The organism is Dactylosporangium sp. NPDC050688, assembly GCF_040654515.1.
GTDB lineage: Bacteria > Actinomycetota > Actinomycetes > Mycobacteriales > Micromonosporaceae > Dactylosporangium.
On sequence record NZ_JBFAIC010000026.1, the window covers coordinates 54,716 to 112,386 of the forward strand.

The 57,671-nt window shown below is 74.6% G+C and carries 33 protein-coding genes and 2 pseudogenes (2 of these 35 running past the window's edge); 12 read left to right on the plus strand and 23 right to left on the minus strand.

The window, feature by feature from the left end:
• Window positions 1-819, minus strand: the 5' portion of a protein-coding gene (locus tag AB0H83_RS24505) for a hypothetical protein (RefSeq protein ID WP_360098177.1). Its footprint begins 426 nt before the window's first position; 819 of the gene's 1,245 nt are visible here — the first part of the coding sequence; the start codon lies at window positions 817-819; its stop codon lies off the left edge, out of view.
• 618 nt (window positions 820-1,437) lie between these two features.
• Between AB0H83_RS24505 and AB0H83_RS24510 the strand changes: the two genes are divergently transcribed.
• Entirely contained in the window at window positions 1,438-4,707 is a 3,270-nt protein-coding gene (locus AB0H83_RS24510) for a hypothetical protein (RefSeq protein ID WP_360098179.1), read from the plus strand.
• A gap of 53 nt (window positions 4,708-4,760) precedes the next feature.
• Here the strand turns inward: AB0H83_RS24510 and AB0H83_RS24515 are convergent, their stop codons facing one another.
• The gene (locus AB0H83_RS24515) at window positions 4,761-5,303 is read right to left on the minus strand and encodes a DapH/DapD/GlmU-related protein (protein WP_360098181.1); all 543 of its coding nucleotides are present in this window, start codon (window positions 5,301-5,303) and stop codon (window positions 4,761-4,763) included.
• A gap of 245 nt (window positions 5,304-5,548) precedes the next feature.
• Between AB0H83_RS24515 and AB0H83_RS24520 the strand changes: the two genes are divergently transcribed.
• From AB0H83_RS24520 to AB0H83_RS24545, 6 genes and pseudogenes are all read left to right on the plus strand, one after another.
• Window positions 5,549-5,677, plus strand: a complete 129-nt coding sequence (locus tag AB0H83_RS24520) for a DUF6289 family protein (protein ID WP_360098183.1) — start codon at window positions 5,549-5,551, stop codon at window positions 5,675-5,677.
• Window positions 5,678-6,167: 490 nt separating this feature from the next.
• Entirely contained in the window at window positions 6,168-6,956 is a 789-nt protein-coding gene (locus AB0H83_RS24525) for a hypothetical protein (RefSeq protein ID WP_360098185.1), read from the plus strand.
• A gap of 77 nt (window positions 6,957-7,033) precedes the next feature.
• Window positions 7,034-7,354: a hypothetical protein gene (locus AB0H83_RS24530; protein WP_360098187.1), complete on the plus strand. Its 321-nt coding sequence runs from the start codon at window positions 7,034-7,036 to the stop codon at window positions 7,352-7,354.
• 215 nt (window positions 7,355-7,569) lie between these two features.
• Entirely contained in the window at window positions 7,570-9,546 is a 1,977-nt protein-coding gene (locus AB0H83_RS24535; RefSeq protein WP_360098189.1) for a hypothetical protein, read from the plus strand.
• Window positions 9,547-10,366: 820 nt separating this feature from the next.
• Window positions 10,367-10,447: pseudogene (locus tag AB0H83_RS24540) on the plus strand (DUF6444 domain-containing protein); the annotation flags it as partial.
• Window positions 10,448-10,524: 77 nt separating this feature from the next.
• Window positions 10,525-10,683 (plus strand): annotated as a pseudogene (locus AB0H83_RS24545) (IS66 family transposase); the annotation flags it as partial.
• A gap of 99 nt (window positions 10,684-10,782) precedes the next feature.
• Here AB0H83_RS24545 and AB0H83_RS24550 read toward each other — a convergent pair.
• From AB0H83_RS24550 to AB0H83_RS24560, 3 genes are all read right to left on the minus strand, one after another.
• Window positions 10,783-11,913, minus strand: a complete 1,131-nt coding sequence (locus AB0H83_RS24550) for a hypothetical protein (RefSeq protein WP_360098191.1) — start codon at window positions 11,911-11,913, stop codon at window positions 10,783-10,785.
• Window positions 11,910-13,310 (minus strand): hypothetical protein, encoded by a 1,401-nt coding sequence (locus AB0H83_RS24555; RefSeq protein ID WP_360098193.1) that lies wholly within the window; start codon window positions 13,308-13,310, stop codon window positions 11,910-11,912. The genes AB0H83_RS24550 and AB0H83_RS24555 overlap by 4 nt, the downstream gene beginning before the upstream one ends.
• A 487-nt stretch (window positions 13,311-13,797) precedes the next feature.
• Window positions 13,798-14,121 (minus strand): CU044_2847 family protein, encoded by a 324-nt coding sequence (locus tag AB0H83_RS24560; protein WP_360098195.1) that lies wholly within the window; start codon window positions 14,119-14,121, stop codon window positions 13,798-13,800.
• 104 nt (window positions 14,122-14,225) lie between these two features.
• Between AB0H83_RS24560 and AB0H83_RS24565 the strand changes: the two genes are divergently transcribed.
• Window positions 14,226-18,332 (plus strand): trypsin-like peptidase domain-containing protein, encoded by a 4,107-nt coding sequence (locus AB0H83_RS24565; protein WP_360098197.1) that lies wholly within the window; start codon window positions 14,226-14,228, stop codon window positions 18,330-18,332.
• Between the two features lie 528 nt (window positions 18,333-18,860).
• Window positions 18,861-19,406: a hypothetical protein gene (locus AB0H83_RS24570; protein ID WP_360098199.1), complete on the plus strand. Its 546-nt coding sequence runs from the start codon at window positions 18,861-18,863 to the stop codon at window positions 19,404-19,406.
• A 2-nt stretch (window positions 19,407-19,408) separates the two neighbouring features.
• On the opposite strand, the gene AB0H83_RS24575 is transcribed toward AB0H83_RS24570, so the two are convergent.
• Window positions 19,409-20,119 carry an STAS domain-containing protein gene (locus AB0H83_RS24575; protein WP_360098201.1) on the minus strand — a complete coding sequence of 237 codons (711 nt, stop codon included), beginning with the start codon at window positions 20,117-20,119 and terminating at the stop codon, window positions 19,409-19,411.
• Between the two features lie 209 nt (window positions 20,120-20,328).
• Here AB0H83_RS24575 and AB0H83_RS24580 point away from each other — a divergent pair, with 209 nt between their 5' ends.
• Entirely contained in the window at window positions 20,329-20,586 is a 258-nt protein-coding gene (locus AB0H83_RS24580) for a hypothetical protein (protein WP_360098203.1), read from the plus strand.
• A 76-nt stretch (window positions 20,587-20,662) separates the two neighbouring features.
• Here AB0H83_RS24580 and AB0H83_RS24585 read toward each other — a convergent pair whose 3' ends face one another.
• From AB0H83_RS24585 to AB0H83_RS24645, 13 genes are all read right to left on the minus strand, one after another.
• Window positions 20,663-21,007, minus strand: a complete 345-nt coding sequence (locus AB0H83_RS24585; protein ID WP_360098205.1) for a YrdB family protein — start codon at window positions 21,005-21,007, stop codon at window positions 20,663-20,665.
• Between the two features lie 48 nt (window positions 21,008-21,055).
• The gene (locus AB0H83_RS24590; RefSeq protein WP_360098207.1) at window positions 21,056-21,808 is read right to left on the minus strand and encodes an alpha/beta fold hydrolase; all 753 of its coding nucleotides are present in this window, start codon (window positions 21,806-21,808) and stop codon (window positions 21,056-21,058) included.
• On the minus strand, window positions 21,805-24,225 hold the full coding sequence (locus AB0H83_RS24595) for a beta-ketoacyl synthase N-terminal-like domain-containing protein (RefSeq protein ID WP_360098209.1): 2,421 nt from the start codon (window positions 24,223-24,225) through the stop codon (window positions 21,805-21,807). Before AB0H83_RS24595 ends, AB0H83_RS24590 begins: the two co-directional genes overlap by 4 nt.
• Window positions 24,222-33,194, minus strand: a complete 8,973-nt coding sequence (locus AB0H83_RS24600; RefSeq protein ID WP_360098211.1) for an SDR family NAD(P)-dependent oxidoreductase — start codon at window positions 33,192-33,194, stop codon at window positions 24,222-24,224. The genes AB0H83_RS24595 and AB0H83_RS24600 overlap by 4 nt, the downstream gene beginning before the upstream one ends.
• A gap of 133 nt (window positions 33,195-33,327) precedes the next feature.
• Window positions 33,328-39,606 carry a type I polyketide synthase gene (locus tag AB0H83_RS24605; protein ID WP_360098213.1) on the minus strand — a complete coding sequence of 2,093 codons (6,279 nt, stop codon included), beginning with the start codon at window positions 39,604-39,606 and terminating at the stop codon, window positions 33,328-33,330.
• On the minus strand, window positions 39,603-40,880 hold the full coding sequence (locus AB0H83_RS24610) for an FAD-dependent monooxygenase (RefSeq protein WP_360098215.1): 1,278 nt from the start codon (window positions 40,878-40,880) through the stop codon (window positions 39,603-39,605). Before AB0H83_RS24610 ends, AB0H83_RS24605 begins: the two co-directional genes overlap by 4 nt.
• Complete coding sequence (locus AB0H83_RS24615; RefSeq protein WP_360098217.1) at window positions 40,880-41,629, minus strand: 2-oxo acid dehydrogenase subunit E2; 750 nt, start codon at window positions 41,627-41,629, stop codon at window positions 40,880-40,882. The genes AB0H83_RS24610 and AB0H83_RS24615 overlap by 1 nt, the downstream gene beginning before the upstream one ends.
• Window positions 41,626-41,871 carry an acyl carrier protein gene (locus tag AB0H83_RS24620; RefSeq protein ID WP_360098219.1) on the minus strand — a complete coding sequence of 82 codons (246 nt, stop codon included), beginning with the start codon at window positions 41,869-41,871 and terminating at the stop codon, window positions 41,626-41,628. Before AB0H83_RS24620 ends, AB0H83_RS24615 begins: the two co-directional genes overlap by 4 nt.
• Window positions 41,861-43,810 carry an HAD-IIIC family phosphatase gene (locus AB0H83_RS24625; protein WP_360098221.1) on the minus strand — a complete coding sequence of 650 codons (1,950 nt, stop codon included), beginning with the start codon at window positions 43,808-43,810 and terminating at the stop codon, window positions 41,861-41,863. Before AB0H83_RS24625 ends, AB0H83_RS24620 begins: the two co-directional genes overlap by 11 nt.
• Complete coding sequence (locus AB0H83_RS24630; protein ID WP_360098223.1) at window positions 43,800-44,801, minus strand: 3-oxoacyl-ACP synthase III family protein; 1,002 nt, start codon at window positions 44,799-44,801, stop codon at window positions 43,800-43,802. Before AB0H83_RS24630 ends, AB0H83_RS24625 begins: the two co-directional genes overlap by 11 nt.
• Before the next feature lie 162 nt (window positions 44,802-44,963).
• Complete coding sequence (locus AB0H83_RS24635) at window positions 44,964-46,022, minus strand: ketoacyl-ACP synthase III family protein (RefSeq protein ID WP_360098225.1); 1,059 nt, start codon at window positions 46,020-46,022, stop codon at window positions 44,964-44,966.
• Window positions 46,023-46,105: 83 nt separating this feature from the next.
• Window positions 46,106-46,948 carry an FkbM family methyltransferase gene (locus AB0H83_RS24640; protein WP_360098227.1) on the minus strand — a complete coding sequence of 281 codons (843 nt, stop codon included), beginning with the start codon at window positions 46,946-46,948 and terminating at the stop codon, window positions 46,106-46,108.
• Window positions 46,932-47,969: a ketoacyl-ACP synthase III family protein gene (locus AB0H83_RS24645; protein ID WP_360098229.1), complete on the minus strand. Its 1,038-nt coding sequence runs from the start codon at window positions 47,967-47,969 to the stop codon at window positions 46,932-46,934. Before AB0H83_RS24645 ends, AB0H83_RS24640 begins: the two co-directional genes overlap by 17 nt.
• Before the next feature lie 231 nt (window positions 47,970-48,200).
• Here AB0H83_RS24645 and AB0H83_RS24650 point away from each other — a divergent pair, with 231 nt between their 5' ends.
• Both AB0H83_RS24650 and AB0H83_RS24655 read left to right on the plus strand, forming a co-directional pair.
• A complete protein-coding gene (locus AB0H83_RS24650; RefSeq protein WP_360098231.1) occupies window positions 48,201-49,118 on the plus strand; it encodes an AfsA-related hotdog domain-containing protein in 918 nt (305 codons plus the stop codon).
• A gap of 5 nt (window positions 49,119-49,123) precedes the next feature.
• A complete protein-coding gene (locus AB0H83_RS24655) occupies window positions 49,124-51,754 on the plus strand; it encodes a BTAD domain-containing putative transcriptional regulator (RefSeq protein ID WP_360098233.1) in 2,631 nt (876 codons plus the stop codon).
• Between the two features lie 229 nt (window positions 51,755-51,983).
• On the opposite strand, the gene AB0H83_RS24660 is transcribed toward AB0H83_RS24655, so the two are convergent.
• The 4 genes from AB0H83_RS24660 to AB0H83_RS24675 form a co-directional block, all read right to left on the minus strand.
• Complete coding sequence (locus tag AB0H83_RS24660; RefSeq protein WP_360098235.1) at window positions 51,984-53,486, minus strand: DHA2 family efflux MFS transporter permease subunit; 1,503 nt, start codon at window positions 53,484-53,486, stop codon at window positions 51,984-51,986.
• A gap of 80 nt (window positions 53,487-53,566) precedes the next feature.
• Window positions 53,567-53,794: an acyl carrier protein gene (locus AB0H83_RS24665; protein ID WP_360098237.1), complete on the minus strand. Its 228-nt coding sequence runs from the start codon at window positions 53,792-53,794 to the stop codon at window positions 53,567-53,569.
• The gene (locus AB0H83_RS24670; protein WP_360098239.1) at window positions 53,791-55,710 is read right to left on the minus strand and encodes an HAD-IIIC family phosphatase; all 1,920 of its coding nucleotides are present in this window, start codon (window positions 55,708-55,710) and stop codon (window positions 53,791-53,793) included. The genes AB0H83_RS24665 and AB0H83_RS24670 overlap by 4 nt, the downstream gene beginning before the upstream one ends.
• A 32-nt stretch (window positions 55,711-55,742) precedes the next feature.
• Window positions 55,743-57,671: the 3' portion of an MMPL family transporter gene (locus AB0H83_RS24675; protein ID WP_360098241.1), read on the minus strand. The gene runs 168 nt beyond the window's last position; the window shows 1,929 of its 2,097 coding nt (coding positions 169-2,097); the start codon falls outside the window, past its right edge — the gene reads right to left on this strand; the stop codon is at window positions 55,743-55,745.

Genomic DNA, 57,671 nt, shown 5'->3' on the forward strand with positions numbered 1-57,671 from the left:
GCCGTACGTGCCCGACGACCACAGCGGCTGCTTGCCGGTCCCGTACACGACGAGGTTGCCGTCGTTCTGCATCTGCGTCGACGCCCCGGCGTGGCCGCTGGTCTGCGCGCTCCAGATGACCTTCTTGTCGGCGTTGACCACCACGAGGTTGCCGTCGGCGTACTGGGCGAGCGTGAACCGCCCGTCGGCGCTGCGCCGCTGCTGCCCGGCGATCAGCGCCTGCCCGGGGTACAGCTGCCCGTGCTCCGTCTGGCTCGACCACACCTCCTGCCTGCCGGACTGCACCACCACGGCCGTGCCGTCGTCGTGCACCTCCAGCAGCGTCCCCTTGCCACCGGTGGCGCTGCGCCACAGGACGGCGCCGCTCTTGCCGTACACGACGAAATCACCGTCACGGTTGAAGCTGGCGTACGCACCGGAGTTCCCCGGCGTCTGCGACGACCACCGGACCTGCTTCGCCTCGTCGGCGAGGACCAGGTTGCCGTCCGGCTGCTGGGTAAGCGTGTACCTGCCGTTCGGCGACCGCAACGCCTGCCCGGCGCTGAGCCGGAAGCCGGGCTTCAGCTGGGCGGGTGGCACCGAGGCGCTGGGCAGGGGCGAGGCGGCGTCCCGCTCCCCGTCGGGTGCGGCGGAGCCGCCGGTGGCCTCGTCGCCCGCCCTGGACGGATCGGCGTCCTGCGCCGCGACCGGCGGCGTGCTGCCACCGGACCCGGAAAGCTTGACGGCGGCGACGGTGCCGAGCACGACGAGCAGGGTGAGCCCGGCGGCGGCGAGGATCAACCCCAGCCGCCCGCGTCGCGGCGGGGGAGCGTCAGCCATGAACGGCGGCGCCGGCGTACCTGGCGCGACGTCGCCGAAGACCGCCGGCGGTCCCGACACGGGCGGCGCCGACACCTGCATCGGCACGGGCGCCGGCAACGGCGCGGCCATTGCCACAGACGCCGGTGCCACAGACGCCGGCGAGGCGGGAGCAGACGGCGCGGTCGGCGGGACGGGCGGTGCGGCGGGAGGCATCAGGGCCGGTGGCGTCACCGGCGGTGCGGCGAGGCTCGCGGCTGGACCGTACGACACCGGCGGCATCCCTGACGGCACCACCATCCGATGCTCGGCGGTGCGCTCGTCGGGATCGGTCTCATTCCATATCTCGCCCGGCACCGCACCGGAGCCCCCGGGCGGCGCAGCCCAGCCGGGCTGCCCCTGGTCGCCGGCCGGCCCGAACCGGGCGGGCGGAGGCCACCCGTCGCCGTTCGCCCCCATGTCACCAGCCTCCCGATACGGCATGGCCGGGAGCCGCCCCCCGTGAGCTGCCCCCGCAACACGCCACCGATCGAGAACCGTAACGCTTCTCCAGTGCCCGCTCCACCCCGCCCCCGCTCAGGTGACCGGACCGAAGTGTCGCGGCACCGGGTTCTGGACGGGTGGTGACAGACTGAGGCGATGAGGGTACGCCGCGCGCTCATGGTCCTGTGCACGGTGCTGGTCGCCGGTGGGATCTGGTTGATGACGGCGGGCCCTGAGGTCAGTGCCCGTCTGGTCAACAACGCCGCGGTCGTGGGGACCGTGATCGGCATCGCGGCGCTGTTCGCCGGGATCGCCGCGTTGCCGCGGTCGCACGATCGCGAAGCCGGCGTGCTGACGCTGCCTGCGGTGCTGAGCGCCGAGCAGGAGCGGGAGGCCGTCGACCAGATCGCGCGGGAGATGTCGTGGGTGTGGCGGCAGCAGGCGCAGCTGCGCGGCCTGCGTCAGGTGGCGGCACCGGTCGTGGTGCGGTGGCGGTGGGCAAGCCTGGATGTGGCCGCGCCGCCGGAGGACTTCCGTCGCGACGCGCCCGGACTGCGTACCGAAGGCACCGCCGGGGAACTCGGCGCGGGGCTCTATCAGCCGCTGCCGGCCGACATCCGGATCGTGGTGCTGGGGCAGCCGGGCGCCGGCAAGACCGGGGCGCTGCTCACGCTGCTGCTCGACGCGCTCGCCGCCCGGCAGGCCGACAGGGCGCAGCCGGTGCCTGTGCTGCTGTCCCTCGGCGGCTGGGACCCTGCCACGCCGCTGCTGCAGTGGGCGGCGACGACGATCGCCCGCGACTACGGCACGGCGGTGCGCGGCACCGGTCCGGTGCGGGTGATGGCCGAGCTGCTGCGCCGCGAACGCATCGCCCTGTTCCTCGACGGCCTGGACGAGCTGCCGGAGCGCTCACGCGGCGCGGCGCTGCGGGCGATCGACGACCAGGCCGTCGGCCTGCGGGTCGTGCTGACGAGCCGGCCGGACGAGTACGCGGCGGCGCTGGACGACGGCCAGCTCGGCGCGGCCGCGGTCGTCGAGCTGCTGCCCACCGACCCCGCGTCCGTCGAGGGCTTCCTCGTCACCGGGCGGATCGGGCCGCGCCGCGCCGCGTGGCAGGCGGTCGCCACGTACCTGCGCGACCACCCCGGCAGCGTGGCGGCGACAGCGCTGAACACGCCGCTGGCGCTGGCGCTGGCCAGGCAGACGTACGCGGCCGACGGCGACCCGACGGAGCTGATCGCCGAAGACCGGTTCCCGGACGAGCGGGCCCTGCTGCGGCACCTGATCGGCAGGTTTGTCGACCAGGCGTACCCGGACCGGGACGCCCGCGACGACGCGCTGTTCTGGCTGTCCTGGATCGCCCGGCGGGTGGACCGGCATCCCGACGTCGCGTGGTGGAGGATCCCGCAGTGGCTGCGCAACCGCGGGCACGGCGTGTTCTACGGCCTCGCCGCCGGGCTGGCCGCGGGTCTGCTGGTCACGGTGATCACCGCCGCGTTGGACTGGCCCGGGCGCACGGTGCCCTTGACCGCGGCGGTCAACACCGGGCTGCTGGTCGGCCTCGTCGTCGCCGTGACGGCCGGCTCGGCGGTCACCGCCGTGGTGTCCGACCCGCGGCTGCTGCGGATGCCGGCGGCCGGCCCGCCCCGCGGGGCACCGGATCCGCCGCCCCGGCAGGCGGCGCCGGTGCACGGCCCGCGCGTCTTCGTCGCGCAGCGGCCCGGCCTGCACACATTCACGGCGATCGGGGACGCCCTGGGCGATGCCGCCAGGGTCGCGTGGACGGTGGCGTGGATCCTGGCGCTGACCGCGGCGATCGGGTTCGCCTTCGCCGGGTTCGGGCAGGGCGTGGTGAACGCTGTCATGTACGGCGTCGCGGCCGGCGTCGTCGCGCTCCCGGCGGCCTTCGTGGCGACGGTGCTCGCGGCGACCGTGGTCAACCTGTCCACCCGCTCGCTGACCGACTCGTCCGCCACGACGCCGGACCACAGCTACGCGGGTGACCGGGCGGTCAACGCCGTATACGCCACGCTGGTCGTGGCGGCGGGTGCGACGCTGACCGCGGGGCTGCTCGCCGCCGGCTGGCTGGGCCACCTTCCGGGGCTGGACTGGCTGGGGCTCGACGGGCGCTTCGTGACCTGGCTGCTGCTCACGGTCGGCGTCGGCGGCGGGGTCACGGCGGCGCTCGCCATGGGCCTGGCGACCCGGGCCGTCCCGGCGCTGAAGTTCGCCGAGCTGGTGCTGTGGCTGCGGCACGGCCGCCGCCCGCACTTCCGCTCGCTGCTGGACACCGCGCTGGACCGGCAGGTCGTGCGGCAGGCCGGCGCGGTCTACCAGTTCCGCCACGCCACGATCCGGGACTACCTGGCCGGCCTGCGGGTCGAACCCGTCCGCTGGCTGGAGCTGCGATGGCTGCGCCCGGCGGTGCTGTGGACCGTCGCGGTGGCGCTCGCCGCCGCCGTCGTGGCGTCCGCGATCGCCGTGCGCGGCAAGCCGTTCCTCGCGCTGCCCGGCTTCGTCGACGAGGTCACCGCGCTCGCCGTCGCGCCGGACGGCACCATCGCCGCCGGCGGTGACGACGGCGCCGTCCGCATCGTCGACGCCACCGGCGCGACGGTGCGCACGCTGACCGGCCACACCGGCCGGGTCATCAGCATCGCCTTCGCGGGCGACGGCGCCACCCTCGCCAGCCGCGGCAGGGACGGCACCGCGCGGATCTGGGACGCCGCGACCGGCGGCGCGCTGCGGACCCTGACCGTGGCCGACCCCGACAGCAACGGCCGGCTGGTGTATTCGCCGGACAGCCGGCTGCTGGCGGTGACCGGCGGGCGGTCGGTGCGGCTGTGGAACCCGTCGACCGGCGAGCCCGTGGCGACGCTTGCGAAGCAGAAGGAGACGATCGTCGATGTCTGGTTCATCGACGGCGGCCGGACCCTGATCACCACCGACCCGACATCCACGACCAGATCGTGGCGGGTCGGCGACGGCAGCCAGGCCGGGGAACCATCGCACGCGGGGGTGATCGCCGTGTCCGGCACCGGCGCCAGGATGATCGTCTCTGCCGACGGCGGGCCAGGGGTGCTGGAGACCGCCACCGGCGAGACCCACCTCCTGGAGTATGACTACGGTGCCTTCGACTTCGTGCCGGTGGTCCTGGCGCTGTCGGCCGACGGCGCACTGGCGGCCGGTGTCCAGGGCCGCACCGGGTGGCTGTGGGACGGCGCCACCGGGCGGCGGCGGCACCGGCTCGCCGATCCGGGCCCCGGCCAGCCGACCGGCCTGACGTTCGCCCCTGACGGCCGGACGGTGCTGGCCGCGCTCGACCAGCGGGTAGTGCAGTGGCGCACCGACACCGGTGAGCTCCAGCGCACCGTGTGCCTGGCCCGCACGTACCGGACGGACTCCCGTTACATCGGTTGCCGTTGACCCGGCGCCGCCGCCCACGGCAGGCCGACCCGCTCGGCCCCAACGAATTGCCGTCACCACTGGCGGCGGACGGTGGCCTTCGGGCCGGTCACCAGGGTCCCCGCCGGGACGTCGTCGGCGACCACCGCGCCGGCGGCGATGACGGCGTCGCGGCCGATGGTGACGCCGGGCAGGATCGTCGCGCCGGCGCCGATCCACACGTTGCCGGCCACGTCGATGGGCGCGCCGGTGAGCCACTCGCGGCGCGGTGCGGGGTCGACCGGGTGCCCGACGGTGATGAACGTGGCCTTCGGGCCGACCATCACGCGTTCGCCGAGGCGGATGCCGGCGTAGTCCAGGAACGTGCAGTTCTGGTTGATGAACACCCGCTCGGCGAGCTCCAGCCGTAGCCCGTGGTCGGTGTAGAACGGTGGGTAGATGGTGACGTTCGGCGGCAGCGGCCGGCCGAGGATCCGGGCGAAGAGCTCCGCCTTGCCCGCTTCGTCGTCGAACGGCAGCACGTTCAGGCGGGACGTGAGCTCGGTGACCCGCAGCACCCGCTCGGACATCGCCCGGAACTCAGGGCTGTGGATGCGGATCAGGTGGTCACCGGTCACGTCGGGTTTCTCCTGGTGGTGTGGTCGTCGAGTGGTACGGGCGCGCCGGTACACCGTAGATGCGCACCACCGGCGGTTGGGGCCGGCCGGCGCATTGTGGAGCGCCCCGCGAGCGCTGATGATGGTCGCGACATAGACCATTGTCGAAGGGATGGACATGATCCGTCGCATGCTGCTCGCCCTGCTGGCCACCGGCGCCGTGCTCGCCGGGGCCGCCACCCCCGCCCGGCGGCGACCTGCTCATCGTGTTCGCGTACTACGCCGACGCCGGCAAGACCCAGCTCATCGGGCAGTCGTGGACCGGCTGCGGCCAGCCCGCCGGCAGCTGGGGCGTGACGTCCGGCATCAGGCAGGTGTTCTTCACCCCCTGCTGACGGCCGACGGGCCGGTGCCGATCGCGACGTTCGGCAGCGGTGCGCGGAGGACCGGCCATTCATGGACGGCGGTCGGCCAGGAATCGGGTGGCAGCCTTGTCACCCACCGTGGTGCCGCATAGGAATTGCTGTATGCGCGTTCCATTGCCGGGCGCTGCCGACCGCCATGGCGGGCTGCCGCACGCGGGCGAGCTGTTCACCGACCGGGAGTCCGAGTCGCAGGCGTTCACCTCGACGCTCGCCCGCTTCCGCCGGCTGCTCGACCAGGACAGCGACGTCGAGACCGCCCGCCACAACGTCCTGACGTTCTACGGGCTCGGCGGCATCGGCAAGACCGCCCTGTCCGAGCGCCTCGAGGCATGGGTCAACCACGACCTGCCGCTCGTCGACGGCTGGGGTCCGCCGCCCGCGACGAAGGTCGCCGCGACCGCCCGGCGGCCTGGCCGAACGGCGGCTCCCGTACGCGGCGGGACGTGCCTAGAGTCTGCTCATGTCGCTGGCGCGGGACCGGTTCGTCGGCACCGTTGCCGCCGTGGTCGCACTGGTGGCCACGGTGACGCAGAAGTTCGTGCTGCAGCCGCTGCTGTGGCGGGTCGAGCCGACGGCGCTCGCGTTCTCGGTCGGCATGCTGGCATTCGTGCTGGCCCTGGCCGGCCCGGTCGGCGGCTACCTGTGGCTGACCCGCCCACCGCGCCGCCGGCCGGCGACGTTCGAGCTCGCCCCGGCCGGGCAGGCGTTCGTTGTGCCGCCGAAGCACACGGTGCGGGGCTGCTGGTCGATCGTGATGATGTGGCAGGCGGGGAATCTGATCCCGTACGAGCGGGTGCCGGACACCGACCAGATCCGCCTGTCGACGGTGCCCGGCGTCGTTCCCGTCTTCGTAGCGCTCGCCGCCGTGCTGGCGGTGCTCGCGGTCGTCGGGCTGTGGCTGCCCGGTGAGTCGCTCGTGCTGACCCCGGCGGGCGTCACCGTGCGCCCGGCGCTGGGCCGTGCCCGGGACCTCCGGTGGGAGGCCCTGCTGCCCGGCGGGCCGCACCCGGGCGGTCGTCTGGCCATGCGGCTGTTGTACCGGACGCCGGACGGGCGCACGAAACACCTCGACGTCCCGCTCATCCACCTCGACGTCGACCGCGTCTTCGTCGCGACGGTGGTACGCCACTACGCCGACCATCCGGAGCGCCGCCACGCCATCGGTACGCAGCAGGAGCGGGAGCGACTCCGGTCCGCCTACACCGTCTGGCGTGCCCGGCCGGTCGCGGTGGCCCGGCCGGCGACCTGACCCGCCCGCCGCGCGGCGGCATACGCTTGCCTGGTCGGACCGCGACGCGCTGCCGGCCTTCCCACCGTGCCGCCGTCATGAGCGGTTCGAAGGCTGTACGCGAGGTGGGCCAGCTCCTGCACGCCGAGACGTCCGCGATCATCCGCCACGACCCGGACAGCGCGGCCCCCACGGTGCACACCGCCGACCTCGCCGGGCTGGCCATCACCAACCAGCAGGCCCGCGCCGACCTGACCGCGGCCAGCGCCCGCATCGTCGAGGCGGGCGACCAGACCCGCCGCAGGCTCGAACGCGACCTGCACGACGGCACCCAGCAGCCGCCCGGGTCATGGCACGACCTTGACGTTCAAGATTCCCGTCGGTACCGCTGCCGCCGTCGACCCATCATGAGGAGCTGATCGGGTCAGCGGGGTCGCGCAGGCCGACGGGATTGTCGGCATACATGAAAGTCGCTAATGTACGCCCGTCGCAAAAGCGACACGACGATGACGGGGGTCAGATGCGCACTGTGCGCAGGCTGGGCGTCGTCCTCGGAGCGGTCTCCCTCACCCTCGCTGGTCTGCCTGGGATTGCCAGTGCCGCAGCGCCGACCGCTCCGTACGACGCCTTCACCATGAACGGGACCTGGAGCAACAGCTTCACTCCCGACAACGCCACTCTCACGCTGACCATGCGGGGCGAAGAGGGCTTCTACATCACCGCACGGGCAGCCAGTGGCGACAACTACAGCGTGAACGTGGCGGCGGCGACCGGCCAGCAACTGGCGGTCGGCACCTACCCGACCACGCGGATGGGCGACGCCACCCACTACTCGCTGGATGTCAGCGGGCAGGGGTCCGGCTGCAACACCAGTGAAGGCTCGGTGACGATCCACGAGATCACGCGGGATCCGAGCACACACGCCGTCGCCACCATCGCGGCCACCTACCACCAGCAGACCTGCATGGAGCTCTTCGGCGAGATCCGATGGCACTCCAACCGCGGGTACGCCGAGGTCACCCAGGTGCCGACCTGGGGCGGCTTCGGCACGGTGGGCCTCGGCCACGCCGTCACCAAGACGGTGACCTTCACCTCGACCGGCAGCCGGCCGATCGAGCTGCAGGCGCCGACGATCGACGGCACCGGCGCGGCCGCATTCAAGGTCACCGGTGACACCTGTGCCGGCACGGCGCTGTCGTACGGCCAGACCTGCACGGTGACCCTGCAAGCGGGTCCGACGAAGATCGGCGATGCGTTCGCGAAGCTGACGATGGTCGACAACAGCGACCTCGGCGAGCGCAGCTTCCCCCTCTCCATCACCGGGCGGCTCGGCGCGGAAGGCACCTACCAGCCGATGACGCCGTCGCGGATCCTCGACACCCGGGAAGGCAACGGCGCGCCGAGGGCCCCGCTCGGCCCGAACCAGACGCTGCACCTGCAGGTGAGCGGTCGTGGTGGGGTACCGCAGGGCAGCATCTCCGCGGTCGTCCTCAACGTCACAGTGGTCTCGCCGACCTCGGCCGGCTATCTCACCGTCTTCCCGACCGGCATCGCACGGCCTCTCGCCTCCAACCTGAACTACCAGGCAGGCTGGGTCGGGGCCAACTCGGTGACGGTGCCGATGGGCGCCGGTGGCCAGGTCGACATCTACAACCCCGGTGGCAATGTCAACGTGGTCGCCGACGTCCTCGGCTACTACTACGGCTACGACCAGAGCCAGAATGACTATCCCGCAGGTCAGTACTGGCGCACCGTCCCGGAACGCATCCTGGACAGTCGTGATCCGGGCTTCGGCGGACCGTTCGGTGGCTTCGAGTGGATCCGGTTGCCGGTCAGCTACGGCGCCCAGTTCGACCCGCACATCCGGGCGCTCGCGGTCAACATCACGGCGGTCAATCCGACCCAGGGCGGGTACATCACCACCTGGAGCGGCTACGGCGGCCTGCCGACCGCGTCCACGCTCAACTTCACGCCGAACTCGATCGTGCCCAACTTCGCGATCGTACCGACGTCGATGTGCTTCTACGAGTGCAGCGGCAACGGCAACGTCGGCTACCCGTCCATCGGTGTGGCCAACATGTCCAGCGGGAACACGCACATCATCGTGGACATCTTCGGGTTCTACGACGACGGGCAGGTCCCCGGGGGCCTGCGGTTCCACCCGATGACCCCGACGCGGATCGTCGACACCCGCGACGGGCTCGGTGCCGGCACCTTCACCGGCGGTGGCACGCAGACGGTCAACGCACCGGCGTCCGTCGCCGGCGACTACACCGTCGCCCTGGTCTCGAACGTGACCGGCGTCAACCCGTCGAACTCGACGTACCTGAGCCTGTGGGCCAACGGTGCGGCGCAGCCGACGGTGAGCAACCTCAACCTGGTCCGCAACGACCTCAAGTCGAACGCCGCGGTCATCGGCGTCGGCGGGCACAACGACTTCAACATCTTCAACGCCGCTTGGAGAGTCGATGTCGTGGTCGACGTGTCCGGCACGTTCGAGTTCATCCCCGGCTCGGCAGGCGCCTCGGTCCAGGCCAACGGGGTGCAACAGCCCCCCGCGCCGCTGACCGGGACGTCCGTGGGCACACCGCAGAAGTACAAGGTCAAGTAGTTCGTCGACATGACCAGGCGGCGTCATCGGGCTGACCGGCCCGATGACGCCGCTTCTCGTTGGCCGGAGTATCGGATCCGGCGGCCGGCGGTCCTCGGCACCGGCGTCGAGGACCGCCTGGACCTGGGCCGGGTCGTCACGCAGGACCCTTGCGGCGGACACCCTGCGAGACCCTTCACCTGACCGCCGGCAAGGCGCCCGTACCCGCCGCGGATCCGCGCACCGCCGGGCCAAGGCAGGCACCACCGCGCCGGCCGAACCGGCGCGGGCAGCCCGGACCACGGGCAGCCCGGACCGGCGCGGGCCGGCCGGATCGCGGGCAACACGGCTGGGCAAGGGCGAATCACGGCGCTCGACATGAGCCGATCACCGTCCGGCGGGCGCGGGTCGTGCGCTCACCGCCGTGCCCCCGGTGATCCAAGGACGGAAATGGCCACCCCAATGACCACCCGACGACTTCGATCATCGGGCGGCGGCGAGCGCCGACAACCGAACGGGATCAAGGCAGGCGCCGGCCGGCGAGGCCGGCCGGATCGCGGGCAACGCGGCTGGGCAAGGGCGAATCACGGCGTTCGACATGAGCCGATCACCGTCCAGCGGGCGCGGGTCGTGCGCCAGCCGCCGTGCCCCGTGATCCACGGACAGAAATGGCCCGGACGGCCACCCGAGTAACTATTCAGGTGGTCGGCGTGTCTGATCGATGGTGATGGTTGGTTGTAGGACGATCGTGGGGGTGTCGGAGCCTGTGATGCCTGTCGATCTGGCGGGGTTGGTGGCTGCGCAGGCTGTGGTGATTGCTGAGCAGGCGGCGACGATTGAGGCGTTGCGGGCTGAGGTCGCGCAGTTGCGGCGCCGGTTGGGGTTGGGCTCGTCGAACTCGTCGAAGCCGCCGGCATCTGATGGGGTGTCGCCGCGGCCGGGACGTGGCTGCTGGTCGGGCATCATCTGCCGGTCGCCCGGTACGCGCAGATCCTGACGATGCTGCTCGGGGCACCGGTGTCGGCCGGGTGGCTGGTCGGGCAGCCCGCGCTCACCGCGGGTGGGCTGGGACCGTTCCACGAACGGGTCGCCGCCGCCGTGCGCTGCAGCGGCGTGGTCCACTTCGACGAGACAGGGCTGCGCGTCGCGGGACGCCTGCGCTGGCTGCACGTGGCGTGTACCCCGCTGCTGACGGTCCACGCCGGGCACCGCCGCCGGCCCGCCGGCCGGCCGATGCCGCTCTTTCGCGGCGGGTGGTCAGTCGCGGCGGCGGGCCGCGGCGCGGCAGGCGTCGAGGATGTCGGGGCGCAGCAGGTGGCCGAAGCCTGCCCGGTCCAGCCGCAGCACCAGGTCGCGCCGGTCGGTGCCCAGGGCCGCGGCGGTCGCGTCCAGGTCCCAGCCGGTCGCGGCGAGCCGGGACAGCAGGTGCCCGCGGCGGGTCTGGGCCGCCGACAGCCGGAACGTCTTGAGGTACGCGACGGTGCCGTCCTCGTCCGTGATGACCTCGCCGATGTGGTTGTCCGTCGCCGGATCGAACGGGGGCAGGAAGCGCGACAGCGTGTAGCGGCCCATGCGGTACACCGGCCGGCTCGTCCCGGACGCCACCGTGAGCATGGTGTCGTCGTGGAACGCCGCCCATCCGGCCGCCGCTCGGGTCAGCTGTGCCTGCAGGTCGTCCACGGTGGACACCGCGGCGGCGTCCAGCGGCTGGTGGAGGTCCGGCACGTCCGGGAACAGCGAGGCGTACTGGTACAGCAGCTCGCCGTAGAAGTCGCGCAGCAGGGTCGGGTGCAGGGCCCGGTAGTCGTCGGGGTGCGGCACGACGAACACGGCGGCGAGCGCGTCGGCGAGGTACAGCACCACGCCGCACTGCGTGGGGTGGATCTCGAAGATACGCAGGGCGTCGTCGAGGCCGGTGATCGCCGCGCCCGCGTAGGCCTCCTCGACCCGCGGTGACAGGCCCTGGGTGACGGCCCGGTGGGTCCACTCCTGCCAGGCGATCGGCGGCCCGCCGAACTGCAGGTCCAGGAAGCCCTCCAGGGCCAGGTGCAGCGGCAGGAACCGCAGGCGGCGGCGGTCCTCGCGGCGGGCCATGCGGCGGCGGAACCGCAGCCCGATCGCCCGTGGCAGGCCCGGCTCGCGCGGGTCGACGAGCTGGGTGCCGTACGCGGCCGCGGGCGAGCCGTCCGCGGTCCACGTCGCGACGAATGCGTGCGGCACGTAGGCGACGTACGCCTCCCGCGCCGAAAGCTCCACGATGGACAGTTCGTCCTCGTCGTGCAGGCGGGCGTGCAGCCGCAGCCCGGTGATCGGGGCGGCGCGCAGCAACGGCACGAGCCGGACCGCGCCCCACGTCTGGGCGGGGCCGGTCCGCAGGCCGGTGATCATCGCAGAAACCCTTCCACCAGGTCGTCGAGGTACGCGCGCAGCCGCGCGAAGGTCGTGGTGCCGGTGGAGAACCGGGCCAGCTCGACCAGGGCGGGCGCGTCCTCGGCGTCGCGGATCCCAACCGTCGGCACCGACGGGGCGAGCCGGCGCACGTCGAACGCGTCGGCGTCGTACACCGGGTTGAGGTGCACGATCGAGGTCCGCCCCTCGGGGTCGAGGCGCTCGCGCCACACCCGCAGCACCTCCGCGGCCTGCCCGGGCGGCGCGTTGTCCCAGCCGTCGGAGACCACGACGAGCCGGTCGGGGCGCAGCCGCAGCCCGTCGAGGAGCCGCTGCCCGAGCGGCGTCGCGCCGATCGGGTGCACCAGCAGCGGGTCGCCGGTGTGCGTGAGCCACACCGGATGGTGCCGGGTGGCCAGAGCCTCCAGCAGGTAGTGCATGGCGAGTGCGACGGCGAGGGGGCGGCGGCGCTTCACGCCGGAGCCGGATGCGGAGTAGCTGTCGTCGAGCACGGCGACGACGGTGCCCCAGGTGCCCGCCCGGCTGCCGGCGGCGCGCTGGGCGGCCGCGCGCAGCGCCGCGGTCAGCTCGTCGCGGCGGCGGGCCCGCTCCGGCCGGGGCAGCGACAGCACGTATCCGGCGAGGCGGGTCAGCGGGGTCCGATGCAGGTCCACGCCGACGCCGGTGGCGCGCTGCAGGCGCAGCCGCTCCAGCCCGGTCAGCTGCCCGCCGGCGCGGGCCAGCAGCCGGGCCCGGTCGATGCGGTGCCGGGCGGCGAAGCCCTCCGCGACCGTGTACGGCAGCTCGAAGACGGCACGCTGGTCGTAGTGCGCGCGCCGCCACGTCTCCAGGATCGGTGTGGCGTAGCGCTTGGGCCGCCGCCAGTCGAACAGCATGGTGCCGACCTCCTCGGGCAGCCGCAGGTGGGCGTGGCGGGCGGCGCCGGCAAGGTGGCGGCGGTACTTGACGGCGTCGAAGGCGAGGTCCGGCCGGGCCGCGACCCAGTCCCGCACGATCGCGCGGGTGCGCCGGTTGTTGACGCCCTCCGCCCGCAGGGTGCGCAGCAGGCGGTACACGCGCTGCGGCGGCAACGACCGGAGCCTCGCCGCGATCAGCGCGCCCTCCAGCTTGCGCCGCGGCAGGGGCATGTCACGCGCGGTGCGCAGCAGGTTGAGCACGACGAGCCCGGCGTTGAAGTCGTTGACGTCCAGCGCCAGCGTGGCGGCGTAGAGCTCGCGGTAGTTGACCAGCACGTACTCGTGCAGGAACGCCAGGGACAGGCACTGCTCGGCGGCGCCGGCGTGGAACTCCCGCTGCCCGGTGGACGTGACCGCGGCGTTGACGAACATGACGACGTCCTCGCACGCGACCCGCTCGGCCAGCCCCGCAAGCTCCACGGGCCACCCACCTTCCGTCTGGGGGCCGGTCGGGGAGCTCGACGCGCGAACTGCGAAGCATCGCTTCAGAGGCGGGTTCCGGAAGTCGCACGGACAGTCCCGCGACCGGCCGCCGCCAGCATATCCGCGCCGCCATCGACCCGCATCCGCCTTTATAACGATGTATACAACGTCGTAGAAGTGATGCACGAGACCGCCGGCTCGTGCCCTCACCGCCGCGCTTGCCGCCGGGCCCGGCGCCCCGCATCGGCCTGGTCTCGCACGGCGGCAGCGACCCGCAGGCGACCGCCCTGTCCGACTATTTCCGCGTGTACCAGCTCCGCTGAGCGGCACCCGGCCCCCGGCCCGGCGCGAACCGGTCCTGTTCACGGGCGCCGTCTCGGTCCTGGGCCGGGGGCGGCACCTCGCCGCCGGCGCCGTCCGTCAGGAACGGGCGGCGCGCGGATGCGGGGGGATGGCGGGTGACAGGGGTGCGAACGCCCTGCGGTTACTGGGCGGCCGGCGGGTCGGCGGACTCCGCGCCCGGCTGCCATTTCAGCGTGACCTCGAAGCTGCCCTCGGTCGCGGCCTTGGCCACCAGCCAGTCCATCTTCCCGGTGACCTTGACCCCGAACTTGACCTCGACCTCGCTCGGCCCGTGCGCCTTCACCTGGTCGAGGACCTCGCGAGCGGCTCGGACCGCCGGGGCGACCGCCTCCCGGATCCGCCCCACCACCCGGTCCGTCGACGCCTCCGCGAACCCGTCCAGCGGCTCGACCTCGAACAACACCACCGCACCGTCGTCCAGCGTGTACCGGACCACTTCGGCCATCGACGACTCCTTCTGCCGGACGGGCGCCGACACGCCCCGGACGGGTGATCGTATCGACTCCAGGCGTCGCCATACATAATTCTCGCAGCGACAGTTCTGAATGTATGGGAGGTGTCACCATCGCGGGTGAAACCCCGTCCTTCCGGCCACGCGAAGCGCCGTGGGCGGCGGCGGTGTACGCCGCCACCAATGAGCGGCAGGCGCTGGGCGCCGGCGTCGTCATCGACGCGCAGCGCATCCTGACCTGCAAGCACGTGGTGCAGGACGCGATCGCGGCGAAGTCACCGCTGTGGGTCGCGTTCCCGAAGGCCGGCGTGGCCCGGCACGTGCGGCGCGTCGTCGCCGAGGTCCGCGTCGCCGACGCCGACGATCTGGCGATCCTCGTGCTCACCGAACCTGTCCCGGCGCAGGTGACGCCCGCGCCGCTGCGCAGCCCGCAGGCCGCCGACCTGGTCGACGAGCGGTGGTGGGCGTTCGGTTTCCCGGCCGACTCCGACCACGGCGCCGACGCGCACGGCACCGTCGGCACCGACCTCGCGTACGGCTGGGTGCTGCTGCACACCGAGTCCAGGTACCCGGTCCGGCCCGGGTTCAGCGGCGGCGGGCTGTGGTCCGCCCGGTACGGTGCCGTCGTCGCGCTCGTCGGCCAGGTCCGCCGCGGCGGCGACCGGCAGGGCGACGCGCTGGCCCTGACCCTGCACCAGGCGATCGCCGAACTGCCGGACGAAGGTCTCGCCGCGCTCACCGCGTGGACGCTGAACGCGGCCAGCGAGTCCGCGCTCGCCGCGTGGGGATGGTCGTTGGACACCGACGCCGAGGCGGTGCGGCACTGGCGCCCCCGCGGGCGCGGCGTGTCGGTGGACAGCGAGGGCGGCTACCGGTTCCGCGGGCGCACGGCGGCACTCGAGCGGGTCGTGGCGTGGCTCGACCGGCCGGTGCCGGATCGGCGGGTCCTCGTCGTTACCGGCTCACCCGGCGTCGGCAAGTCCGCGGTGCTGGGCCGGGTCGTCACCACGGCCAACGCCGGGATCGTCGCCGCGCTGCCGGCAGACGACCGCAACGTGCGGGCGACGCTCGGCTCGATCGCCTGCGCCGTGCACGCCAAGGGCAAGAGTGCCCTGGACGTCGCCGCCGAGATCGCCCGGGCCGCGTCGGCGCGGCTGCCGGAAGAGGTCGACCAGCTCGCCCCGGCGTTGCGCGAGGTGCTCGGGCAGCGGCCCGGACGGCGCTTCAACGTCGTCATCGACGCGCTCGACGAGGCGGTCGACCCGGTGCAGGCCCGCCTCATCGTCACCGCGATCGTCCTGCCGGTCGCGCAGACCTGCGCCGACGTCGGCGCGCAGCTGCTGGTCGGCACCCGCCACGCCGACGACGGCGGTGACCTGTTCGGCTCGTTCGGCTCCGCGGCGAACGTGCTCAACCTCGACGACGAGGGGTACTTCGAGGAGGAGGACCTCGCCGCGTACGCCCTCGCCACCCTGCAGCTGGTCGGGGCCGAACGGCCCGCCAACCCGTACGCCGACCCGGCGGTCGCGGCGCCGGTCGCGCGGCGCATCGCCGCCCTGGCCGACCGCAACTTCCTCATCGCCGGCCTGGTCGCCCGGGCCCACGGCCTCTACGACACCACCGCCGCGGAGCCGGCCCGCCTCGCGTTCGACGCGACCGTCGACGCTGCGCTCAACAGCTACCTGAGCCGGCTGGTCCCGGTCGCGTCGGTGCCCGCCCGGCTGGTGCTGACCGCCCTCGCCTACGCGCAGCTGCCGGGCATCTCGGCGGAGATCTGGTCGGTGGCGCTGGCATCGCTGGGCGCGCGGGTCGACCCGGACAGTCTCGTCACCTTCACCAGGTCGGCGGCGGCGAACTTCCTCATCGAGACCACGAGCGAGTCCGGTGTCCGCCAGTACCGCCTGTTCCACCAGGCGCTCAACGACGCGCTGCTCAACGAGCGGGAACGCCGGTTCGGCGGCCGGCAGACCGACGAGCGGGCGCTCACCGACGGCCTGATCGCCCTCGGGCGCCGTTCGTCGTGGCAGCACCTGGACCGCTACCTGCTGCAGTCGCTGCCGACGCACGCCGACCGGGCCGGCATCATCCACGAGCTGCTCACCGACGACGAGTACCTGCTGCACGCCGACCTGACCCGGCTGACGCCGCTGGTCGACCACGTCGCCACCGCCGAGGGACGGGCCCGGGCCCGGCTGCTGCAGCTGACCCCGCGCGCCATCCCGGCGGATCCGAGGGAACGTGCCGCGCTGTTCAGCGTGACGCAGGCCCTGGAACGCCTGGAGCACCGCTTCACCCACACCCGCGACGCGCCGTACCGGGCGGTCTGGGCATGGGTCACCTCCCGCGTCGAACGGGCCGTCCTCGACGGTCACACCGCCCCCGTGTACTGCGTGTGCCAGATCAACGTCGACGGCTCGACCCGCGTCGCCAGCGGCGGCCGCGACGGCACCGTGCGGATCTGGGAACCGGCGACCGGGCGGCAGGAGCGGGTCCTGCTCGGTCACGACGGCGCCGTCCACGCCGTCTGCCGGCTCGACGTCGACGGCTCCGTGCGGCTGGCCACCGCCGGCGAGGACCACACCGTCCGCATCTGGGACCCGGCCACCGGCCGGCAGGACCGCATCCTGACCGGGCACGACGGCGAGGTCAACGCGCTGTGCCAGGTCGTGGTCGGCGAGACCGTCTGTCTCGCCACCGGCGGCCAGGACGGCGTCGTGCGGATCTGGGACCCGGTCACCGGCCGGCTGCAGCGCAGTTTCTCCACCCACGACGGCGAGATCAACGCCCTGTGCCTGGTGCTCGTCGGCAACACCGTCCGGCTGGCCAGCGGCGGGGCCGGTCACACCGTGAAGGTGTGGGACGCCGCGACCGGCTATCTCGAGCGGGAGATGACGACGGCCGGCCGCGCCGTGTTCTCCCTGTGGCAGGTGCGGGCCGGCGACCAGGTGCTGCTCGCCGGCACCTGCGGCGATCGGCGGGTGCGGCTCTGGGACCCGGTCACCGGCGCCTACAAGCACGAGTGCTGGAGCGCGGCCGCGCCCCAGATGGCGCTGTGCCCCATCGTCCTGGACGGCCGGGTCCTGATGGCCGCCGTCAGCGACGACAGCACGGTCCGGCTGCGGCACCCGCTGACCGGCGACGTGCTACGGACCTTGAAAGGCTATGCCGGCGAGGTCAACGCGATGTGTCAGGTCACCGTCCGCGGCCGGGTGCTGCTGGCCAGCGCCAGCTCCGACCGGATGGTGCGGCTGTGGGACCCGGCGATCGGGCAGCGGCGCCCCGACCCGGCCGACCACACCGCCGGCGTCAATGCGGTGTGCCGCATCGAGCTGCCCGGCCGCACCCTGCTCGCCACCGCTGGCACCGACGGGACGGTGCGGTTCTGGAACGCGGCCACCGGCCGGCACGAGGGCGCGATCGGCAACCGCAATCCGGTCGGCGTCCGTTCCGTGTGCGAGCTCCGCACCGAAGGACAGATCCTGCTGGCCAGCGCCACCGACAACGGCACGGTCCAGGTGCGCGACCCGTTCGGCCGCGGCGAGGAGTCCTTGTTCGCCACCCACACCGGCGCGATCAACGACCTGTGCGCGATCACGCTCGACGAACGGACCCTGCTCGCCGGGGCGGGCCAGGACGGCACCATCTGGCTGTGGGACCCGGTGAGCCGCCGCGGCCTCCTCGGGCGGCGTCCCCCGTCCCGGGTCGATCGGCACAGCGTCCACAGCCGCGGGATCAGCGCGGTCGTCCCCGTCGAGGTCGACGGCCGGGAACTGCTCCTCACCGGCAGCGTCGACCGGACCGTGCGGCTCACCGACCCCGCGACCGGTGAGCTCCTGCAGACCTGCGCCGGGCACACCGGGGCGGTGAAGACGGTCATGCCGGTCACCGTCGACGGGCGGGTGCTGCTCGCCAGCGGCAGCGCCGACCGGACCGTGCGGCTGTGGGACCCGTACACCGGTCGCCAGGAAGCGGTGCTCACCGGTCACACCGACGCGGTGAACGTGGTGCTGCCGGTGCCGGTGGACGGCTACCCGTTCCTGGCCAGCGGCAGCTCCGACCGGACCGTGCGGCTGTGGGACCCGCTCATGGAGGCGACCGTGATCTCCATCCCCGTGTACCACAAGGTGCTCGCCTGCACGCAGGTGTCGAACACGCTGGCGATCGGCGTCGCCGCCGGGATCATCACGGTCAGCCTGCACGTCTGACAGAGATCACGGACCTGGCGGGGACGGTTCGAGCCACCTGACGTCTGGCCAACTCGCACCCGGGTCGTTATCTTCGTGGTCCATGACGGCTGCCGACGGAGACGCCGAACCGCTGCGGGTGCCACCGTGGCTGGCCGGCGCCGCGCCGTCCTCCGATCCGGTGGATGCTGCGGGGGTACGGCCACCGCCCGGCCCTCCGGACCCCGCCGCTGCCGCGGCCGCAGCGACGCCGCCGGTGGACCCGGCGCCTGCTCCGGCGGGCGCGGCGCCTGCCTCGCCGGACGCCGGGGCCGACTGGCCCCCGGCCACGGACCGGGACGGGTGGCACGCCGCCGGCGAGCCGTCCCAGCTGCGCGGCGTGCTCGGGCCCTGGCGGGCGCGGCTGATCGTCGCCGGGGTCGCCACGGTGCTGTCGCTGCTGTCCATCGCGCTCGTGGCGGCGCTCTTCGGCGACGACGACCCCGGGCGGCGGGCCGCTGCCCCGGGCGGCGGGCCGCTGCCCCGGCCGGCGCGCCTTCGTGGACCGGCGTGTCCATGCCCGGCCCGGTGCCGGCCGACGAGACACCGGCCTCCGCGTCGCCGGCCTCCGTCTCGCCGGCCGCCTCACCGTCGCCCGCGGCCTCACGAACCACGAGCGGCCCGCCGCGCTCGTCGACGGCGGCGGCGTTCGGGCCGGTCACCTTCGAGGCCGAGGCGCCCGGCAACGCCCTCGGCGGATCGGCGTGGGTCGACCGGTACCCGGGCGCCTCCGGCGGCTCGATCGTGCGCAACATCGGCGACTGGAGCAGCCGCGCCGGCGACGGGTTCCTGCGCTTCCAGCACATCAGCGTGCCGGTCGCGGGCACGTACACGCTGCGGCTGTTCCACGTGAACATCGACAACGAACGGACCAGGACCGCCGTGGTGACCGTCGCCGGCCAGGACCCGCAGCCGGCCACGCCCACCGGCAGCTCCACCTGCTGCACCGGCTCGACGCTCAAGGTCCAGCTCCGCAAGGGCGACAACACCATCACCGTGTCCAACCCCGACGGCCACGCACCGTCCGTCGACCGGATCGTGCTCAGCCTGCCCTGAGCTCAGCCCGGCTCGACCGGCAGCAGCGCCCAGCGGGCGTGCCCGTCGGGGGGCCTCGAGTGGTGGATGACGGCCGTGGACCAGCGCCGTGGCCGGTGCTGCGAGCAGCCGGGCCAGTGCCCGGCGACGAGCTGGCTGCGCACGCTCACCAGCAGCCCGGTGCGGCGCAGCGCGACCACGACGTGCACGTGTGCCGCCGGGCAGCCCTGGCCGAGCCGCATCAGGTCGTACAGGACGGACCGCGCCGGATGGATGAGTGCCGGCACCTGCCACACCGAGCACGCATCGGCGACGAGGCACCCGGCCAGGCTCAGCATCTCCGGCCCCGGCGCGAACCGCCGGTGCAGCCAGCGGCCGTCGGGGGGCGGTGCCCCGATCGCGACGACGGCCTCGGCGAGGTTGCGGAACTGCCGCAGTGCCGGGTCCAGCACCCTGACCCGCTCGGCGAGCAGCCCGTGGCTGCCCTGCAGCAGCAGCTGGACGTTCGCGGCCGCGGCCGCCCGGTGCAGCGCCACGAACACCGTCACCGCCTGCGGCTCGTCCAGCTCCAGGCCGGCCACGTCGACAATGACCGCGACCGGGCACTCGGCCAGGCACTTGAGGACCGCCCTGCGCAGACGGTGCCGGTTGCCTGCGGTGAGGCGGCCGGTGGCTCGTACCAGTTGCGCATCACGGACCAGGAGCGCCTCGATGGAGACGGCAAGATCTTCCAACGGTCCCTCCACTGGGCGAGTGGGCGGAGCGCCGCGGCGGGCGCCGTCCATACCCTCCTACACGCCGCGCCAAACAACATTCCCCCGGAAGAAGGACATCGATCGACGTCGAGCAGCCGAGCCGGCCGCCGCGGACGCCACGGGTTGATGGCGGCATGGACGATGAACACCTTTAGCGGCGCTTAACCCGGCCCGGGCAGCCTCGCGGCATGGCGCTGGTGAAAGTGGTGTGGCGGGGAGCCCGGCAGCTGTTCGGGCTCGTCACCGAGGGTCTCGTCGCGTACGGCGCGTTCGTGTCACCGATGCCGCTGCCCGGCATCTACCCGGCCACGGACCCGGTCCCGGCGCGGCGGCGGGCGGCCAAGCGCGGCGAGCACCGTCGCGGGCCGCACCGGTGCCCGCCCGACGGGCGCAGGCGGCGGCACTACGCGGCGTTCCGCTGCGCCGAAGCGGCCCGCAGGGCCTGACGGACACCACGGACACAGGGGCGCGGCCCGCCACGATGCGAGCCGCGCCCCTGTCCGTGTCCGCGCCGGTGGAAGGTCAGCCCTGTTTCCAGACGAGGATCAGGACCAGGTTGACCACGTACACGATGCCCAGCACCAGCGCCCACGTGAGACGGCCCGCGGCCCACAGCGCCAGGACACCGGAGCCGAACCACGCCACGTCAAGGACGAGGTGCGCCGCACCGTCGAGTTTCATCGCCGCTTTCGGTGCGCCCCACAGCGCCCAGATCACCACGAGCAGCAGCGGGCCGCCGACGCCGGCGGCGACCTTGACCAGCCCGCCGGCGTTGAGCGTGAAGCCCCAGTAGCCGACGGCGGCGAGCACCGCCAGCTCGGCCAGGAACCGCACCGCAAGGTTCACCATCTGCAGTCCAGCGAGCATCAACCTTCTCCAAGGGGTCGACCGGCATCTACCGGAGACGATATCGGCTCAGGCCGCCATCGCCATGATCTGTGTGACGTCCCGGGTCAGGCACGCCACGAAACCGGGCAGGGCACTGCCGGTGAAGTAGAAGTGCCCGCCGGGGAACGTGTGGTGCGCGAACGGGCCGGTCGTGCGCCCCGACCAGGCCGCCATCGCCGCCGGCGCCGCCCACCGGTCGTGGGTGCCGCCGTAGACGGTCAGCGGGCAGTCCAGCGGCGCCTGGAAGCCGGTCGGGTGGTAGGACTCGACCGCGGCCAGATCGGCGCGCACCAGGCGCAGGAAGCGGTCCCGGAACGCCGGGTTGTCCGCCAGCCAGTCCGGCACCCCGCCGAGGTCGGCGAGGGCGGCCAGCAGCGCCGCGTCGCCGAGGTGGTGCAGGCCCCGGCGCCCGTTCGGCCAGCCGGGCGGCAGGCGCCCGGACAGCCCCATCCACAGCGGCGGGGCGCCCGCCGCGGTCCACGCCCGGGCCACCTCCCACGCCACGATCGCGCCCATGCTGTGGCCGAAGAGCGCCACCGGCGCGTCCCGCAGCGGCTGAATGTCCTCCAGGGCGCGGCCGACGACCGCCGCCATGCCGCTGAGCGGCACCTCGGCGGCGCGCTTGCCGCGGCCCGGCAGGTCCAGCAGCGCGACGTCCCAGTCGGCCGGCAGGTGGCGGCTCATCGGGAAGTACGCGGCGGCCGAACCGCCCGCGTGGTGGAACCCGATGAGCCGCACCGCCGGCGCTGTCAGGGGCCGCGGGCGGATGAACGCCGTCACCGGGCGACCAGCCGGGCCGCACCGACGATGTCCGTGGCGAGGCAGCCCAGCAGCGACGCGAGGGGCGCGTCCATGTCCATGAGCTCCAGCGGCACCGTCGTGTTGAACCGCTGCTCGACGCCCTTGACGAAGAGCATGGCGGTGAACGAGTCGCCGCCGATCTCCAGGAAGGACTGCCGCGGGTCGAGCTCGTCCTCGGCGTGCAGGACCTCCCGCAGCTCCGCCATCAGCGACTCGGTGACCTCGTCGTGGGACAGCCCGCCGCTCGTGGCGACCCGGGCGATCGGGCCGGCCGCCGCGGCGACCGGCGTCGGGTCGGGCTCGTCGACCCAGAACCGGCGCCGCTGGAACGGGTAGACCGGCAGGTCGTCGATGATCCGGTCGCCGGGGCGGCGCAGCGCGTCGAAGCGCACCTCGCCGCCGGCCTGGAACAGCGCGCCGAGCGCGGCCAGCAGCAACCGCGGCGCCTGCTCCGGGTCCCCGTTCACCAGCGGGTGCATCTGGTCGTCCCAGGACAGCCGCACCACGCCCGCCGGCAGGCCCGGCGCGTCGCCGGTGCGGACCAGCACGCCGAGCAGGGTCAGCATCCGCGCCAGCCGGTCCGGGGCCGAGTCCGTGCGCTGGTCCCCCGCCCCCAGCAGCGGGAACGCGGCGGCGAGCCGGTCGGCGGCGGCGGCGACGTTCGGCGCGTCCGGGCCGCAGTGCAGCCGCAGCTGGGCGAACGCCGCCGACGTGTCGCTGATCGGGGCGGCGCCGAACCGCTGCGCGAGCTCCGCGCCGGTGTCGCCGACGACCGCCAGCCGGTACGGGAAAGCGACCCGCCCGGTGCGCAGCGTGTGACAGGCCGCGGACAGGTCGGCGGGGCCGAGGCCGGCGAGCCGGGGCGCCACGGTGACGGCGAGCTGCCGCAGCGAGGACGGATCCTTCGCCGACAGGGTCACCAGGTACGGCGCCGGCACCGCGGCCTTCGCCGGGGTCGCCGGTGCGGCCCGGTGCGGCAGCAGCGCCGGTACCCGCTGCGGGTCGAACGCCTCCAGCACGGCGTGCGCGTTGGTGCCGCTGAGCCCGAACGCGCTGACCCCGGCGACCCGGTGCGGCAGCGCCGCCGGCCACGGCGCACCGCGGTCGGGGACCGTGAGATGGTTCTCGGTCCACGGGATCAGCGGGTTGAGCGGCCCGTCGGCGGCGCTGCGCGCGGCGGGGATCCGCCCGGCGCGCACCATCAGCACCAGCTTGATCAGCGACGCGATGCCGGACGCCGCCTCGAGGTGGCCGATGCGGGACTTGACGCTGCCGATCGCCAGCGGCACGCCGCGGGCGCCGGCGGCCGGGCCGAACACCGCCTGCAGCGCGCCCGCCTCGAGGGGATCGCCGAGGCGGGTGCCGGTGCCGTGGGCCTCGACGTAGCCGACCTCCTCGGGCCGTACCCCGGCCTCCTGCAGCGCGGCCCGGATCACCTGCTGCTGCGCCGGTCCGCTGGGGACGGTCAGCCCCGAGGAGGCACCGTCGGAGTTGACGGCGGTGCCGCGCAGCACGGCCAGGACGGTGCGCTCCTCGCGCAGCGCCCGTTCCAGGGTCATCAGCACCAGCACCCCGGCGCCCTCACCGCGGCCGTAGCCGTCGGCGTCGGCGCGGAACGCCTTCGTGTGCCCGTCCGGGGCCAGGGCGCGGCTCTGGCACAGCGACACCATGAGGTCGGCGGACAGCACCAGGTTCGCGCCGCCGACGATCGCGTACCGGCACTCGTCGCGCCGCAGCGCCTGCGCCGCGAGGTGCAGCGCGACGAGCGAGGAGGAGCAGGCGGTGTCGACGCTCAGCGCCGGGCCGGCCAGGCCGAGCGCATAGCTGATCCGGCCGGCGGCGAAGCACAGCCCGCCGCTCGTGCCGAAGTAGGGGTCGATGCCGGACTTGTCCGCGGCCGGGGCGAGGCGCTGGGAGTACTCCGCGCCCATGATGCCGACGAACACGCCGGTGTCGAGCCGGTCGGTGCGCCGTACCGCGATGCCGGCGCGTTCCATCGCCTCCCACGCGGTCTCCAGCAGCAGCCGCTGCTGGGGGTCGAGGGTCTCGGCCTCCCGGTTGGAGATGCCGAAGAACCCCGCGTCGAATTCGGCGATCCCGCTGAGGAACCCGGCACGGTCCACATAGGACTTCCCGGGGCCGCCGGCCGGGTCGTGCACGGCGCGCAGCCCGGGCCGGTCGGCCGGGATCGGGCCGACCGCCGTGTGGTCGCTGTTGAGGAAGTCCCAATACGCCTCCGGCGTGCTGAGCCCGCCGGGCAGCCGCAGCCCGAGCCCGACGACCGCGAGTGGCGCGCGGCGCGCGTCCTCCAGCTCGGCGACGCGGGCCTTCAACGTGCGGGACAGGCGGAGCTGCTCCTCCATCAGGTGACGCAGCTGTTCCAGTTCCACGGTCATCCCTTCTTCTGGCTGGTCAGGTCCTGTTGGACGGCAAGGATGAGCTGGTCGAGGGAGAGCTCGGACAGATCGGTGTCCGCGCCGGCGGCGGCGACCGGGTAGGTCTCGGCGGCCGGCCCCACGGCGGTCTCCGCGGCGGGCCCGTCAGCGGGCGCTGGGTACGCCAGGTCGTGCACGAAGCGGGTGATCGCCGGCACCGTCGGGTAGTCGATGCCCATCGTGGCCGGCAGGTCCGCCCCCATCGCGTGCTCCAGCCGGGACCTCAGGTCGATGACCATGATCGAGTCCAGGCCGATCTCGGCGAAGCTGAGGCTCTCGTCGACGGCGCCGTCGTCGCCGACGATGACACCGAGCATTTCCCGGACCGCGCGGCGCAGCGCGGCCTCCCGGGCTTCCGGGGCGACGTCGTCGACGGCCCGGCGCAGCCAGCCCTTCGCCTGGGCGGCCCGCCCGTCCGGTGCGGCGGTGCCGGCCGGCCGGTCGGTGAGGGCCGCGACGAGTGCCGCCCGCGGGTGCCCGGCGACCTGCTCGGCGTAGCGCGCGACGTCGAGGTCGACCGCGAGCAGCCGGGGCAGCTCGCCCGCCACGGCGAGCGCCAGCAGCGGCGCCGCGCCCTCGTCGTCCAGGGGGCGCACGCCGAGCCGCTCACCGGCGCGGCGGACCGCGTCGGCGGCCGCCATGCCGCCCTTCGCGGCCGGGGTCCACGGGCCCCAGTTGACCGAGGTGGCCGGCACCCCGCCGGCCCGCAACGCCTCGGCGAGGCCGTCCAGGAAGCCGTTCGCGGCGCCGTAGTTGGTCTGCCCGGCCGAGCCGAGCAGGCTCGACGCGGAGGAGAACAGCACGAACGCGGTCAACGGCTGCCCGCCGGTCGCCGCCGCCAGGTGCTCGGCCCCGACCGCCTTGGCCGCGAACACCTTGGCCAGCGACGCCTCGTCGAGCTCGTCGAACGGCCGGTCGTCCAGCGCCCCGGCGAGGTGCAGCACGCCGTGCAGCGGGCCGGTCGCGGTGGCCGCGGCGACCGCGCGGGCGCAGTCGGCCGGGTCGGTCACGTCGCCGCGGACCACGCCGACGGTGACCCCGGCGGCGACGAGGTCGTCGATCACCTCCTGCGCTGCCGGGTCCGGCGCGGATCGCCCGAGCAGGGTGACCGCGGCCGTGCCCTGCTGCGCGAGCAGCCGGGCGCTGCTCAGGCCGAGCGCACCGAGCCCGCCGGTGATCAGGACGTTGCGCGGCCAGGCCGCGATCGCCGGGCCGGACGTGACCGGGACCAGCCTCGCCGCGGTGACAGGCTGCGCACCGCCGGCGCCGACGGTCAGGCACGGCTCGGGTACCCCGGCCGCCGCCGCCTGGGCGAGGACCCCGGCGAGCAGCGCCGGGTCCGCGCCGTCCTCGACGGTGACCCGCAGCAGGCGCCGGCGGGGCTGCTCGGCCTCCAGGGCCGCGAGCATCCCCCACAGCGCCTGCCGCAGCGGGGCCGCCTGCGCGCCGCCCGCGGCCAGGACCGCGTAGGGCACGTCGGGCGACGCCGCGCGCAGCGAGGTCGCGAGGTCCCACACCGCCCGCCGGGCGTCCTGCGCGGTGGCGGTGGTGGTAGAGGTGGTCGCCGGGTCGAGGAACCGCGCGTCGGCGACGAGCTCGGCGTCGCCCGCCGGCAGCGCCGCGACGGCGGCGTGCAGCGCCGGACCGCCGCCGACGACCGTGATGCTCGCCCCGGCCGCCGTGACGGCGACCGGGACGTGGTCCAGGCGGTAGCCGCCGGACGGGCCGCCCTTCAGGCTCTGCTGCAGCACGGTGCGCGACGCCGCCCGGACCCGGAAGTCGTCCGCGGTGAACAGGGTCCTGCCCGCGCCGGTGAACAGCCGGATGTCCGCGCTCTCCACCCGCCAGCGCCCCTGCGACAGCGGCGCCGCCTGGGTCACGGTGACGTGCCCCCACAGCTCGTCGTCGGCGTCGGGACGGCCGGTGAACGCCAGCCGGCGGGCCGCGAACGGGATCGCCAGCTCCGGCGACTCGCCGTCGGGGCCCTCGCCGAGGAACCCGGCGATGCTCTGGAAGCACGAGTCGATCAGGCCGGGGTACAGCTCGTAGTCCGCCGGGTCGTCCGGCAGCTGCGGGCGGCGGTAGCGCACCAGCGTGTCGTTGCCGCGCAGCCACGCCTCACCGACCCAGCGGAACGCCGGGCCGAGCGTGTAGCCGAGCTCCCGCGCCTGCTGGTAGAACTGCTCGCCGGTGATGTGCCGCTCGGCGGTGGCGATGAACGCGGCCGGGTCCGGCGCCGCACCGGGCACCGCGGCCGCGGGCGCGCCGAGGCGGCCTGACATGTGCTCCTGCCAGCGCCCGTTCACCGGGTCGAACATGCTCTGCACGCTGAGCCTCGGCTGCTGACCATCCACTTCGGACACCAGCAGCTGTACCTCGTAGCGCTCGTCGTCCTTGATGACCAGGGCGCGCGGGCAGACGAAGTCCTCGACGGTGATCGGCTGCCCGCCGGGCGCGAGCGCGCTGAGCAGCGTCGCCAGGTGCGACGCGGCCGGCGTGACCACGGTGCCGTAGAGGCGGTGGTCGCCGAGGTACGGCGGGAACTGCGGGCTGCGCTCGAAGCTGAACACCCGCCCGCTGCCGAGCCCGGGGGATCGCAGCTCCCGGCCCCAGTGCGGGGTGCTCGGCAGAGTCGCGGCGGTGGCCGGCGTACCGGCACCGGCCGGGACCCAGTACCGGGTGTCCGCGAACGGGTACCGGGGCGCGTCGGCGCGTCGCCCGGTGCCCTGCACGGCCGCCCAGTCGAGGCGCTGACCGCGCTCGTACAGGCTGCGGGCGGCGCCGAGCATCGCGGTGCGGTCCGGCGCGCCGCGGCGCAGCGACGCCAGCGCCGTCTCCGCGGTCGCGACCCCGGCCGCGGTGGCCAGGTTCCCCAGGGTCCGGCCGGGGCCGATCTCCAGGTACAGGTCGATGTCCAGCTCGCGCAGCTGCTCGACGCCTTCGGCGAAGCGGACCGGGCGGCGCACGTGCTCGCACCAGTACCCGGCGTCGTACTGGCCGGGCGTGGCGAGCCGCCCGGTGACGTTGGCGACGATCGGGATGCGGGGCCGGGCGTGCTCCAGCCCGTCGATCGCGGCCCGCAGCTGCGGCAGGATCGGCTCCATCAGCCGCGAGTGGAACGCGTGCGACACGACCAGCGGCCGGCTCTGGATGCCGTCGGCGGTGAGCTCCTTGGCGAACGCCTCGACCGCGTCCGGCGCACCGGCGACGACGGTCGCCTGCGGCCCGTTGACCGCGGCGATGTCCAGCCCGGCACCGTCGATGCGCGCCGCGACCACGTCGGGCGCGGCGACGACGGCGAGCATCGCCCCGGCCTCGGTGCCCTGCATCAGCCGGGCCCGGTGCGTGATGAGGTCGAGACCGGCGGGCAGGGTCAGCACCCCGGCGTGCACGGCGGCGGCGATCTCGCCGACGCTGTGGCCGAGCACCGCGACCGGCTCGACGCCCCACGACCGCCACAGCGCGGCGAGCGCCAGCTCCAGGGCGACCAGCGCCGGCTGGGTGATCCGGGTCTGGTTGATCAGTTCCCGGTCACGGCCGGCGAACATCAGGTCGGTCAGCGGCTCGCCGAGCGCGTCGCCGAAGTGCGCGGCGCAGGCGTCGATGACGTCGCGGAAGACCGGCTCGGTGCGGTACAGCTCGGCGCCCATCCCGAAGTACTGGCTGCTCTGGCCGGAGAACAGGAACGCGACGCGGGGCGGCCGGGGCGAGTGGGCCGCCGGGGCGCGGCCGAGCGCGGCGAGCAGTTGCTCGCGGCTGGCGCCGACGGCCGCGCGGCGGACCGGCAGGTGGGCCCGGCCGGCGCCGGCGGTGGCCGCCAAGGCAGCGATCTCCTCGTCGGTGGCGTCGCCGATCCGGCGCGTCCACGCCGCGGTGACCCGGGCGAGGCCGTCCTCGTCGGCGGCGGACAGGGGCAGCAGCACGGCGCCGGTGGCCGCGGCGGGCCGGTCCGCCGCAGCGGGTGCCTCGCCGACGATGACGTGCGCGTTGGTGCCACTGAAGCCGAAGCCCGACACGCCGGCCAGGCGCGGCCCGTCCCCGCGCCGCCACGGCTGGAGGGTGTCGACGACCCGGACGTTCATGTCCTGCCATGGCACGTGCGGGTTGAGTTCGGCGCAGTGCAGGTTGGGCGGCAGCTGGCCGTGCCGCAGCGCCAGGACGGTCTTGATGAGCGCGACCACGCCGGCCGCCGACTCACAGTGCCCGACGACGCTCTTGACCGAGCCGAGGTGCAGCGGGCGGCCGGGCGCGCGGCCCCGGCGCAGCACGGACCACGCGGCGGCCAGCTCGATCGGGTCGCCGAGCGAGGTGCCGGTGCCGTGCGCTTCGAGCAGGTCGATGTCGGCGGGTGCGACCCGCGCGTCGGCGAGGGCGGCGGCGATGACGTCCTCCTGTGCCCGCCCGCTGGGGACGGTGAGACCGGACGAGGCGCCGTCGGAGTTCACCGCGCTGCCGTGCAGGACCGCGAGGATCGGGTCACCGTCGCGGCGGGCGTCGGCGAGGCGGCGCAGCACCAGTACACCCACACCTTCGGAACGCACGAAACCGTCCGCGGCCGCCGAGAACGTCTTGCACCGCCCCTCCGGCGACAGCATGTGCGCGCGGCTCACCGCGACCGACGCGGTCGGCGCCGCGATGACGTTGACGCCGCCGGCGATCGCCCGGTCGCTCTCGCCCTGCCGCAGCGAGCGGATCGCCAGGTGCACGGCGACCAGCGACGAGGAGCAGGCGGTGTCGACGGCGAGTGCCGGGCCGCGCAGCCCGAGGGTGAACGCGATGCGCCCGGCTGCGGCGTTGAGCGCGGTGCCGGTGCCGAAGTACGCGTCGAGCCCTTCGAGGCCGCCGCGCTCCAGCAGCCTGCCGTAGTCGGAGTTGGAGATGCCGACGAAGACACCGGTGCGGGAGCCGGCCAGGCCGCTCGGGTCGGTCCCGGCGGACTCCAGGGCGTGCCACGCCGACTCCAGCAGCAGCCGGTGCTGCGGGTCGAGGTTCTCCGCCTCGCGGGCCGGGATGCCGAAGAAGCCGGCGTCGAAGCGGTCCACGTCGGTGAGGAAGCCGCCCTGGTCGGTGGTGATGGTGCCGGCCCGCAGCGGGTCGTCGGCGCGCAGCGCGGCGCTGTCCCAGCGCGACGCGGGGACGTCACCGACGGCGTCGCGGCCGTCGCGCAGCAGCGCCCAGAACTCCTCGACCGAGTCGGCGCCCGGGAACCGGCCAGCCATGCCGACGACCGCAATCGGTTCGGCACCGAACGGGTCCGCACCGAACGGCTCTGCGGCGACCGGCTCCGGCGCGGTGGTCGCCACCGCCGGCCCGGCAGGTTCGGCCGCGACCAGCTCGGGGGCCGGCACGGGGGCCGGTTCGGGCAGCCCGGACAGGCGGCCGGTCAGCAGGTCGGCGAGGGCGCCCGCGGTCGGGTGGTCGAAGACGTCGGAGATGGTGGCCGGGACGCCGAGCTCGGCGGCGAGGGCCTTGGTGAGGTCGACGGCCATCATCGAGTCCAGGCCGAGGTCGAAGAACCCGACGTCGGAGGGGACCCGGCCGTCGGCGTGGCCAAGGACGGCGGCGACGGCGGCGGTGACGATGCCGGCCACCGCGTCCCGTCGCGCCACCTCGGGCAGCGCCAGCAGGTCGGCCCGGGCCGTGGCTGACACCGGGGCCGGGGCCGCACCGCTGGTGGCGTCGGCCGCGGTGGTGGGGCCGGCGCCAGGCGCGGTGGCCAGCGCACCAGCCGCGGCGGTGTGGCCGGTCCCGGGCGCGGTGCCCGGCACGCTGGGCGCGGTGCCCACGGAGGGTGGCGTGGTGGTGCTGCCGGGGAAGAGCGCACGGCGGCGGCGGGCGGCGGTGACCTCGGTGAAGCGGTCCCAGTCGACGGGGCAGACGACGAGGTGGCCGCCGCCGGTCGACAGCCCGGCACCGAGCGCCGCGCAGCCGACCGGGGCGGTCACCGCACCCACGCCGGCGCGGGCCAGGCCGCTCAGCGACGCCGCGTCGACCATGCCGTCGACGTCCCACGGGCCGTAGGCGACCGTGCGGGTCACCGGGCCGCCCGGGACGGCGGCGAGCAGGTCCAGACCGCCGTTCGCCGCCGCGTAGGCGCCGTAGCCGGCGGTCCCCCACAGCGCGGTCACCGAGGAGAGCTGGACGACGAACTCGACCGGGTGCTCGGCGGCCAGCAGCCGCAGCTGCCAGGCGGCGGCGTACTTGGCGCCCAGCGCCTCGGCGAAGTCGGCCTCCGTCGCGGCGCTGAGCGGGGTCTCCCGCAGCGTCCCGGCGGCGTGCACGATGCCGCGGACCGGCGGCGCGCCCGGAGGCGGCACGGCGGCGGCGGCCAGGGCGGCGGGGTCGGCCACGTCGGCGGCCCGGTAGGTCACGCCCGCCCCGGCGGACCGCCAGGCGGCGAGCGCGTCGCGGGCGGCGGGGCGCAGGTCCTCGGCCGCGGTCCGGCCGATCAGCAGCAGGTGCCGGGCGCCGCGGGCGACGAGGTCGCTCACCACCGCCCGGCCGACACCGCCGAGGGCGCCGGTGATCAGGTACGTGCCGTCGCCGTCGACCGGCAGCCCACCGGCGCCCGCGGTGACGGCCGCCGCCCGCAGCCGCGCGGTGTGCACGGCGCCGCCGCGCACGGCCAGCACGTCCTCGGCGCCGGTCGCGCCGAGCAGCCCGGCCAGCGCCGCGGCACCGGCCGGCGACGGGCCCGCGGACGGCCCGGCGGGCAGGTCGATCAGGCCACCCCAGCCGGCCGGGAACTCCAGGCCGAGGACCGCGCCGAGACCGTTGACGAGCCCGTGCGCGCTGGGCACGCAGACGTCCCCGGGGACGGCGGCGCGGGTGCCGGTGGTCACGGCGTAGGCGATGGCACCGGCGGGCAGCGACCGCACGGCGGTGGTGACGGCCGCGCACAGCCGCGCGCCGTCCGCCGCCAGGGTGCCCGCCAGGGTGTCCGGCCCGGTGGCGGGCAGGGCGGGCGCGGTGAAGGCGAGCGCCAGGACGGCGGGGACCGGGCGGCCGACCCAGAACGCGGCCCACTCCGCGTCGTCGCCGGGCACGGGGCCGGCGTTGCCGGGCACCGGGCCGAGGACGGTCACGTCGCGGCCGGCGGCGCGGGCCGCTTCGGCGAGCGGTGCCAGGACCGTCGCGTCGTCCCCGGCGACGACCAGCGGCGTCGCGGCCGCGGCGGGTGCCGGGTCGAGTCGCTGCCAGTCCAGCTCGTACGCGGGGATCGGCGCGTCCAGTTCCTCGGGCGCGTGCCGCGACCGCCGCCAGGGGTACGGCGGAAGGTCCGCCACCCGGCGGGGCAGGCTGTCGGGCGTGGCCCCGGCCGGCGGCTGGGTGTCCCCCGCCGTGCCCCCGGCGATGGCGCGCAGCGCGCCGGCGGCCTCGGCCGGGCCGGCGGCGCGGATCGTGGCGCGGACCGGGTGGCCGGTGCGGCCGTGCGTCGCGGTGTACGCGAACGCCGGGTAGTCCGCGGGGTCCAGGGCGTCGGCGGCCGCGGCGAACCGGCCGGCGAGGCGGCGCAGCGCGGCCTCGTCGCGGGCCGAGATCTCGAAGCCGGTCACCGGGGTCGCCGGGGCCGGCGCCGCGTCGGGGGCTGGGCCGAGCACGACGTGGGCGTTGGTGCCGCTCATGCCGAACGCGCTGACCCCGGCGAACCGGCCCGCGGCCGGCGACCAGCCGGTCAGCTCGGCCGGCACGGCGATGCCGGTGCCGGACAGGTCGATGCGCGGGTTCAGGGTGTCGAAGTGGACCAACGGCGGGATCTGCCGGTGCCGCAGGCACAGCAGCGCCTTGAGCAGCCCGGCGATGCCCGCGGCGGCCTCGAGGTGGCCGAGGTTGGTCTTCACCGCGCCGGTGTGCAGCGGGGCGCCGCCGTTGCGCCGGCCGAGGGCGGTGGCGAGGGCGTCCATCTCGATCGGGTCGCCGAGCGCGGTGCCGGTCCCGTGCGCCTCGACCATGCCGATGTCGGCGGGGGTGAGCCGGGCGTCGGCCAGGGCGGCCTCGATGAGCGAGACCTGCGCCAGGACGTTCGGTGCGGTGAAGCCGGTGGACCGGCCGTCCTGGTTGACCGCGGAGCCGTGGATGACGCCGAGGATGCGGTCACCGTCGCGGACCGCGTCGGCGAGGCGCTTGAGCACGGCGATGCCGGAGCCCTCGCCGCGGGTGAAGCCGTTGGCCCGGGCGTCGAACGTCTTGCACAGCCCGTCCGGGGCCAGCGAGCCCATCTCCTTGCCGTAGCGGGTGGAGCGCGGCGACAGCAGCAGGTTCACGCCGCCGGCCAGGGCCACCTCGCACTCCCCCCGCCGCAGCGCCTGCACCGCCTGATGGACGGCGACGAGCGACGACGAGCACGCGGTGTCGACGGCGACGGCCGGGCCGGTGAGCCCGAGGGTGTAGGCGACCCGGCCGGCGGCGAAGCAGTTGCCGTTGCCGGTGGCCCAGTACACGTCGGAGCCGGCCGGCTCCCAGTCGCGGTAGTCGGCGTTGGTGATGCCGAGGTAGAAGCCGGTGCGCACGTCGCTGAGCGCGAGCGGCGGCAGGCCGGCGTGTTCGAGGGCCTCCCACGACACCTCCAGCAGCAGCCGCTGCTGCGGGTCCAGGGCGCGCGCCTCGCGCGGGCTGATGCCGAAGAACTCGGCGTCGAAGCCGAGCACCTCCTCCAGCCAGCCGCCCCGGTTGGGCAGCGCGTCCCATCCGGCGGCGAACGGCCACTTGCGGCCCGGCGGGCGGGCGTGGACCAGGTCCCGGCCGGCGGTCAGCGCCGCCCAGTAGCCGTCCAGCGTCTCGATGCCGCCCGGCAGCCGCAGACCCGCGCCGATGACGGCGACCGGCTGGGCGCCACCCTGCCCGTCGAGCTGCGCCCGCAGCTTCTTGATGGTGTCCAGGGCGCGCGACAACGGGGTCGGTGCGGCCTGGTCGGTTCCACGCTGGTCCATGTCCGTCCTCACTGGAGTGTCGTTCGGGAAGTGGCACCCGCACGGCGGCGCGCCCAGGCGCCGCCGTGCGGCCGGCCGGTTGCCCAGCCGGTTGACCAGCCGGTTGCTCAGCCGGGTGGCCGGCCGGGGCCGGTCAGGCGGTCGGCTCGGCGAAGAGCCGTTCGCAGAGGACCCCGGCCAGCGCCTGCGAGGTGCCGTAGCTCCACAGCAGGGTCGGCGACAGCCGGAGGCCGAACGCCCCTTCCAGCCGGTTGCGCAGCTCCAGGCCCATCAGCGAGTCGAGGCCGAGGGACTTGAACGGCGCGTCACGGTCGATGTCGGTCGGGTCGAGGCGCAGCACCCGGCCGGCGAGCTCCTTGACCCGGCTCTCCACCAGCAGCAGGCGTTCGGCCTCGGTGCCTGCTCGCAGCTGGGCGAGCAGCGCGGCGCTGCCGGAGCCGCCCGCGGTGCCGCCGGATCGGGCCTCGTCGCGCAGCACCCGCCAGCTCGGCTGGGCCGCCGTGTCGGGGTAGGCGTCGAACCACTGCCGCAGGTTCATCGGCAGGTACCCGATGACCGGCACCCCACCGGTCGGGTCGGCGAGCAGCTCGGCCAGGGCCGGCCAGGCCTCGGCGACGGTGAACCCGGTCATGCCCCGCTCGGCCAGCCGCGCGCCCCGGTTGTCGTCGGCGGCGGCCAGGCCGATCGCCTCGAACGGACCCCACTGCACGGACAGCGCCGGGCGTCCCTCGGCGCGGCGGCGGGCCGCCAGCGCGTCGAGGTAGGCGTTGCCGGCCGCGTAGGCGGCCTGCCCTGCGTTGCCGACCAGTGCGGCGCCCGAGGAGAACAGCACGAACAGGTCCAGCGGGTCGTCGCGGGTCGCGGCGTCCAGGTGGCGGGCGCCGTCGATCTTGGGCCGCAGTACCCGCTCCACCTGCGCCGGCTCCAGGTTGAGGACGGTGGCGTCGTCGAGCAGGCCGGCGGCGTGCACGACACCGCGGATCGCCGGCAGCTCACGCCGGAGCTTGTCCAGCGCGGTCACCGTGGCCGCCTCGTCAGCGACGTCGACGGCGACCGTGGTGACCCGCGTGCCGCCCGCGCGGAGCGCGTCGATGCGGGCCGCCGCGTCCGGGCCCGGCTCGCGCCGGCCCAGCAGGGCCAGCGCACCCGCGCCGCGGGCCGCGAAGTCCTCCGCCAGGCTGAGTCCCAGGGCGCCGAGGCCACCGCTGATCACGTAGGTGCCGTCGGCGCGCAGCCGCCCACCGGGCAGCGGGTCCGGTGCGACGGAGCGCACCGAGGCCGGGTCGACGAGGACGAACTTGCCGACGTGGGTGCCGCGGCCCATGGTGCGCAGCGCCTCGGCGGCGTCGGCGAACGGGTACCGCAGCACCGGCAGCGTCCAGCCCTCGCCGGTGCTGACGTGCGCCCACACGTCCGCGAGCAGCTTCGCGAACCGGGCCGGGCGGCGCTCCATGAGCCCCGCGAGGTCGACCGAGGCGAGGCTGACCCCCTTGCGGAACGCGTCGAGGCTGATCGTCCGGCCGGCGTAGATGTCCTTCTTGCCGACCTCGACGAACCGGCCGTCCTCGGCGAGGACGTCCAGCCCGAGCGGGATGGCGGCGCCGGTGAGCGAGTTGAGCACGACGTCCACGCCCCGCCCGCCGGTCACCGCGCGGACCTCGTCGGCCCAGCTCAGGTCGCGGGAGTCGAACACCGACGCGATGCCCATGGCGTGCAGCCGGGCCCGCTTCTCCTCGGTGCCGGCGGTCGCGATGACCTCTGCGCCGAGGTGCCGGGCGACGGCGATCGCGGCCAGGCCGAGCCCGCCGGTCGCCGAGTGGATCAGGACGGTCTCGCCGGGCTCCAGCCGGGCCAGGTCGTTGAGGCCGTACCAGGCGGTCATAAGCACCAGCGGCACCGCGGCCGCGTCGGCGGCGGCCAGCCCGTCGGGGATCGGCGCGCAGTGCGCCGCCGGCAGCGTCACGTGCGACGCGAACGCGCCGAACGCGCAGCCGACGACCCGGTCGCCGGGCGCGAACCCGGTCACGCCGGGTCCGACGCGGGTGACCCGGCCGGCGCACTCGCCGCCGAGCTGGGCCGCGCGGCCCTCGATGCCGGGGTAGGTGCCCATCGCCTTCATCACGTCGATGAAGTTGAGCGCCGCCGCGTCGACCTCCAGCTCGACCTCGCCCGCTCCCGGCGCGACCCGGGCCAGGGGCTTGTAGGCCAGCCCGTCCCAGAAGCCGGGCCGCTCGGCGACCAGCCGGAACGGTTGCGGCGGGGTCCGCCACACCGGGGTGGGGCGGTCCGTGTCGGGTTCCGGGGCACCGCGCACGAGGCGGCCCACGTACCGCTCACCGCCGCGCAGCACGACCTGGTCCTCGGCCGCCGCAGGTCCGCCGTCGCCACCACCGCCGAGCAGTTCGGCGGCACACGCCGCCGCCCACGACGGGTCGGCGTCGACGTCCACGACGACCGGCGACAGCTCGCCGTGCTCGCGGCGCAGCACCCGGGTGTAGCCCCAGTACAGGGCCGCGCCGGGGTCAGCGAGGTCACCGGCGCGGACGTCCTGCGCGCCGGTGGTGACGACCGCCAGCCGTGGCGGCACCGGCCGGCGCACGCAGGCGCGGACCAGCTCGGTCAGCTCCAGCAGCCCGACGCGTTGCGCGGCGAGACCCGCGCCGGCGGCCGGGGCCAGGAACGCGACCGCGTCCGGCGCGGCACCGGCCGGGACGGCCGCCCCGGTCGACACGACGACGTCGGCGCCCGCGGCCCGCATCGCCGCGGCGAGGGCCTCGGCCCGCGGGTCGCCGGCGGTCGCGGCCAGCAGCCACGAGCCGACCGGCCCGTCGGCCGCCGCGCCTGCGCCCGCGTCGAGGTCGAACCGCAGCCGGTGCAGCCGCTCCGCGGTCCTGGCCGCCTGGTCGCCGGTGGGCAGCACGGCGAAGGTCAACCCGGTCATCGCCAGCAGCGGCTCCCGGCCGGCGTCGAACAGGACCAGGTCGCAGGTGGTGGCGTCGCGGCGCACGACGTGCGAGTACACCTCGGTCACCGGCTCGGCCGGGTCGCGCAGCACCGCCACCGCCGCGACCCCGGTCGGCACGACGGCCGCGTCGCCCGGGTACAGCGCGAGCGACACCTGCAGGGCGGCGTCCCACAGCGCGGGGTGCAGCCCGTGGGGGCGGGCGCCGGCCCGGCACCTGTCGGGGAGCCGGACCGTGCCGAGGGCCTCGTCGCCGACGACGGTGATGCCGGTGACGCCCTGGAACGCCGGGCCGTAGTTGAGCCCGCGGGCGGTGCATGCCGCGTACAGGGTCTCCACCGGGTAGTCCTCGGCGCCGTCGCGGGCCTCGCCCAAATGCGCCGGGAACCTCGGCGGTTCGGCCGGCACGGCCGGTGCCAGCCGCGCGGTCGCGTGGGTGGTCCAGTCCGTGGCGCCCGGCGCCCTGGACAGCAGCGCGAAGCTGCCGCCGTCGGTGACGTCGTCGCGCAGCACGACGGCGACCCGGACCGGCTCGCCGGTGCCGCTGGGCAAAGTCAGGTCCCGGTGGAACGCGACCCCGGCGAGCCGCGCCGGCAGGGTGCCGGTGCGGGCCCGGCCGGTGGACAGCGCGAGCGCCATCATCGCCGCGCCGGGCAGCACGACCGCGTCGTGCACCTTGTGGTCGGCGATCCACGGCAGCGCCGCGGCGGACACGTCGAGGGTGCCCTGCCAGACGCCGGCCTCGGTGGTCGCCGGCTCCAGGGCCGGCTCGAACCCGGTCGAGGTGCCGGCCGTCCTGGTGCCGCTGGCGATCCAGTACCGCTTGCGCTGCCACGGGTACGGCGGCACCGCCACCTCGGGCGTGCCGGCCGGCCCGGCGAACGGGGTCAGGCCGGCGACGTAGGCGCGGGCGAACGCCCCGGCGATGTCGCCCGGCGCGCCGGTGTCGCGGCGCATGGTGCTCAGCACCGCCGGCGGCTCCGCGCGCAGCGCGGCGAGCTGCTCCAGGGCCGGCACCAGGATCGGGTGCGGGCTGATCTCCACGACGTGGGTGACACCGTCGTCGAAGAGCTGGGTCATCGCGTCGGCGAACAGCACCGGCTGGCGCAGGTTGCGGGCCCAGTAGTCGGCACCGAGCTCCGGGCCGCCGCACGGCCGGAGGTCCACTGTGGACATGAGCTGGACGGTGCCGGTCCGCGGCGCGACGCCGTCGAGCTCGGCGCGCAGGTCGTCCAGGAGGATGTCCATCTGCGGGCTGTGCGAGGCGTAGTCGACGTTGACGAGCCGGCAGAAGGTGCCCTCGGCGTCAAGGATCTCCTTGAGCGTGAGCACCGCCTCCGTCTCGCCGGACAGCACGCACGACGTCGGGCCGTTGTTGACCGCCACGGAGACCAGGTCCTCGAAGCCGGCCAGCGCGGCGCGGGCACCGTCCAGGTCCAGGTCGACGGCGAGCATCCGGCCCTTGCCGGTGGCCCGCAGCGCCAGGCGGCTGCGGGTGGCGACGATGCGGGCCGCGTCGCGCAGCGGCAGGATGCCGGCGACCGTCGCCGCGGTCACCTCCCCCTGCGAGTGGCCGACGACGACGTCGGGTTCGACGCCGGCGGCCCGCCACAGCCCGGTCAGCGCCACGGACACGCCCCACAGCGTCGGCTGGATCATGTCGAGGCGCTCCAGCCAGCCGTCGCCGGCCGTGCCGGACACGACCGCGCGCAGGTCCCAGTCGACGAACTCCGACAGCGCCTCGGCGCACCGGTCGATCTCGGCGGCGAAGGTGGGGCTCTGCGCATAGAGCTGCTGGCCCATCGCGCCCCACTGGGCGCCCTGGCCCGGGTAGACGAACGCGGTGCGGCCGTGCGCGCGGGGCCGTCCGGTGTGCACACCCGGCCGCTCGACGCCGCCGTCGGTGGCCGGCTCGGCGAGCACCGCGAGCCGGTCGCGCAGCGCCTCGACGCTGTCGGCGACCACGCCGGCCCGGTGGGTGAAGTGGTCGCGGTGGTTGCCGAGGGTACCGGCGAGCGCCGCGAGCCCCGCCGGACCGGTGACGGCCGCCGCGGCGGCGTGCAGCTGGGCGGCGCGTTCCCGGAGGCTGTCCTCGGTGTGCCCGGACACGGCGACGACGGCCGGGATGCCGCGCGCGCCCGCCGGCTCGCCGGCCGGCGCCGGGACGGCGATGCCCGCGGCGACGACGGCGTGGGCGTTGGTGCCGCCCCAGCCGAAGGAGTTGACGCCGAGGTAGACGGGCCGGTCGGTGGGCAGCGGGAGCGGCTGCCGGGCGACGGTCAGGCGCAGCTCGTCGAACGGGATGTCCGGGTTGAGCTCGGCGCTGTGCAGGCTCGCCGGCACCGTCCCGTGCCGGGCGGCGAGCAGGACCTTGACGAGGCCGGCGAGGCCCGCGGTCGGCTCCAGATGGCCGATGTTGGTCTTGACGGACCCGAGGGCGAGCGGGGCGGCGCCGGGGTCCCGGCGGCTGGCGAGAGCCCGGCCGATGGCGGTCGCCTCGATCGGATCGCCGCGGCCGGTGCCGGTGCCGTGCGCCTCGATGTACACCACGTCGGACAGGGGGACGCCGGCTTCGTCGTACACGCGCCGCAGCAGATCTTCCTGACCGGCCGGGTTGGGCACGACCAGCCCGTCGCCGCCGCCGTCGTTGTTGGCCCCGGTGGCGACGATGACGCCGCGGATGTGGTCGCCGTCGGCGATCGCCCGGTCGAGGGTCTTGAGGTACAGGGCGACGACGCCCTCGCCGCGCACGAAACCGTTGGCGGAGGACGCGAACGCCTTGCAGCGGCCGTCGGGCGACAGCCCGCCGAAGTGGGTGAGGCCGACGGAGCCGTCGGAGGACAGGATGAGGTTGACGCCGCCGACGAACGCGCCCTCGACCTCGCCGTGCCGCAACGCCTGGCAGGCCAGGTGCAGCGCGACCATCGAGGAGGAGCAGCCGGTCTCCACGGTGAGGCTGGGACCGGTGAGCTTGAGCAGGTAGGAGATGCGGGCCGACAGCATGTCCATCGCGGTGCCGACGGTGCTGTGCTGCGTGGTCGGGGTGCCCCGGTCCTTGCGCAGCAGCTCGTAGTCGTGCCACGACGAGCCGACGTAGACGCCGGTGCGGGTGCCGCGCAGGGTGGCGGCCGGCTTCCCGGCGTCCTCCAGGGCCCGCCACACCTCTTCGAGCAGCACCCGGTGCTGCGGGTCGACGTCCTCGGCCTCGCGCGGCGAGATGCCGAAGAACGTCGGGTCGAACAGGTCGACGCCGTCGATGAACCCGCCGACGTCCTGGACGGACTTCTCCGGGTCGAGCTGTGCGGTGCGGTCCCACCGGTCGGCGGGAACCGGCACGATCGCCTCTTCCCCGGCGGTCAGCAGCCGCCACAGACCGTCCACATCGGACGCTCCAGGGAACCGGCCGGCCATACCGACCACCGCGATGCGCTGGGATGCGTCGTGACTCATCGTTGACCACTCCTGACTGACGGCACCAGGGTCGGCGCCCCGGCCGCGATGTCCACCGGGTCGATCGGGTGGGCGGCGTTGACCACCCGATCCAGCAGGCGGTACTTGAGGGGCAGTTGGTTGAGCGTGGAGAAGCGCACCCGCCGGATGAACAGCTTCACCGGGTGCTTCTCGGCCAGGGCGCCTTCCTGGAACCGCTGGTACCGGGTGACGACGGTCTTGTGCCGGCGGCGCATGGCGACGTACTCGCCGAACGTGTCCGCGGGCAGTGGCCGGTCGCCGCCGCGCTCGAGGGCGCCGGCGAGGACCGGCGCCAGGCACACGGCGTCCTGGATGGCCAGGTTCACGCCCTGGCCGAGGATCGGCGTGCAGGTGTGCGACGCGTCGCCGATCAGCAGCAGCCCGTCGCGGGCCCACTGCTGCATCTCCGCGGTGAAGATCTCCAGGAACGACGTGTCGTCCCAGCTGGTGATGTGCTCCTCGACGAGGTCGGCGAGGCGCGGGTCGAGCGCGGCGATGCCGGCCTTGAACGCCGGCAGGCCGGCCGCCCGCAGCTCGCCGAGCTGCCGCTTGGGCAGGTTGTGGCCGATGCGCAGGAAGTCCGGCCAGGTCGGCAGCACGACCAGGTGCCGGTCGTCCTCGATCATCAGGTAGCCGTCGTCGCCCCAGCCCGCCGGGCGGGGCAGCTTGAAGGACAGGAAGTCCCGCGCCATCGGCTTGATGTCGGCGGCCAGCCCCGACCGCTGGCGGACCTTGGAGAAGCGCCCGTCGGCGCCGATCACGACCCGGGCCCGGATGCTCGTCGTCGCCCCGCCCGGCCCGCGCAGGGTCGCGCCGGCGACGGCGCCGTCCTGCTCGATGAGCCCGGTGAACGCGGTGCCCATGGCCAGGTGGAAGCTGGGGTGCGCCTGAGCGGCGGCGAGGAAGATGCCGATCAGGGCTGGCTGCGGGATGTCGATCGGCAGCGTCGCGAGGGGGAACTTGCCGTACTCCAGGCGCAGCAGCCGCCGGCCCCGCTCGATCGCGGTGACGCTGTTGATGGACAGGTAGCCGTGCTCGTCCAGCGCCGGGCCGAAGCCGAGCTCCCGCAGGGTGTGCACGGAGCGCGGGGCGATGTTCTCGCCGCGGAAGCTGCGCTCCAGGTCCTGCTGCTTCTCCACGACGACGACGTCGATGCCGCGCCGGGCCAGCAGGCAGCCCAGCAGCGCGCCGGCCGGCCCGCCGCCGATGACCAGCACGTCGGTGGTGCCGGGCAGTTCGGAAAACTCGCTCATCACTGCTCCCAGTGCTCGAGTCGGTTCTTGACCCGGCCGAGGATCTCCGCGGCCATGGCGCCGTCGAGGACCCGGTGGTCGAAGGTGAGGGACAGGGTCAGCACCGGCGCGACGACGATCTCGCCGTCGCGGACGACGGGGCTGTCGGCGATGCGCCCGACGCCGAAGCCGAGGGTGCCGGAGATCATCGGCAGGATCACCTGGACCGGCTCCTGGCCCACCGAGGTCACCGCGAAGGTCCCCTGCAGCGCGGCGCGCCGCGCCGGGTCGCGCAGGACGATGCGGTACAGCAGCCACGCGAGGGGCAGCGGCAGCCGCTGCAGCCGGCGCACCGAGGCGAACGGGCCACCCCCGTCGACCGGCGCCCGCTTGTAGCCGTCGACGGCCGCCTGGATCTCCTCGATCGTGCGCGCCTGCGCCGACTCGACGGTGCCGGACAGCACACACCGCTGCCCGTCGATGGTCCGGTCGAACAGCACCTTCGCGTGCACGTCGTCGAAGACCGTCAGCCGGGGCCGGGCACCGTCGCTGAGCACCGCGCGGGCGTCGGGGTAGCCGGCCAGGACCTCCGCGACCGCCTTGATGACGTAGGTGACGTAGCTGGGCCCGCCGGACGGCCCGCGCGCCGCGCGCAGCGCCGCCGCGTCGACCTCGGCCAGGAGGTAGACGTGGGCGGTGCGACGCGCGTCGCGCAAAAACGTGTACGTCTGCCGCCTGGCCGGCGGGAACGGCACGGTCGTCGCGCTCATGGCCGCGCGCCGGCCCGCTGCGCGTCGGCGGTGATCTCGGCCAGGTCGCCGATCGTCTGCGCGGCGACGAACCGCTCGTAGTCCAGCGACACGTTGAGTTCACGCTCCAGGTACACGAGCACCCGCAGCGAGTTGACCGAGTCCCAGCCGGCGACCGCGGCCAGCGGCCGCTGCGCGGTGAGCTCCTCCTCGTCGACGTCCAGCAGCTGGGCGACGACCTCGACGACAACTTCAGTGGACATGGAACACCTCTTCGTCCGGCGTGATCTGGATCCAGCGGGGCAGCGTCGGCAGATCCCGCAGGTCGTGCTGGTACCGCCCGGGTGCGCCGCCGACCGGCGCGAACCCCAGGCCGGGGTAGAACCCGGCGAACTTGCCGTTCTTCGGCGACGCCACGAAATCTCCGCGCACCGCGGGGGCGCCCGCCGCGAGCGCCGCCCGCAGGATCAGCCCGACCAGCGCGTCCTCGACGTTGCGGCTGAACACGCGGCAGCTGAGCACCATGTTCTCGATCTCCCAGGCACCGTCGGCGGCCCCGGTGAGCGCGACCGCGGCGATGAGACCGTGGTCGCCGAACCGGTCGGCCAGGCGGGCGCCGAAGTAGGCCGCGGTGCCCTCGTGCTCGCGCCGGCGCACCTCCTCGTCGCTGTACCGGCGGCCGGTGAGGTTGAACTGGTTCGTCTTGCCGAACAGCTGCGTGATGCGCGCCGCGTTCAGCGGGGCGAGCCGCTCCATGCTCAGCTTCGAGCCGAGGTCGAGCAGGTACTGCTCCAGGTCGACGACCGTGCGGGACAGCTCGGCGCGCTGGGCGTCGGCGCGGTACATCGCGGTGCGGCCGCGGTCCTCGTCGGTGACCCGCAGCAGCGCGAAGTCGCCCCGGGCAGCGAGCAGCGTCGCGTACCCGGCCGGGTCGGCACCCACCTCGACGGTCGTCACCTGCGGCGCGGCGCGGCGCATGAGGTCGCGCTCGGCCGGGTTGTCGTCGACGAACACCATGGCGTCGCTGCCGATGTTGAGCTGCGCCGCCATCGCGGTGACGTTGCCGGGCTTGGGGTTCCAGTCGGCGGCGAACGCGACGAACGCGTCGCCCCGCAGCACCATCTCCGGGTGGGTGTCGATCGCCTCCCGCGCGGCCGCGTCGTCGTTCTTCGACGCGACCGCGAGCAGCACCCCCTGGCGCATCAGGTCGTGGGCCAGGTCCTGCAGCTCGCGGTGCGCGGAGCCCGGGTACGCGCCGCCGAGCTTGATGCCCCCCGGCCCGTCGTCGCCGACGACCCCGCCCCACAGGGTGTTGTCCAGGTCCAGCACGAGGCACTTCGCGGACCGGCCGAGGTCGGCCCGGGCGATCCGGGCGAGCTCCTCGGCGTAGCCGGCGAGGAACGCGGTGGAGTACGTCTGCCCGGCGACGTGCCGCATCCGGTCGGCGCCGAAGATCGAGCCGGGCGCACCGCCGGTGGCACTGGTGCCGAAGCGGGCCGCGATCGCCGCCGCGCTGAGCACCACGGTGCCCTGCTCGGCGCCGAGGTCGAGAATGGCGGCGTTCATCCGCTCCCAGGCGGCCTCGACGCGGGCCCGGGTGGCGTAGTCGCGGTACCGGTCCCGGCGCAACGCCGACAGCGGCACCGTGGCCAGCACGACCAGGCCACCGAGGGCCTGCCGGCAGGCCGCGGCCCACTCGGCGAGCTCGGCCGGGAACGCCGCGCAGCCGCGCTCGACCTGCGCCGGGTCGAGCGGGTCGGTGACCCGCTCGAACACGGCGTTGTCGTCGAGCAGGCAGGCGGTGACCCGCGGGTCGAGGCCGGCCAGGTTCGGCGCGCCGGTCAGGATCTCCAGCCGCCACTGGTCGAAGCCCGCCAGCCGCACCTCGGGCAGCAGGCCGTCGCGGACCAGGGTCGCGGTCAGCAGATTGGGCAGCGCGTCGAGGGTGGAGTTGCCCAGCAGCGCGACCCGCTGCGGGACGAACCCGCCCGCGGCGGCCAGCTGGGCGTGGGCGCGGGTGCCGGACAGCAGCCCCCCGGCGGCCTCCAGCTCGAGGGGGTCGGTGAGGCCGGCGAGCACCTGGCGCAGCTCGGCCGCGGCCCCGCCGAGCCCGCCGGCGCGCTTGAGGGCGCGCAGCTGCGCGACCCCGCCGCGCTGGGCGGCGGGTGCCGTGACGGGTTCGAGGTTGACGTCAACGGCCATCGGAGGCCCCCTGGTGGCGCAGCGCCATCCCGGAGATGACCCACTTGGACGACTCGATAGTGGTGACCATGATCCGGGCGCCGTCCGCGGTGCCGTTCATCCCGGCCTGCGCGCGGCGCAGCTGGATGAACGGCAGCGCGTTGCCGTTGTTGCCGGTCTCCGCCACGCAGGACACCGCCTGCTCGGGGCGCACCCCGAGGTACTCGCGGATCTTCTCGGTCATGACGCCGTTGAGCTGCGGGGTGAGGACCCGCTCGACCTCCGCGGGCAACCAGCCGGTGAGCTCGCCGAGCTCGCCGAGGACGCGGGCCGCGGCCTCCGGCACGTGCCGCTCGATCGCCTTGTAGTCCTCCTCCCCCATCGGCTCGGGGGCGCTGATCCCGTTCGGGCCGGTGACGTGCGGCGCGCCCTCGGCGCCGTACCAGCGCACCACCTGCGCGGGCTTGCGGCCGAGGCCGACCGCGCGCAGGACCATGTGCTCCACGACGAAGCCGGGGCCGTCGGTGTCGGCCTCGACGACCGCGGCGCCGCCGCCGTCGCCGAACAGCGCGAAGTTGATCATCTCGGCGGGCCGCATGTCGGCCACGTCGCGCTTGGACGGCCAGAACTTCAGGCAGGTGTCGGCGCCGATGACCAGGCCGCGGCGCAGCCCGCTGGCCAGCAGCGCCCGGGCGGTGTACAGGCCCTGCAGCGCGCCGGCGCAGCCGGAGGTCAGCTGGAAGGTCGGCACACCGTCGATGCCGAGCCGGTCGGCGACCAGGTTCACCGTCGCCGGCATCAGGTGGTCCGGCGACGCCGTGGTCAGGATGAGGAACTCGACGTCGCCCGGGCCGAGGCCGGCCTTCTCCAAGGCCTTGCCGCCGGCGGCGGTGGCCAGGTCGCCGGTGCTCTTGGGCACCCCGGCCGGGCTGTCGGGACTGCAGAAATAACGGCTGCGATTTCCGGTCATCCGCTCGAGCCACTGCTCGTGCAGGCCGAACCGGGCAGCCATGTCGGAATTGGTGACCGGTTCTCCCGGAAGCACTTCACTGAGGGCTGTGATTCGCAAAGAACTGTCCTTTGCTCTCGGGCGGACAACACATTTCAAGGGCGCGTTCGTACGCCGCCGCATTTCTCGGGGTGCGGAAATGTCCGACGGCCGGGCGTTGCCGGGTCAGCCCACCGGGACCGGCGCGGGCTGCGCGGTCTGCTCGGCCCAGGCGGGCACGTCGAGGATCTCCAGGACGGCCGCGGACCAGGACAGCCCGCTGCCGGTGCCGACCAGCAGCACCCTGTCCCCCCGCGCCACCCGGCCGGCCTCGACCAGGTGCGCCACGCCGGCGAGCTGGTCGGCGGCGCCGAGGTGCCCGACCCGCGACGACCAGTCCGCGAGGGTGCGGTCCGGGTCGAGGGCCAGGGGTTCGAGGTACTGGTCGGTGAGCATCTTGCGGTTGAGGTTCGGCAGCACGACGACGGCCATGTCGGCCAGGTCGCAGCCGGCCCGGGCGAGCGCGGCGTCGACGACGGCGCGCATCCCCGTGGACAGCCGGTGCAGCAGGTTGTCCAGGCCGAAATCGGTGATGAACTGGACCTTCGACAGCCGCACGTCCACCCGCGCGCCGGTCGGGGCCGGCTGGAAGCGGGTGTTGCCGCGGTGCATCTGCTCCAGCTCGGCGTCGGTGCTGGTGTGCACCGACAGGACGCGGGCGAAGCCGCCGCTGGTCGACAGCACCAGGGCCGCGGCGCCGTCGCCGTAGACCGCGCCGTAGTCGGCGGCCCACCGGACGATGCCGGGCTCGCAGAAGCGGTCGGCGGCGGTGATGAGCGCCGCGCCGCCACCGCGGGCCGAGAGGTAGCCGGCGGCGAGGTCGAGCGCGGCCATGCCGCCGTTGGAGGCCTGACCGACGTTGATCGCCGCGGCGCCGGACACGCCGGCACTGCGCTGCACGTAGGAGGCCGGCGACCAGAACGAGTTCTGGCCCTGGTGGTACGTGTTGGCGTACAGCACCAGCACCACGTCGTCCCGCTGGAGCCGGCCGGCCGCGCGGGCCAGTGCCGTCTGCGCCGCGCGCGCCGCCATCTCCGGCGGTGCGTCGTCGGGGCCGGCGACCGGGACGCTGACGATGCCGTTGGTGACGAACTCGTCGGCGCCACCGCCGGCCAGGGCGGTGAGCTCTGCCGGCGGCGGAAGCCACGCCGCCGCGGCGGCTAGGAACAAGGGCTGCTCAGGCATGACACTCCGTCGGGGTAGCGGTTGGGCACGGTGGTTTCCCCGCCGGCCGGACGGGCCGGCCGGCGGTTCGCGGCGTGCGGGCGTCAGTCGGCGCGACGGGCGAAGATGTTGGCGAAGCCGGTGTCGCGCAGCGGGCCGTAGGTGTCCACCACGACGTCGAAGCCGCGCCGGCGCAGGATCTCGGCCAGCAGGCTGTGCTCGGCGGTGCCGCCGTGCGACTCCAGCGCCACCTGGCGGACCTTGGCCCAGTCCTCGTCGGTGATCCCGTCGAGCGCGGCCAGCTCGCTGCGCTCCGCGTCGATCTTCAGCAGGTCGACGCGCTCCAGGCCGCACTCGGCGATCAGGGAGCTCACCGATCGCGTCGCGATCTCGTGCCGCTCGGCGTGCAGCCGGTTCTCCAGCAGGTCGTCGAGCAGGAAGTCGGGCACCGGCTCGGTCTCGCCGCTCTCCTCCGCCGCGTTCTCGATGACCTTGCGCAGCACGGCCCGGTCGATCGCGGTGTCGGCGTGGAACCCGGAGAAGACCGACGAGTTGGGGTAGTAGGTGAACTGCATCGAGCCGTCCTGGGCGGACACGCCGCAGTGGTGCGCGACGCCACCCGGCGTGTGCCGGGCCAGGTTGGTGCGCAGCACGCCGATCAGCGCCGGGGCCGGCTCGACCGCGTGGATCGTGGCGTCCGGGCACCGCTGGGCGACGAACATGCTGAACATGCCGATGTTCGCGCCGATGTCGAGCACGACCGCCCCGGGCGGCAGGGTGATGCCGTGCTGCAGGTAGCAGTTGCGGGCGAAGATCTCGTCGTACAGGTAGTTCGTCTCGTAGGCCCGCTGGTGGGCCACGACCAGGCCGTTGGGCAGGACGAAGTCGTCGGGGCCGGCGACCCCGGCGGGCGGTGCGAGCGTCGCGGTCTCACCACTGGGGGACATCGACGACCTCCAGGACGGCGACCGTCCACATGAAGCCGATGCCGGCGCCGACGGTGACGATCAGGTCGCCCGGCTTGGGCCGGCCGGTCTCGATCAGGTGGTTGAGGCCGATGAGCTGGTCGCCCGCGCCCATGTGGCCGTAGTCCTTGCCCCACTCGTAGGTGGTCTGCTTCGGGTCGAGGCCGAGCTGGCCGTAGAAGCCCCAGTCGGCGACGGTCTGGCCGACGTTGGCGTGCACGAACCACTGGGTGTCCGGCAGCGTCGTGTCAGCGTCGGTCAGCGCGCGGTGCAGCACGCCGCCGAAGTTGCGGCCGATCCGCTCGATGGCCTCCTCGTAGCCGTTCGGGTTCTGCATCAGGTACGCGTGCTTGCGGGCGCGCATGTCGCCGGGCTTGCCGTTGTAGAACGGCGCGTCGTTCCACGCGTCGTCGCCGCGGTAGATCGGCTCCAGGGACGGGTCGCCGACGCTCGCGGTGGAGCGCAGCTTGGCGAAGCCACCCCGGGTCGACAGCACGACCGCGCCGGCGCCGTCACCGTAGATCTGCTGGTCGTCGGTCGTCCAGCGGTCGAAGTACGGCAGCTTGAACGAGTCACCGGTGGTGATGAGCGCGGCCGGGGCGTCCGGACGCGACGTGATCCACGACGCGGCGAGCTCGAGCGCGGCGGGGCCGCCGTTGGAACCCTGCCGGATCTCGATGGCGGCGCCGGTGCCGGCCCCCGCCTCCCGCTGCACGAACGACGCCGGGGTCCAGAAGTCCTGGCCCTGGTGGGCGCAGCAGGCGTGCAGGACCAGCCCGAAGTCCTCCGGCGCGTGCCCGGAGCGCTGCACGGCCTGGCGGCCGGCCGCGGCGGCCATCTCCGCCGGGGCCTCGCCCTCACCGGCGATGCGAACCTCGCGGATGCCGTTGGCCTCGTGCTCCCCCGCGTCGTACAGGCCGGCGGCGACCGCGTCGTCCGCCTTCACCGCCTCCCGCGGCAGGTACGCGCCGAGCCCGGCCACGTACACGTTTTCCCAGCGCATCAGGTGCCTCCACTGCGATCGGTTGAGCTGACCCCGTCACCTTGGTTCGGCTCGCTAAAGCGTGCCTTGCGTCCCGCAAAAATAAGGTCCATAGCGGACACAAGGCCCCTGTATGCGATCAACGTCGATAGTATTCTTGCCCGCAGAGCCTCATTGACACCTGTATAAGAACGATGCAGCGAAAATGAAGAATTCACGGTCGGCGTGATACATACACGGGTGGGATGAAGAATGCACACCACGAATCGCATGCCGGTCCTGCGGCGACTGGTGCACCGCGCGTCATCGGCCACCGGGACCTTCGCCGACACCGCCGGGGCGCAGGAGCACGGTTTCGCGCTGTCGGCCGAGCTGCCCTCGGCACACCCGCTGTACAACGACGGCCCGGGCAAGCGGCACGACCCGCTGTTCCTCGCCGAGGCACTGCGCGAGGCGGTGGTGTTCATCGGGCACGGCTACTTCCGGGTGCCCGCCGACCGGCCGGCCGTCTTCGGCCGTTTCGAGGCCGGGATCACCAGCCTGCCGCCGTGGCGGACCGCCGCAGGCCCCTCACACGCGACCGTCGACCTGCGGGTCCGGGCCGCGGACCCGGGCAGCGGCACGGTGCCCTCGGCGCTGCTGTGCCGGGCCACCATCGCCATCGGCGCGGTGCCCTGCGGCAGCGCCCGGCTGGAGGTCGCGTTCCCGCTGCCGGACGGCGAACCGGCACCCGGCGCGCCGGGACGGGGCCGGTTCCGGCTGCTGTCGCCGCACGCCGTCGGCCGCTCCGACGCGCGCAACGTGCTCGTCGGGCAGTCCGCCCGGGGTGAGGACGACGAACTGCGCCTGGATCTCGCCGGTACCGCCGCGGGAAGCGCCGCACCGTGGCGGGACACGCCGGACGGCGACCTGCTCGAGGCGGGGCGGCAGGCCGCCATCCTCACCGCGGGCCGGCTGCGCGGCTTCGCCTCCGGGCACTGCACCGTGACACTGTGGTCGGGCCGGTTCACCGCCGCCGTCGCCGGCGAGGCCACCGTACGGTGCACCGCCAGGCCGGGCACGGCCACCCGCAACCGCGACGGCCAGCCGGTCGTGCCGGTCGAGCTGTGCTTCACCCAGACCGGCACGCCGCTGGGCACCGCGTCGGTCACCGTCCTGGAAGACGGCTGATCCCGGTGGCGCCCGAGACCACCGCCGCACGCTACCGGTTGCTGGGCCCGGTCCGGCTCGGTGAACGCACCCCGTCCGCGGCGAAGCTGCGGGTGGTGGCGGCGACCCTGCTCATCCGGGCCGGCGACGTGGTCTCCGCGGACTGCCTCATCGAGGAGCTGTGGGGCGAGCACCCGCCGCGCACCGCGACGACCACCCTGCACGTGTACGTCTCGCAGCTGCGCAAGCTGCTGGAGCCGGCGGCCGGCGGGCCGATCGTCACCCGCGCCCCCGGGTACGTGATGCAGGTCGGCCCGGACGAGGTCGACCTGACCCGGTTCGAGACGCTGCGCCGCGACGGCCGCGCCGCGCTGCAGCGGCGCGACCACGCCGAGGCGGCGCGGCTGCTGCGCGCGGCGACAGCGCTGTGGTCCGGCCCGCCGCTCGCCGACATCCCGCACGGCCCGGTGCTCATGTCCGCCGCCGCCCGGCTGCAGGAGCTGCAGCTGGACGCGCTGGAGCACCTGTTCGCGGCCGAGCTGCAGCTGGGCCACCACCGCGAGATCATCGCCGAGCTGCTGCCGCTGGCCGACGAGCACCAGCTGCGGGAGCGGCTGCACGCCCAGCTCATGCTCGCGCTGCACCGCAGCGGCCGGCAGGCCGACGCGCTGCGGGTGTTCGGCCGGGTCCGCCGCCGCCTCGCCGACGAGCTCGGCACCGACCCGGGCGCCGACCTGCGCGAGCTGCATCAGCGGATCCTGCGCTTCGACCCGGGCCTGGACTGGCGCGGCGGCGGTGGCGCCCGCCCGCCCGAGCCGATCGTGTGGCTGCCCCGGCCGGTCGCCGACTTCGTCGGCCGCGACGCCGAGCTGGCCCGGGCCGTGGCGCTGCTCGGTGACGGCGGTCCCCGCACGGCACGGGTGCTGAGCATCGCCGGCAAAGCAGGGGTGGGCAAGACCGCGTTCGTGCTGGCGCTCGCGCACCGGCTCAGCGACCGCTTCCGTGACGGGCGGCTCTTCGTCAGCCTGCGCAGCAGCGAGGGGGCGCCCCTGGACGCGGCCCAGTCGGTGCAGCGGCTGCTGCGGGCGTTCCCGCCGGGCGCCGGGCACGACCTCGGCGGTGACTTCGGCGGCGACTTGGACGGGCTGCTCGTCACGCTGCAACGGGTCATCTCCGGCCGGCGGCTGCTGATCGTCCTGGACGACGTCGTCACCGAGCGCCAGATCCGCGGGATTCTCGCCGCCACCGGCGAGTGCACGGTCCTCATCACAGGGCGGCGCATCCTCACCGCCATCGAGGGCGCGCGGCACGTGGTCCTGCCGGTGCTGGACCAGGCCGCCGCCTACGAGCTGCTGGCCGCGACCGGCGGGGAACGCGTCGCCGCCGACCGGCGCGCCGCCGCCCACATCGCCCGGCAGTGCGGCTACCTGCCGCTGGCACTGCGGGTCGCCGGGGCGAGCCTGGCCATGCGTCCACAGTGGACGGCGGCGACCCTGGCCCGGCGGCTCACCGACGAGCCGGCCCGGCTGAGCCTGCTGACCGTCGGCGACATCGACGTGCGGTCCAACCTGCTCGCCGGCTACCGCGAGGTCAGTCCGGCGGCGCAGCGGGCGATGCGGCTGCTGGGCGTGGCGCCGGCACAGGACTTCGCGGCCTGGACCGCGGCGGCGCTGCTCGGCGCGGCGGCCGACGACGCCGAGCAGGCGATCACCGAGCTGGTGCACGCCCAGCTGCTCGAGCACCGCTCCGTGGTCGGCCGGCCCGGCCGTTTCGGCTTCCACGTCCTGCTGCGCGCGCTGGCGGTGGAGCTGCTCGCTGAGGAGCCCGCGGACGTGCGCGCCGCCGCCGTCGAACGCTGGTGCCGCACCGCGACCGGCCTCGCCCGGCACGCCGACGCGCTGCTCACCCCCGGCCGGGCCCTGGAGCTCCTCGGCGACCCGGCGCCGCTGGCGCCGGACACCGCGGCCGGGGTGGTCGGGGACGAGCCGCTGCGCTGGTTCGACCTGGAGGCGGCCGGGCTGGTCACCGCCGTGCGGCGGGCGCACGCGGCCGGGCTCTGGCCGCTGGTGTGGCGCCTCGCCGACGCGCTCAGCGGCTACTTCCAGATCAGCGCCGGCTGGGACGACTGGGGCGAGGTCATCGGCCTGGCCCTGGACGCGGCCCGCCGGGCCGGCAACGGCACCGCCGAGGCCGTCGCCGAACTGTCCCTGGGCGAGCTCGCCTGGCAACGCCGGCAGGTCCCCGAGGCGACCGCCGCGTTCGAGCGGGCGCACAGCTGGGCGAGGTCGTCCGGCTGCCGGCCGGTCGAGGCGCACAGTCTCATCGGGCTGGCCGACGTCTCGCTGGAGCGCGGGCTCGGCGATCAGGCGCGCCGCCTGTACGCCCAGGGCCTCATCCTGTGCCGGGCCGACGGGGACGTCCGCGGCGCGACCGACGCCCTGCGCGGGCTCGCCCTGGTGGAGCTGCGCCGCGGTGAGCGGGACGCGGCCCTGCACCGCTTCGCCGAGTGCGGCCGGGCCGCCGACCAGCTCGGCGACCCGCGCTGGCGCGAGTTCGCGCACCGGGTCGCCGACCGCATCCGCCGGGAGCCGGGCCGTGGCGGGCTCGCGGCCGCGATCGAGATGCGCCCGGGGGTCTGGATGTTCGGCGCGGCCTGACGCCCGGCAGCCACGCAGACCGCGGGCAGCCCCGCGACGGCCGCGTGGATCGGGGCAGTCCCGACGGCCGCGCGGACCGCGGGCGACGCCAGCCGCCCGCGGTCCGTGTCACGTCAGCCGGTCGCCCGCGGTCCGTGCCGCGTCAGGCGGTCGCCCGCGGTCCGTGCCGCGTCAGCCGGTCGCCCGCGGTCCGTGCCGCGTCAGGCGGTCGCCCGCGGTCCGTGCCGCGTCAGGCCGCGGTCGCTTCCGGCCGGGCCTCCTCCACGCTCGCGGCGGCGGGCTGTTCCGACGTGCCGCGCAGGCCGCGGAAGCCGACCAGCCCGACGGCGAAGCTCAGCACGACCCACACGCCGAGCACCGCGAAGCCTCGGTGCAGCGCCGAGTTCAGCGCCTCGATCGGGTCCACGCCCCGGGCCACCAGGGTGGCGACGCGGTCCTGCACGACCGTGGCGATGACCGCCAGCCCGAACGCGGCGCCGACCTGCGTCGCCGTGTTGAGCACCGCGGAGGTCGCGCCGGCGTCGTCGCCGGTCGCCTGGGACGTGCCCACCACCGGCGTCGGCACGAGGCAGAAGACCAGACCCGCGCCGAGCAGCGTGGTGACCGGCAGCAGCACCGTCCAGTAGTTGGCCTGCAGCGGTGTGTCCAGCAGCAGCACCAGCATCGCGCCGAGCAGGACGGTGCCGATGAGGTACAGGGCGCGGGGCCCGGTCCGGCCGATGAGCTGGAGCAGCACCGGCGCGACGATCATCAGGGCCAGGCTGGTCGGGATGTACGCCAGGCCCGTCTTCAGCGGGCTGTAGCCGAGCACCGTCTGCATGTACAGCGGCAGCAGGAAGAACGACGGCAGCATGATGCCGGCGGTCAGGAACTCGCCGAGACTGCCCGCCACCACGCCGCGCTGGCGGAACAGCCGCAACGGCAGCAGCGGCGCCGCGGTGGAGCGTTCGATGCGCAGGAACACCCCGAGCAGCGCGATCCCGCCCGCGGCCGCGGCCAGCGTCACCGGGTCGGTCCAGCCGTTGGTGGTGACGCTGACGATGGCGTACACCACCAGCAGCATGCCACCGGTCGCGGTGAGCGCGCCGGCGGTGTCCGCGGGTGGGCGGGGGCCGGTCGGGCGGGCACCGCTGACCAGCAGCAGCGCGCCGAGGACCAGCAGGACCCCGACGGGGATGTTGATGTAGAACGCCCAGCGCCAGCCGACGTTGACCACGGCACCGCCGAGCAGCGTGCCGATGGACGCGCCGACGCCGATGACCGTGCCCCAGATGCCGAACGCCTTGTTGCGCTCCTTGCCCTCGGCGAAGGTGGTGACCAGGATCGACAGCGTGGCGGGGGCGATCGCGGCGCCGCCGATGCCCTGCACGGCGCGGGCGGCCAGCAGCGTCGCCTCGCCACCGGCCACGGCCGCGAGCACCGACCCGGCGGTGAACAGGGCCAGGCCGCCGATGAAGACGCGGCGACGGCCCAGGATGTCGGTGAGCCTGCCGCCGAGCAGCAGCAGCCCGCCGAAGAGCAGCACGTAGGAGCTCATCACCCACTGCATACCGGTGGCCGTGAGGCCGAGGTCGGCGCGCAGCTGGGGCAGCATGACGTTGACGACCGTCGCATCGATGACGATCATGAACTGGGCGAACGAGATGACCAGCAGCGCCCACCAGCGCCGCCGGTCCGATGCCGCGGGGGCGGCGGCCGGATCGATCCGGGCCGCGTCGTCGACAATGCTCACGAGTGTCCTCCTCGGGACTGGTGGCCGGGCCGGGCCGCGGGCATCGGGTGCGCCCGCGGCACCGGCCGGCGACCGGCGGGTCAGGCCGCGGCGACCTTCGAGTAGATGCCGCGCAGGCTGCGCTCGGTCAGCAGGCTGCCGATCAGCATGCGCTTGCCGGTCTCCCGCTCGACCGCCGCGACGAGGCGCAGCATGTGCAGTGAGTCCCAGCTGACGACGCCGTCGAGGTCGCCCTCCAGGTCCTGCTTGGCCAGCGGCAGCGCGAGCTCGTCGCGCACGATCCGGATGAAGTCGGTCTCGGTGATCATGCCGGGATCCTTTCGGGGGTGGCGGCCTCGGTGCCGAGGTCGGATTGGAGCGTGAGGTGGCCCGGCACGCCGGGCAGGTCGGTCAGCTCACGACGGAACGACAGGCTGCCGGCGTCGTCGCCGACCGTTTCGAAGCCGAGCGACGGGTAGAAGTCGCGCACCTTCGTGTTCTTCTTGGTCGGGCGGTACGTGGCGTGCACGGTCGCGATGCCGGTGTCCCGCGCGAAGCGCAGCACCTCCGCCAGCGCCGCCTGCTCGATCCCCCGGGCGAAGACCCGGCAGCTGAGCAGGACGTTGTCGATGTGCAGCGCGTCGGCACCGCGGTGGGCGAAGACCGCGCCGACGACCCCGTTGTCGCCGAACCGGTCACCCGAGCGGATCGCGAGCACCAGGTGCGCCGGGTCGTCGACCCGCTGCTGCACGTCGGCCTGGTCGAGCCGCTCGGTGGTCAGGTTGAACTGGTTGGTGCGCAGGGTCAGCTGGGCCACCCGGGCCACCTCGGCGGCGCCGACCCGGGAGACGGTCACCTGCACGCCGAGCTGGTCGAGGTAGTCGGCGAGGGAGCCGCTGCCGTCCAGCAGCTCCTGCCGGGCGCCCTCGGCCCGGTACTGGCTGCCGCGCGCTCGGTCCTCGTCGGTGAGCTCCAGCGCGTCGAACCAGCCGTCCGCGAGCAGCCGCTCCACGTGCAGCGCCGGCTCCTCGTCGACGGCGACCAGGGTCACCTCGGGCAGCGCCTGGGCGACCAGCCCGCGCTCGAACGGGGAGTCGTCGACGAAGACCATGCTGTCCAGGCCGAGGTTGAGCACGCCCGCGATGTCGCGGAGGTTGACGTCCTTGGCGTTCCAGTTGGCGTTGACCCGCGCGAAGTCGCTCTCCCGCAGGACCATGTCAGGGTGCTCGCGCAGCGCGGCGAGCACCGGCTCCTGGTCGTTCTTGCTGCTGATCGCGAGGACCACACCCTGCGAGGCGAGCTGCTTCACGGTCCGCTGGAACCGGCCGAACGCCTCACCGCGGAACGTCGTCGCGACCTCGATGCCGTCCGGGCCGTCGTCGCCGAGGACGCCGCCCCACACCGTGTTGTCCAGGTCCAGGACCAGCACCTTCTTCCCCCGGCCGCGCACGGTGCGCGCCAGGTGCGCGACCTCCCGTGCGTAGCCGGACAGCAGGTCGTCGCCGAGATGTGCCTTGGCGTACACCGCCATCCTCGGCTCGTGCACGGGCACGCCCTCGGCCAGGACCGGGTCGAGGTCCACCACCGAGACCCGGGCGTGCCGCTCGGCCAGGGCGAGCAGCCCGATGTTGAACTGCCGCCAGGCCATCCCGAGCACCGCCCGGGAGCGCAGGTCGACCAGCTGCGCGGTGTGGATGCGCTGCAGCGGCACGGTGTTGAGCACCAGCCGGCCGGCCGCCCGCTCGGTGTAGCCGGTGACCAGCCGCTCCAGCAGGGCCAGTTTCGCGTTGGCGACCGCGGCGACGTCCTGCGCGGTCCAGCCCGGCGCGAGCTCGTCGAAGACGATCTGCGCGTCCAGCACGCACAGCACCAGGTCGGCGCCGCTGGCATACACCTCGCTGCCGGGGTCCTGCAGATCACGGATGTACGCGTCGAAGTCGCTGACGTGCGGGCGCAGCAGCAGCCCGTGCCGGGCGAACTGGGCGGTGAGCGGGGCGACCAGGGTGCCGAGGGTGGCGTGACCGGTGATGGCCACGGTCACCGTGTCGGCGTCGGTCGCGCCGCCGGCGGCGAGGATGTCGCACACGTCGGTCCGCGACAGCACCTGCCCGGCGCGGGTCAGGTCGATCGGGTCGGTCATCTCGGCGAGCAGCGCCGGCACCGTGCGGTACTCCGCGGCGATGCGGCCCTCGTTGTGCAGGGCCCGGAGCCTGGCGAGCGGCGTCTCCTCGAGCACGGCAGTCACAGGGATCGTCCTCCTACAGGGGTTGGCTGGGGTCAGACCGAGACCGGCGCGGGGGTCGGCTCCGGCTCCTTCTTGGGGGCGCGGGCGAGCGCGCTGGGCCACCAGATCGCCCGGCCGATGTCGATGGCGAGGGCCGGGACCAGTGCCGTGCGCACCAGGAACGTGTCGAGCAGGACGCCGAAGGCGACGGTGAACCCGATCTCGACGAACGACACCGCCGGCAGGGTGCCCAGCGCCGCGAACGTGCCGGCCAGCACCAGACCCGCCGAGGTGATCACCCCGCCGGTCGCGGCCAGCCCGGCCACGACGCCCGCGCGGGTGCCGGCGACCGGCGCCTCCTCGTGCACCCGGGTCATCAGGAAGATGTTGTAGTCGATGCCCAGGGCGACCAGGAAGACGAAGACGAACAGCAGGTACAGGGTGTCCTGCCCGCCGAAGCCGAAGACGTGGTCGAACACCAGCGCGCTGACGCCGAGGGCGGCGCCGAAGGACAGCACCACCGTGGCCATCAGCAGCAACGGCGCCAGCAGCGACCGCAGCAGCCCGGCGAGGATGCCGAACACCACCAGCAGCACCAGCGGGATGATCAGCCGGTTGTCCGACCGGGACGCGTCGGCGATGTCGAGGCGGACCGCGGTGTCCCCGCCGACGAGCGCGCCGGCGCCGGGCACCGCGTGCACCGCGGCGCGCAGCCGGCCGATCGCCTCGCGGGCCGCGGCACTGTCCGACGGGTCGCGCAGCACGGCGGTGACCAGCACCCAGCCGTCGGAGGTCACCGGCCCTGCGGCGGCCGCGGCCACCCCGTCGACGCCGGCCGCCGCCGCACGGACCTGCTCCGCCTGCCCGGCGCGGGCCACGACGAGCGCGGGGTCGCCGACGCCGGCGGCGTAGTGCTCCTCGATGACCCGCTGGCCGACGACCGAGTCGGGCCGGTCGACGAACGTGTCCTCGTTGCTGAGCCCGCCGAGGCGCAGGTCGGCCGCGCCGAGCGCGGCGATGGCAAGGAGCACCGCGGACACCAGCCAGACGGTCCGGGCCCGGCCCGAGATCCAGGTGCCGAGCCGGTGCCAGGCACCGCCACCGGTCGGCTCGGGTGCGCCGTGCACCGGTCGGACCGGCCAGAACACCCAGCGGCCGCAGGCGGTGAGCAGGGCCGGCAGCAGGGTCAGCATGGCCACCACGGTGACCGCGACGCCGATCGCGACGACCGGGCCGAGGCCCTTCGTCGAGCGCATCTGCGCGAACATCAGGCACAACATGCCGGCGGCCACGGTGGCGGCGCTGGCGACGACCGCGGACCCGGCCCGCCGCAACGCGACCGCCATCGCCTCGTGCCGGTCCTCGTGCCGGCGCAGTTCCTCGCGGTAGCGGGCGATGAGCAGCAGGGCGTAGTCGGTGCCGACGCCGAACACGATGACGGTGAGCACTGCCGACCCCTGCGCGTCGATGGTCAGCCCGGCGTCACGGGCCAGCAGGTAGATGAGCCCCTGGGAGACCATGAGCCCGACCGAGACGGCGGCCAGCGGCAACAGCCACAGCACCGGGCTGCGGTAGGTCAGCAGGAGCAGCACGATGACGACGAGTGCGGCGACGGCGAGCAGCACCCCGTCGATCCCGCCGTAGGCGGCGGCCTGGTCGGCGGTGTAGCCGGCCTGCCCGGCGATGTGCACGCTCAGCCCGGCGGGGCCGGTGGCGGCGATGCCGCGCAGCTCGTCGGCGGTCGTCTTGACCTGGTCCCACCCGGTCTTCGGCAGCTCCACCGGCACGCGTACCTGCACCGCCGCGCCGTCCGGGGAGGCCTCGGGCGTGCCGACGGTCCCGCGCACGCCCGGCACCGAGGCGAAGGCGCGCGCGTCGGCGTCGACCTTGGCCTTGTCCGCCGCGGTCAGCCCACCGGCGCGCACGTAGACGATCTGCGCCTCGACCGTGTGGTCGGGCTGCAGCCGCTGCAGGATCGTCAG

What these genes read in the sequence shown, in the direction of transcription:
- AB0H83_RS24625 (WP_360098221.1), bottom strand. Translation starts at nt 43,810, where the DNA reads ATGGCCGTTGACGTCAACCTCGAACCCGTCACGGCACCCGCCGCCCAG.
- AB0H83_RS24585 (WP_360098205.1), bottom strand. Translation starts at nt 21,007, where the DNA reads ATGCTCGCTGGACTGCAGATGGTGAACCTTGCGGTGCGGTTCCTGGCC.
- AB0H83_RS24605 (WP_360098213.1), bottom strand. Translation starts at nt 39,606, where the DNA reads ATGAGTCACGACGCATCCCAGCGCATCGCGGTGGTCGGTATGGCCGGC.
- AB0H83_RS24665 (WP_360098237.1), bottom strand. Translation starts at nt 53,794, where the DNA reads ATGATCACCGAGACCGACTTCATCCGGATCGTGCGCGACGAGCTCGCG.
- AB0H83_RS24620 (WP_360098219.1), bottom strand. Translation starts at nt 41,871, where the DNA reads ATGTCCACTGAAGTTGTCGTCGAGGTCGTCGCCCAGCTGCTGGACGTC.
- AB0H83_RS24615 (WP_360098217.1), bottom strand. Translation starts at nt 41,629, where the DNA reads ATGAGCGCGACGACCGTGCCGTTCCCGCCGGCCAGGCGGCAGACGTAC.
- AB0H83_RS24600 (WP_360098211.1), bottom strand. Translation starts at nt 33,194, where the DNA reads ATGGACCAGCGTGGAACCGACCAGGCCGCACCGACCCCGTTGTCGCGC.
- AB0H83_RS24565 (WP_360098197.1), top strand. Translation starts at nt 14,226, where the DNA reads ATGGGAGGTGTCACCATCGCGGGTGAAACCCCGTCCTTCCGGCCACGC.
- AB0H83_RS24610 (WP_360098215.1), bottom strand. Translation starts at nt 40,880, where the DNA reads ATGAGCGAGTTTTCCGAACTGCCCGGCACCACCGACGTGCTGGTCATC.
- AB0H83_RS24535 (WP_360098189.1), top strand. Translation starts at nt 7,570, where the DNA reads ATGAACGGGACCTGGAGCAACAGCTTCACTCCCGACAACGCCACTCTC.
- AB0H83_RS24550 (WP_360098191.1), bottom strand. Translation starts at nt 11,913, where the DNA reads ATGATCACCGGCCTGCGGACCGGCCCCGCCCAGACGTGGGGCGCGGTC.
- AB0H83_RS24595 (WP_360098209.1), bottom strand. Translation starts at nt 24,225, where the DNA reads ATGACCGTGGAACTGGAACAGCTGCGTCACCTGATGGAGGAGCAGCTC.
- AB0H83_RS24645 (WP_360098229.1), bottom strand. Translation starts at nt 47,969, where the DNA reads ATGCGCTGGGAAAACGTGTACGTGGCCGGGCTCGGCGCGTACCTGCCG.
- AB0H83_RS24580 (WP_360098203.1), top strand. Translation starts at nt 20,329, where the DNA reads ATGGCGCTGGTGAAAGTGGTGTGGCGGGGAGCCCGGCAGCTGTTCGGG.
- AB0H83_RS24525 (WP_360098185.1), top strand. Translation starts at nt 6,168, where the DNA reads ATGTCGCTGGCGCGGGACCGGTTCGTCGGCACCGTTGCCGCCGTGGTC.
- AB0H83_RS24650 (WP_360098231.1), top strand. Translation starts at nt 48,201, where the DNA reads ATGCACACCACGAATCGCATGCCGGTCCTGCGGCGACTGGTGCACCGC.
- AB0H83_RS24640 (WP_360098227.1), bottom strand. Translation starts at nt 46,948, where the DNA reads ATGTCCCCCAGTGGTGAGACCGCGACGCTCGCACCGCCCGCCGGGGTC.
- AB0H83_RS24530 (WP_360098187.1), top strand. Translation starts at nt 7,034, where the DNA reads ATGAGCGGTTCGAAGGCTGTACGCGAGGTGGGCCAGCTCCTGCACGCC.
- AB0H83_RS24560 (WP_360098195.1), bottom strand. Translation starts at nt 14,121, where the DNA reads ATGGCCGAAGTGGTCCGGTACACGCTGGACGACGGTGCGGTGGTGTTG.
- AB0H83_RS24510 (WP_360098179.1), top strand. Translation starts at nt 1,438, where the DNA reads ATGAGGGTACGCCGCGCGCTCATGGTCCTGTGCACGGTGCTGGTCGCC.
- AB0H83_RS24630 (WP_360098223.1), bottom strand. Translation starts at nt 44,801, where the DNA reads ATGGCTGCCCGGTTCGGCCTGCACGAGCAGTGGCTCGAGCGGATGACC.
- AB0H83_RS24635 (WP_360098225.1), bottom strand. Translation starts at nt 46,022, where the DNA reads ATGCCTGAGCAGCCCTTGTTCCTAGCCGCCGCGGCGGCGTGGCTTCCG.